The following is a 41,016-nucleotide window of genomic DNA, read 5'->3' as shown; positions in this document are numbered from 1 at the left end:
ATCGCATCATCAAATATCTCACCGTGCGCCTGGACCACGACATCCCCGAGGCTCCCGCGGAGCCGGCCGCCGCGCCGGCCGCCGAGGTGCCCACGGCTCCCGGCGAAACTGAATAGAGCCCCCGCGGGCCGGAGGAAGGCAGGCAGATGGATCCCAGGGAAAGGGACCGAACGAAAAAAAAGCAGTTCCGCAAGAAGTTCCTCTTCCGCAAGAAGAAGTTCTGCAAGTTCTGCGAAGAGAAGATTCCCTACATCGACTACAAGGACGTCCGGCTGCTGCAGGGCTTCACGCCCGAGCGCGGCAAGATCTTCCCCCGCCGCATCTCGGGAACCTGCGCCAAGCACCAGCGCGAGCTGATGCAGGCCATCAAGCGCGCCCGCAACATCGCGCTGCTGCCGTTCACCGCGGACTAGGAGGTCGCAAGCGATGCGCATCGTGCTTCGGGAGACCGTGGAAAAGCTGGGCCGGCGCGGCGATATCTTGAAGGTGGCGGACGGCTTCGCCCGCAACTACCTGCTGCCGAAGAAGCTGGCGTTCGAGGCCACCGACGCCAACCTCAAGCGGATCGAGCAGGAGCGCAAGGTGCGGGAGGTGCAGGAATCGCGCGAGCGCCAGGACGCGCAGTCCCTGGCCGACCGGATCTCGCAGCTGTCGCTGACCGCGGTCCGTAAGGTGGGAGAGAACGAGGCGCTGTACGGCTCGGTGACCAACGCCGACGTCGCGGAGATGATGGAGAAGGAAGGCTTCTCGATCGACAAGCGGAAGATCCTGCTCGACGAGCCGATCCGGGCGCTCGGCATCTACGACGTCGCGGTGAAGCTGCATCACGACGTCACCGCCAGCGTCAAGGTCTGGGTGGTCAAGGAGTAGTCGTCGGATGCCATCCCGCGGCGTCACCGCGTTTCTGGCGTGCGTCCTGGCGTGGGTCCTTCCCGGGGCGGGGCATTTCTACCTCGGCAAGCGCAAGCGCGCCGGCGTGTTCTTCGGCGTCGTCTTCGCCACCTTCCTGCTCGGGCTGCTCAACGAGGGGCGGGCTTATCTCGCGGATCGCCAGCAGCCGCTGACCTACCTCGCGACACTCACCAACGTGGCAACCGGCCCCCTGGATCTCCTGTCGCGCCGGGCCACCTACCATCGGCTGGCCTACAAGCTGCCGCTCGAGGAGAACAGTCCTCAGTCGCAGGCGCTGCTCGCCGACATGCGCCGCAAGGTGGCGATGGTGACCGACGAGTACGGCACCACTTATCTGCTCACCGCGGGGCTGATGAATATGCTCCTCATCCTGGACGCCTTTGACATCGCCATCGGCAGGAAGTCCTAGGATGCTCCAGTCGCATTTCCTGAACATGGTGGTCTTCTCCGGCCTGGTCTCGGTCTTCTTCGCCTTCCTGACCCAGAACGAGCGGCGGGAGCGCTTCAAGATCATGGCGATCCTGTTTCTTTCGATGGTCGTCCTCTCCCTCCTCATCGCCTACGCCATGTTTCCCTTCCCGTTGAATACCTCGCGTTGAGTCCCAGCGTCCGCGCTCTGGGACTGTGGGTCCCGGTGATGGCGTACGCCGGGGTCGTCTACTACCTCTCCTCGCAATCCAAGCCCCCGGTGCCGGGGGGAATTCCCGACTGGATCCTCCATCCCACAGAGTATCTCGGCTTCTGCGTTCTGCTGATCCGCGCCCTCAATGGAGGGCTGCGCCGCAGCGTCCCGGCCCGACGCTACCTGCTGGCGGTGCTGCTGGCGGTGGCCTACGCCATTTCCGACGAAATCCACCAGCAGCACGTGCCGTACCGCGACGCCAGCGTCAAGGATGTTCTCTCCGACGCGCTCGGATCGGTGCTGGCGGTGGGGGTGGCCGAAGGGGCGCACCGGGTGGCGCGCCGCCAGCGCCGGGGCGGACTGAAAGTGACGCTGTACACGCGTCGCGATTGCCACCTCTGCCATGACGCGCGCGCCATCCTGGATCGGGCGGCCTGGGAGCTGCCGATCGAGGTGGAGGAAGTGGACGTCGATTCCGACCCGAATCTGGCGCGCGCCTACGGCGGGGAAGTGCCGGTCATCCAGGCCGGGACTTCCAAGATCTCCAAGCTGATCCCCGAGGAGGAGGCCATCCGCCGGCGCCTGGCGCGGCTGGCCGCCGGAGCCGAAGCGGTGCCGTTGCCGCGCGCCGCGCGCATCGGATAGACTCTGCCGCGCGCCACGCCACCCATCCCATGAGAGGAACCAGGAACACCGGCATGCGCATCGCCATCATCCCGGGAGACGGCATCGGCATCGACGTCACGCGCGAGGCGGTGAAGGTCCTCGAGGCGGTGTCGAAGAGCTCGTCCCTGACGATCGCCCTCGAAAACTATGACTACGGCGCCGAGCGCTATCTGAAAACGGGCGAGACGCTTCCCGCCGGCGCCATGGATCGGCTCAAGGGATACGACGCCATTCTGCTCGGCGCGCTGGGGGACCCGCGCGTCCCCGACATGAAGCACGCCGCCGACATTCTTCTGGGTCTGCGCTTCGGCCTCGATCTCTATGTGAACTATCGGCCCGTCCGTTTGCTGGACGAGCGGCTCTGCCCGCTGAAGGGAAGGACCCCCGCCGATGTCGATTTCGTGGTGTTCCGCGAGAACACCGAGGGCCTCTACGTGGGGACGGGGGGATTCTTCAAGAAGGGGACCGCCGACGAGGTGGCGATCCAGGAGGACCTGAACACCCGCAAGGGTGTCGAGCGCATCATCCGGCACGCCTTCGAGTACGCCGTCGCCCGCGGCCGCAAGCGCCTGGTGATGGCCGACAAGTCGAACGTCCTCACCTACGGGCACGATCTCTGGCTGAGGGTCTTTCGCCTGGTGGCGGCGGAATACCCGTCGATCGAGTCCCGCCACCTCTACGTCGACGCCCTGGCGATGCAGCTGGTGAAAGACCCCTCCCAGTTCGAAGTGATCGTCACCTGCAACATGTTCGGCGATATCCTCACCGATCTGGGGGCGCAGCTCCAGGGAGGATTGGGCATGGCGGCCTCGGGGAACATCCATCCCGGCCGCGTCTCGCTCTTCGAGCCGGTGCACGGCTCGGCGCCGAAATACGCGGGGCAGAACGTGGCCAATCCGCTGGGGGCCATCCTCACCGCCGCCCTGATGCTGGAGCATCTCGGCCGCGACGCGGAGGCGCGGCGCATCGAGCAGGCGGTGGTCTCCTGCATCCGCGCACAGCGCACCCCCAAGGAGCTGGGCGGGACGCTCGGCACCTGCGAAGTGGGGGACGCGGTGACGCGCGAGATTCTGGAAGGACATCCGGCCTGAAGCGCGCCGGTTACTCAGACGCGGGGGCCGGCTTCGGCTCCTCGAGCGTCTCGTTGAGCGCCAGCACTCTTCCTTCTTCCCTGCCGTAGCCGATGAACAGCCGTCCTTCTTTGCGCAGCGGCGGCGTGGTGAACCACTCTCCTTCCATGTCCAGCTGGTACTCTCCCGCCAGGACCAGATCCGGAAGCGACAGCACCGCCAGATGGCCCGAGGTGTAGGGAGAGAGGTAGATCCGGTCGGGAGCCGACTCGACGTCATCGGAGAGCCGGTGGCTCATCCGCACCCGCAGGAGAAGGTTGCCGCTGCCCGCCTTCAAGGCATAGAGGTAATCGTCGTAGGAAGCGAAGTAGACCCTGTCCTTGTAGGTGAAGGGGCGGGCGGTGCAGCGCGCTCCGGCCGGATAGCTCCACTTCTTACGGCCGCTGTTCTTGAGGGCCCACAGCCGGTTGTCGGCGGTGCCGAAGAAGAGAGCGCTGCGCCGGCAGAGCGGCTCGGAGGTCACGGCCGCGCCGGTCTTGGCCACCCACAGCGGCTTCCCCGACTGCCTCTCGAAGGCTTCGATGCCTGCCTCGGTGCCCACCGCGGCAAAGCCACGGCAGGCGGCCGCCGGAGCGGAAGGAGGGGAGGTGAGCGGTGCGCGCCAGCGCTCGGCGCCGTTGTTCCCAAGGCAGACCAGCTTCGACGAGCGCAGCGTCACGAAGATCTCGTCCGGCGTTCCGGTGGGCGGCGCGGCGACCGGCTCCGCCAGATCCAGGCTCCAGCGCTGCTCGCCCGTGGCGGGATCGAGCCCGAAGGCTTTGCCGTCCTCCAGGACGGCTACGATCATTCCGGTCGAAGCGATGACCGCCCCTCCCGCGGGGCGACCGCCGAGCTCGCGTCGCCACGCCTGCGAGCCGTCGGTGGAAAGCGCCACGATGCTCCCGTCCTGAAGGGTCGCCAACAAGTGCCCGCCGGCATCGCGCAGGGGCCCTTTCAATGGCGCACTTAGAGGGGTGCGCCAGGCGTCGGTGAAGCGCGAGTTGGCGACCGGGTGGACCGGCGGAGCGATCGGCTCGATGGGAAGGCTGCCGCGCTCGCGCCCGGTATAGGGATCGATCCCCTGGGCCCGCAGGGAAAGGGCGAGTGGAAATAAAGAGACGAACGCCGCGATTACGGCGGGGAAAACGCGCTGCCAGGCAGGGCGGGACGGCTTGTTCAAAGGCTCCTCGAGATGCAAATCGCGCCGAGTATAACCGCGCCGGCCGCTACGTCTCCAGCTTTGCGGGGCAGTAAGGCGTGTGCTATTCTCCGCGCTCTCCTGCGCCTCGGGAATTCGCCATGACCATGACGATGCAAGCGGTAAAAGGGACCCGGGACATCCTTCCGGGCGAGACGGAGCGCTGGCAGCGCGTCGAAGAGGCGGCGCGGCGCGTCTTCCGCCGCTACGGCTTCCGGGAGATCCGCACCCCGATCTTCGAGTCGACCGATCTGTTCACGCGCGGCATCGGCGAGGCGACCGACATCGTGACCAAGGAGATGTACACCTTCGAGGATCGCGGCGGCCGGTCGCTGACGCTGCGCCCCGAGAACACCGCGCCGGTGGTGCGCGCCGTGCTGGAGCACCACCTGCTGCAGCGCCCGGATGCCGAGCGTCTCTACTACCTGGGGCCGATGTTCCGCTACGAGCGACCGCAGAAGGGACGCATGCGGCAGTTCTCCCAGGTGGGGGTGGAGGCCTTCGGAACCGACGCGGCGGCGCTGGACGCCGAGGTCATCGAGATGGCGATGGCGTATCTCAAAGAGCTGCGGATCGACCCGGTCGCGCTGGTGATCAACTCGGTGGGCTGCGAGAAATGCCGGCCGGTGTACCGCGAGAAGCTGCGCGAAGCGCTGGCCGACAAGGTGGACCAGCTGTGCTCCGATTGCCAGCGCCGCTACCGGGAGAACCCGCTGCGCATCCTCGACTGCAAGGTGGGATGCCGGCGCTTCCTGGAGAACGGGCCGACCATCCTGGACACTCTGGACGAGGCGTGCCGCCTCCACTTCGAGACACTGAAGCGCTGCCTGGATCGGCTCGAGGTGCCGTACCGCATCGATCCGCTGTTGGTGCGCGGGCTGGATTACTACATGCGCACCACCTTCGAGGTGCTCGGGGCATCGCTGGGAGCGCAGAACGCGCTGCTGGGAGGCGGCCGCTACGATTCCCTGGTGGAGGAGATGGGGGGGCCGACGGTGGGGGGATTCGGCTTCGCGGCCGGGTTGGACCGCCTCGTCCTGTCGCTGCCGGAAGACCCGGCGCAGAACGCGGGTCCGGATGTTTTCATCGCCTGCATGGGGGAGACGGCCTCGGAGCGCGGCATGGCGATGGTCCGCGACCTCCGGCGGCGCGGCTTCTGGGCGGAGTGGGACCCGACGCCCGGCAGGAGTCTGAAGGCGCAGGCGCGGCGCGCGGATCGGCTCGGAGCGAGATATCTCGCCTTCTTGGGGGACGACGAGCTGCGCCGCGGAACGGTGACGCTGAAGACGCTGGCGGGCGGGGAGCAGCGCGAGGTCCCGCTGGATCCCGACACTCTGGCGAAGGAGCTGGCACGGTGAAGTTCTGGCACCGGACGAAGACCTGCGGCGATCTGTGCCCGGCGGACGCCGAATCGTCGGTGATCCTCACCGGATGGGTGCACCGGCGGCGGGATCACGGCGGGCTGATCTTCGTCGACCTGCGCGATCGTTACGGGATGACCCAGGTGGTGTTCAATCCCGAGGTGTCGCGCGAAGCGCACGCCCTGGCGCACCGGCTGCGCTCGGAGTTCGTCCTGGGAATCGGCGGGCGCGTGGTGCGGCGTGCCCCCGAGAACGTCAACGCCACGCTGCCCACCGGCGAGGTGGAGGTTCTGGTCGGGGAAGCCGAGATCCTGAACGAATGTCTGCCGCTGCCGTTCACCCTGGAAGACCAGGACCCTGCGGGCGAGGAGCTGCGCCTCAAGTACCGCTACCTCGACCTGCGGCGCGGGCGGCCCCAATCGGTTCTGGCGGCTCGGCACCGCATCCTCCTGGAGACGCGGCGCTACCTGGATTCGCAGAGCTTCCTCGAGATCGAGACGCCGATGCTGACGCGCTCCACTCCCGAGGGGTCGCGCGAATACCTGGTTCCCTCGCGCGTCAACCCGGGACGCTTCTACTCCCTGCCGCAATCGCCCCAGATCTTCAAGCAGCTCCTCATGATCTCCGGCTTCGACCGTTACTTCCAGGTGGCACGCTGCTTCCGGGACGAGGATCTGCGCGCCGATCGGCAGCCGGAGTTCACTCAGATCGATCTGGAGATGTCGTACCCCGAGCCACAGACGATCTTCACCCTCATCGAAGGGCTCATGGCGGCCATCTTCGGCGCGGTCGGCGAGAAGGTGGAGGCGCCCTTCCCGCGCCTCGACTACCGCGAGGCGATGGACCGGTTCGGCTCCGACAAGCCGGATACCCGCTTCGCTCTCGAGGTACAGGACGTTTCGACCGTGGCGGCGCAGACCCCGTTCCGGGTCTTCTCCGAAGCGGTTGCCGCCGGAGGCGTGGTGCGGGGGCTGCGCGTGCAAGGAGGAGGCGCCTGGCCGCGCAAGCCGATCGATGACCTGGTGGCCCTGGCGCAGGGATACGGCTCCAAGGGGCTCATCTGGATCCGGCTCGGAAGCGACGCTTTGACCTCCTCCAACCTGAAGGCGATCGGCGAGGAAGGATGCCGGCGGCTGGCGGAGGCCATGGGAGCATCGAGCGGGGATCTCGTGGTCCTGGCCGCCGGGGTGCGCGACCGCACCAGCCAGATCCTGGGCGCCATCCGGCTGCACCTCGGCCGGAGAGAGAAGCTGGTGGACGAATCAAAGCACCACCTCCTGTGGGTCCACAATTTCCCGTTGTTCGAAAAGGCCGAAGACGGGAGCCTCGTGAGCTGCCATCATCCTTTCACCTCACCGCAGCCGGCCGACCTGGAGCTCCTCGAGAGCGACCCGGCGCGCGTCCGCGCCCTGGCCTACGATCTGGTCCTCGACGGGGAGGAGATCGGCGGGGGGAGCATCCGGATCCATCGCGGTGATGTCCAGGACAGGGTCTTCCGGGCCCTCGGCATCTCCCCTCCGGAAGCGGAGGAGCGCTTCGGCTTCCTGCTTCATGCGCTGCGCATGGGCGCGCCGCCCCACGGCGGCATCGCCCTTGGGGTGGACCGCACCGTGGCGATTCTGACCGGCTCGACCTCCATCCGCGACGTGATTGCCTTCCCGAAGACCAACAGCGCGGTCGATCTGATGAGCGGGGCCCCCAGCCTGCCCGAAGACAAGCAGCTGAAAGACCTCCACATCCGGGTAAGCCTGCCCGATACCGCAGATTCCTGATCACAGGCTCCGAGGCATTCCCCGCACGAATTTTTGTACGGTTGAAGGTTGACAATCCGCGAAGCGGGATGCTAATTTCAAATCGATCGCGACCCCGCCTCACCAGGGGAGGCCGAGCCCGGCGCGGGCCGCGAATCTGAGGAGCGTCCCGTCAGCACTCCGTCCGTCCGGACCGTCACCATCCCCGAAAAGCTCTCCGCCGAGCTCTTCGGTCCCTACGACGAAAACCTGCGCACTATCGAGAAAGGCTCCAATGTCCGCATTGCGGCGCGCGGCGGCGAGGTCCATCTCTCCGGGCCGGTGCGCGACGTGGAGCGCGCGGAGCGCCTGATCCTGCAGATGGTGGACCTGCTGGAAAGCGGCTACGCCTTCCGCAAGGGGGACGTGGAGATCGCCGCGCGGCTGCTGCGCGACAACCCGGAAGCCACGCTGGCGGAGTTTTTCAGCCAGGGGCGGGTGAAGGCGGCCCCGGGCCGCGCCATCACCCCGAAAACGCTGAACCAGCGTCTCTATATCGAAGCAATCCGGGCGCACGATCTGGTGTTCGCCATCGGGCCGGCGGGGACCGGGAAGACCTACCTCGCGGTCGCCATGGCGGTTTCGATGCTCACCGAGAAGCTGGTCAGCCGGGTGATCCTGGCGCGACCTGCCGTGGAGGCGGGAGAGAAGCTGGGCTTCCTGCCGGGCGACATGACGGAGAAGGTGGATCCTTATTTCCGCCCGCTTTACGACGCCCTGTTCGCCATGATGGAGCGGGAGAAGGCGGGCGCGCTCCTGGAGAAAGGGATCATCGAGATCGCCCCGCTGGCCTTCATGCGCGGCCGCACGCTCAACGACTGCTTCGTGATCCTGGACGAGGCCCAGAACACCACTTCCGAGCAGATGAAGATGTTCCTGACGCGCATCGGCCACAACACCAAGGTCGTGATCACGGGCGACATCACCCAGATCGACCTCCCTCCGGGGCGCACCTCGGGGCTCATCGAGGCCCAGAGCGTCGTCTCGGCGATCGAGGGAATCCACTTCGCCTATTTCAACGATCGCGACGTGGTCCGCCATCCGCTCGTCCAGTCGATCATCAAGGCCTACGAGAACTACCGCAACGGCAACGGCGAGCCGTCGCCCGCCTCGGCCCGCCCGGTCCGCACCCGGCCCGGCAAGGCCTCCCTCTAAGGAAACCTGTGCCCGACAGCCCTGCCGCGCGTCGGACGGCGTCGCGGCGTCCGGGGGTCGAGCTGGTCTGTCGCAGCGGCTGCCGCCCTCCAGGCCTGACGGCCCTTCCCGCGCTGGCGCGCGCCTGTCTGCGGGCCGCGGGCGGCGGCTCGGCGGAAGTGACGATCCTGTTCACCTCGGATCGGGAGATGCGCTCCCTGAACCGGCGCTTCCGCGGAAAGGATCGCCCCACCGACGTCCTTTCCTTTCCCGCGCAGGAGGGACCGGGCTATCTGGGCGATCTGGCCATCTCCCTGGCCGCGGCGCGGCGGCAGGCGCGCGCGGCAGGCTGGTCGGTGGGCGAGGAGGTCCATTTTCTGATGTTGCATGGTCTGCTGCACCTGCTCGGATACGATCACGAGAGCGATGACGGCAGGATGAACCGCCTGCAGACGAGGCTGGCGAGGCAGATCCTGGGGCTGAAGATTTCGCCGGATCGCACCGGCGATGCGAGCGGCCGGCGAAGAGATCCGGTGGAGAAGCGGCGATGAGTGACGAGACCGATGATTCAGCAGCGCCTTTCCGAGCCGGGTTCGTCTCGCTTTCCGGCCGCGCGAACGTCGGAAAATCCACTCTCCTGAACCATCTGGTGGGGACCAAGGTCTCGATCGTCTCACCGGTGGCTCAGACGACCCGTGTCGTCATCCGCGCCGTCTCACGGCTGCCCGGCTCCGAGATCGTCTACCTCGACACTCCCGGAATTCACAAGCCCGAGTTCCGGATGAATCGTGAGATGGTGCAGCGCGCCCGCCAGGTTCTCTCCGAGGTCGATCTGGCGGCGATGCTGATCGAAGGACCGGAGGGATTTGGTCCCGGAGACGCCTATGTCACACAGCTCCTGAAGGAATCGGGCACTCCCGCACTGCTGGTGATCAACAAGATCGATGCGATGCCGCGCAACCGGCTGCTGCCGCTGATCGCCGAGGCTTCCGCGAAGCATCCCTGGGAGGAGATCATTCCCTGCTCGGCCCTCACGGGAGAGGGGTGCGAGGTCATCGTGCCGGCGATCTCCCGGCGCCTTCCGCCGGGCGAGCCGCTCTTCCCGGAGGAGTTCCTGTCGGACCTGCCGGAGTATCTGGCGGTCGCGGAGCTCATCCGCGAGCAGGTGCTGGTGCGCACGCGCCAGGAGGTGCCGCACTCGGTCGCCGTGATGGTGGAGAAAATGGAGACGACCCCTCAGGGCGATCGACGCATCGAAGCCACGCTGCTGGTGGAGCGCGACTCGCAGAAAGGCATCCTGATCGGCCGCGGCGGCGAGATGCTGAAGGCGATCGGCCAGAGCGCGCGGGCCGGAATCGCCTCGGCCCTCGGCACGGAGGTCCATCTCTTCCTCCAGGTGAAGGTGCGCAAGCGATGGCGGGACGATCCCGCCATCCTGCGGCTGCTGGGCATCGTCGCGGAGTGATCCGGCCCCGCCCGGGGCCGCCGCATCGCCGTGCTACAATGACCCCCCCAAAGCGGAACATTGCGTCGGCTCGCCGCCTTTGCCGCGCCAGCACGACAGGAGCCGGGTCCTTGCCACCGATTCGAGCCGAAGGGTTCGTCCTGAGAAGCCAGGTTCTGGGCGAAGCCGACAAGATCGTCACCCTCCTGACGCGCGAGGAAGGGAAGCTCCGCGCCCTGGCGAAGTCGGCACGCAAGAGCCGCCGGCGGTTCGGCAGCTCGCTGGAGCCCTGGAGCCGCGTTTCGGTCGCCCTGTTCGAGCGCGAGTCGTCCGATCTCGCGCGACTCGACGCCTGCGATCTGCTGGAGTCGGCGTTCCGCCTCCAGGAGGATTTCGACACCGCCTGCCTGCTCGCCTACCTTTCCGAGGTGACCGACCTCTTCGCCCGCGACCGGCAGCCGGAGCCTCACTATTTCCGCCTCCTCGAGTCGCTGCTCCGCGCCCTGCGCGAGGGGCTCTCGCGCGATGTCGCCCGCCGCTACTTCGAGGTCTGGACCCTGAGACTGCACGGATTGCTCCCGGAGCTGGGCAGCTGCCAGGAATGCGGCGCGGCGCTCGGCAGCCGCGGCATGGTGGTCGACGTGGTGTCGGGCGGGGCCTTCTGCGTGCGTTGCGCCCCCGCCGGGGCGGGGCGCACGACCCTGAAAGCGGCTGGCGCCGCCATGATGGAGTCGATCCTGCGCTCGCATCCGTCCCATCTGATCGGCGCGCGGCAGGACGCCGCCGGTTTGGGGCAGGTGGGTCATCTCGCCTCCTCCGCGCTGGCCGCCTTCACACAGACCCGCTTCCGCAGCGAGCGCTTCCTCTCGCCGCACAAGGCCGCCTCATGAATTTCCAGGAGCTGGTCCTGGCGCTTTCCGAGTTCTGGGGCCGGCAAGGGGCCGTCCTGCAGCAGCCCTACGATCTGGAGGTGGGGGCGGGGACGATGCATCCCGACACCTTCTTCCGCGTCCTCGGTCCGGAGCCGTGGCGGGCCGCCTATTGCTCCCCGTCGCGGCGCCCGGTCGACGGCCGCTACGCCGAGAACCCGTTCCGCGTCTACCGGCACTACCAGTTCCAGGTGATCCTGAAGCCCTCGCCTCCGGACGTGCAGGATCTCTACCTCGCGTCGCTGGCATCGTTCGGGGTGCAGGCCGCGCGCCACGACGTTCGCTTCGAGGAGGACAACTGGGAGTCGCCGACGCTGGGGGCGGCGGGGGTGGGCTGGCAGGTGATGCTGGACGGCATGGAGATCTCGCAGTTCACCTACTTCCAGCAGACGGGAGGGCTGGAGCTGTCGCCTGTCTCAGCCGAGCTGACCTACGGCTCGGAGCGCATCGCCATGTTCCTGAACGGGGTGGAGAACGTCTTCGATCTTCCCTGGAACGGTTCGTGCACCTACGGCGACATCCGGCGGGAGGAGGAGGCGCAGTTCTCGCGCTTCAATTTCGAGGAGGCCGACCTGGCGCTGCACTCCCAGCGGTTCACGGAGTTCGAGAAAGAAGCCTATCGGCTTCTCGAGGTGGGTCTCTATCTGCCCGCCTACGATTTCTGCCTGCGCTGCTCGCACACCTTCAACGTGCTGGATGCCCGGGGAGCGGTCAGCACCACCGAGCGGCCGGCTTACATCGCGAGAGTCCGGAAGATCGCCTGCGCCTGCGCCGAAGCGCACCTGCGCCGCCGCGAAGAGCTCGGATTCCCGCTCCTGCGGAATGTTTCCGCCGCAGATTCGCCGTGAGCCCGCACCCCGACCGCTGGTTCCTGCTCGAGATCGGCTGCGAGGAGATCCCCGACGGGATGATCCTCGACGCCCTGCGCTGGCTGGCGCGCGAGTTCGCAGCGCTGACGGAGCGCTCGCGTCTGGGAGACGTGCGCTTCGATCCCGGGCTTCTGGGGACGCCGCGCCGGCTCGCACTGCGGGCCACGGGATTGCTGGAAGGGCAGCCCGATCGCGAGCTGGAGGTCACCGGTCCGCGCGTCGAGGCCGCCTATGACAAGTCCGGTGCGCCGACCCGGGCCCTGGAAGGATTCGCGCGCGCCCAGGGGACGACGGTGGATCAGGTGTATCGCACGCGAACTCCCAAGGGGGAGTGCTTGGCGGCGCGCAAGAAGGAGACGGGCCGTCCGGCGGCGGTAGTCCTCTCCGAGGCGCTGCCCGATCTCGTCTCCGGCATTCCGTTCGCGAAAACGATGCGCTGGGGCTCGGGGAGCTTCCGCTTCGCGCGGCCGATCCGCTGGATCGCCTGCCTGCTGGGGAGCCAGATCATTCCTTTCGAGGTGGCCGGGATAAAGGCCGGGCGCCGAACCCTTGGGCCGCGGTTTTCGGGCTCGCGGATGCTCGAGATCGGTGATGCCGGCGAGTATGTCGAGATCCTGGAAAAGCACGGCGTGATGGTCGATTTCTCGCGCAGGCTCCGCCATATCCAGGAGGCGGTGCGACGCGAATGCGCCCGAGTGGGGGAAGGCAGCAGGCTGGATGCTCCCGACTCGCTGTCGGAGACCCTCGCCGGTCTGGTGGAGCACCCGGTGGCCTGCTTTGGCAGCTTCGATCCGGCCTTCCTGGCCCTGCCGGCGGAGGTTCTCTCCACCGCCATGATCCATCACCAGCGGTTCTTTCCGGTGAGGCACTCCGACGGCCGTCCGGCGCCGCACTATGTGGCGGTGCTGAACTGTCCCGACGATCCCGCGGTGATCGCCGGCATCCGTCAAGGCAACGAGTGGGTCCTGCGCGCGCGCCTGCGCGACGCCGATTTCTTCTGGAAAGAGGACCGCAAGCGCGGCCTGTCGGAGAGGACCCCGGATCTGCAGCGCATCCAGTTCGAGGCAACCCTGGGGGATTATCGAAGAAAAGTGGAGCGGGTTGGAGAGCTGGCGGGGTCGCTGGCCGGCGATCTCGCCGAAGCGGGAACGGCGGTCGACCTGGCGGCGGTACGGCGCGCGGCCTCGCTGTGCAAGTCGGACCTGACGACCCTGATGGTCAAGGAGTTTCCGGAGCTGCAGGGAGTGATGGGGGGATTGTACGCGCGCGAGGATGGGGAGCCGGAGGCGGTGTGCGTCGCCATCTCGGAGCAGTACCGCGGCGCCGGCGGCGATGCCACACGCGAGGGGTTCACCAGCCGCGAGGCGGCGGTCCTGGCGATCGCCGACCGCATGGACACCTTGTGCGGCTTCTTCCTGCTCAACCGGATCCCCTCCGGCTCGAAGGATCCTCTCGGATTGAGGCGCAGCGCCCTGGCGGCGATCCAGGCTGCTCTGGATCAGCGGCTGCATCTCTCCTTTTCACGCCTGCAGCGCCGCGCCGCCGAGCTGTACGCCGAGCAGGGGATTGCGCCGCGCGAGGACGGGATCGGGCGGCTGATCCCTTTCCTCGAGGAAAGGCTGCGCTTCGTCTGCCAGGAAGGGGCCCAGCTGCGCTACGACGCGGTGAGCGCGGCGCTGGCCACCGGCGGGGACGATCCGGTCGATGCCCTGGAGCGGGCGCGGGCGCTCGACGGCATCAAAGGGCAATCCGATTTCGAATCGCTCAGCCTGTCGTACCGGCGGGTGCGCAACATCCTCGCCGACGCGCAGGTCGAGCCGCTGGGCGACGAGAAGCTGACCACCCCGGAGGAGCGCGCGCTGCTCGAGGCGGTGAAGGATTGCGAGCGACGCTGCGCTCCGCTCTGGGAGAAGCGCGACTATGCGGCGGCGCTGGGCGTCCTGGCCGGGTTGCGGGCCCCGCTGGACCGCTTCTTCGAGAAGGTGCTGGTCATGGATCCCGATGCAGAGATTCGGCGCAAGCGGCTCGCCTTGCTGCGCCGCATCTCGCTCCTGCTCCGGCGGGTGGGGGATTTTGCGGAGATGGTCCTGGAAGGGGAGACGGGGGCGCTCGCCTCCTCGAGGGGGACGCGTGGCTGAGACGGCGAAGCGGGTCTACTTCTTCGGAGAGAGCCAGGCCGACGGACATGCCGGGTTGCGCAGCCTGCTGGGCGGCAAGGGGGCCGATCTGGCGGAGATGAGCCGCCTCGGAATTCCCGTCCCTCCCGGCTTCACGATCACGACACAGGCCTGCCTGGAATACTTCGACCAGGGAAATCGCATCACGGATGGCCTCACCGGCGAGATCGAGTCGGCCCTGGAGCGTCTCGAGAAAGTGCTGGGGCGCCGCTTCGGCGATCCGCAGCACCCGCTGCTCGTCTCGGTGCGCTCGGGCGCGCAGGTGTCGATGCCCGGGATGATGGACACGATCCTGAACCTCGGTCTGTCGCCGCAGTCCGCCGAAGGGCTGGGGAAGCTGACCTCCAACCCGCGCTTCGCGTGGGACTGCTTCCGCCGGCTCATCCAGATGTATGCCGACGTCGTCCTGGAGGTGGACCGCGGCCTGTTCGAGAAGGCCCTGGAAGAAACCCGTACCCGCCGGGGCGCGGGGGAGGATTCGCAGCTCTCCGCGGAGGACCTGCAGGAGCTGTCGCGCCGCTTCCTGGCGATCGTCAAGGGAGTGGGCGGGGTCGACTTCCCGCTGGGCCCCAAGGAGCAGCTGTACGGCGCGGTGGCGGCGGTGTTCCGCAGCTGGAACAACGCGCGCGCCGTGACCTACCGGAAGCTGCACCGCATCCCGCACGACTGGGGGACGGCGGTCACGGTGCAGGCGATGGTGTTCGGGAATCGCGGCGAGACCTCCGCCACGGGCGTGGCCTTCACCCGCAATCCCGCCACCGGCGAGAAGGTCCCCTTCGGCGAGTACCTCCCCAACGCGCAGGGGGAGGACGTGGTGGCCGGAATCCGCACGCCGCGTCCGTTGTGCCGCGTCACCGGCAAGGGAGACGGAGCATCGCTCGAGGAGGTCCAGCCCGAGGCGCACCGGCAGCTGCTGGAAGTCTTCTCCCGCCTGGAAGGGCACTACAAGGACATGCTCGACATCGAGTTCACGGTGGAGGAGGGGAAGCTCTTCATCCTGCAGAGCCGGCGCGGCAAGCGCACCGGCTTCGCCTCGGTGCGCTGTGCCGTGGAGATGGTGGCGGAGAAGCTGATCGAGCCGAACGTGGCGGTGCAGCGCGTCGATCCGGAGCAGCTGGTTCAGCTGCTGGCGCCGATCTTCGAGCCGGCGGCCAAATCGGCGGCGCTGGCCGAGGGGCGTCTGCTGGCGCGCGGGCTCAACGCCGGCCCCGGTGCCGCCTCGGGCCGCGCGGTGCTGTCGGCGGAGCGGGTCGTGGAGATGGCGCGGCGCGGCGAGAAGGTGATCCTGGTGCGCCTCGAGACCTCGCCCGAGGACATCGCCGGCATGGCGGCGGCCGAGGGGATCCTGACGGCGCGCGGCGGCATGACCTCGCATGCCGCGGTGGTGGCCCGCGGCATGGGGAAGATCTGCGTGGTGGGCTGCGGCGATCTGACGGTCGACCCGGAGCAGCGCATCCTGCGCTTCCGCGACCAGGAGATTCGCGAAGGCCAGCCGATCTCGATCGACGGGACGACCGGCGAGGTGCTGAAGGGCTCGCTCCCCACCATCCCCTCGGAGGTGATCCAGGTGCTGGTGGAGCGGACCCTGAAGGAGTCGGACTCGCAGGTGTTCCGGCACTTCAGCACGCTGCTGCAGTGGGCCGACGCGGCGCGCACCCTGGGGGTGCGGACCAACGCCGACACGCCGACCGACGCGCGCGTGGCGCGCGCCTTTGGGGCCGAGGGGATCGGTCTGTGCCGCACCGAGCACATGTTCTTCGGAGCGGACCGGATTGCCGCGGTGCGCGAGATGATCCTTTCCGACACCGAGACGGAGCGCCGGCGGGCGCTGGCCAAGCTCCTGCCGATGCAGCGCCAGGATTTCGTGGAGATCTTCCGGGCCATGGAGGGGTTGCCGGTCACCATCCGCCTCCTCGATCCTCCGCTGCACGAGTTCCTGCCCAAGGACCGCGCGGCGCTGGAGGCGATCGCCGCGGAGATGGGCGCGGGCGTGGATCGCCTCTGGGCGAAGGTCGAGAGCCTGCACGAGTTCAACCCGATGCTCGGGCACCGCGGCTGCCGGCTGGGTCTGACCTACCCCGAGATCTACGAGGTCCAGGCGCGCGCCATCTTCGAGGCGGCCGCCGTGCTGACCAAGGAAGGGACGAAGGTCTTTCCCGAGGTGATGATCCCGCTGGTCGGCATCACCGAGGAGTACAGCCGGATGGCGGCGCTGGTGGCGCGCGTCCAGCAGCGGGTGAGCGAGGAGACCCGCATCCCGCTCGACGCGCGCATCGGCACGATGATCGAGATCCCGCGCGCCTGCCTGCTCGCCGAGGAGGTGGGGAAGATCGCCGAGTTCTTCTCCTTCGGGACGAACGACCTGACGCAGCTCGGGTTCGGATTCTCCCGCGATGACGCCGGCGTCTACCTGCCCTTCTACGTCGAGCGCGGCATCCTGCCGCACGATCCCTTTCAGAGCCTCGATTGCGAGGGGATCGGCCGGCTCATCCGCATGGCCGTGCAGGAAGGGCGCAAGGGAAAGCCGGGCCTCAAGGTGGGGGTGTGCGGCGAGCACGGAGGCGATCCCGCCTCCGTGGAGTTCTTCCACGATGCGGGGCTCGATTACGTGAGCTGCTCGCCCTACCGGGTCCCCGTGGCGCGCCTGGCCGCCGCGCGGGCCGCCCTCGCCTCCCGGCGATGAGGGGAAAGGGAAAGCTTCCCGCTTGAGAATCGCCATCCTCTCCCGGAAGAGGACCCTGTACACCACCCGGCGCTTCATCGAGGCCGCCCACGCCATGGGCCACGAGCCGGTGGTCCTGGATCCGATGAAGTGCTTCCTGGTCCTCTCGAGGCGCACGCCGCAGATCTACTACGGCGCCGCCGACCGGCCGCTGCCGCGCATGGATCTGGTGCTGCCGCGCATCGGTGCGTCGGTGACCGAGCACGGACTGGCGGTGGTGAACCAGTTCGACATGATGGGCGTGCCGATCGTGAACAACTCGCAGCCGATCGCGCGCTCGCGCGACAAGCTGCGCTGCTTCCAGCTGCTGTCGCGCAAGGACGTGGACATCCCGCGAACCGTCATGGCGCGCGAGCCGCACCAGATCTCCGCTGCGCTGGAGGCGGTGGGCGGCCCCCCCGTGGTGCTCAAGCTGATCCGCGGCACCCAGGGGATCGGGGTGATCCTGGCCGAGACCGAGCAGGCGGTGCAGTCGGTGATGGACACCCTCTGGTCGCTCGGGCAGACGATTCTGATCCAGGAATTCGTCGCCGAATCCGAAGGAAAGGACATCCGGGCGCTGGTGGTGGGCAACCGGGTGGTGGCGGCGATGCGCCGCCAGGCCCGCTTCGGCGAGTTCCGCTCCAACCTGCACCGCGGCGGCGGCGCGGCGCTGGTGGATCTCGACGAGGAGTACCGCAAGGCGGCCTTGCACGCCACGCAGGCGATGGGGCTGCAGGTGGCGGGGGTCGACCTGCTGGAATCGCATGAAGGGCCGAAGGTGATGGAGATCAACTCCTCGGTCGGCTTCGAGGGATTGGAGAAGGCCACCGGGATGGACATCGCGGGGATCATCCTGGAGTACGCGGTGCGCTACGCGCGCCGCCGGGGTGGGGGAGCATGGCGGAAGAGCTGAAGATCGGCGGCAAGGTGGTCTCGCCGGGCGAGAGCCAGGAGATTCTCCTGAAGATCAGCGAGTTCTACACCGCCACGCCGGTCAACATCCCGGTGATCGTGGTGCGCGGTCTGCTGGAGGGGCCGCGCCTGTTCCTCAGCGCCGCCATCCATGGCGACGAGCTCAACGGCGTCGAGATCGTGCGCACCATCATGACCGAGCTCGATCCGGCGAAGCTGAAAGGGACGGTCTTCTGCACCCCGGTGCTGAACCGCTGGGGCTTCCTGAACCACTCGCGCTACCTGCCGGGAAGGCGCGACCTGAACCGCTACTTTCCCGGCAACCCCGAGGGCAATCTGGCGCAGCGGGTGGCCCACAAGATCTTCACCGAGATCGTGCAGCGCGCCGAATACGGCATCGACTTCCACACCGCCGGGGCGGGACGCACCAACCTGGCGCACATCCGCGGCGATCTCGACAACGACACGGTGCGCCGGATGGCCAAGGCCTTCGGCACCGAGATCATCATGGACCAGCCGGCGGCGGGCGGTACGCTGCGCGCCGCGGCGACGCGCGCCGGCATCCCCACCATCATCCTGGAGGCGGGGGAGACTTTCCGTTTCCAGCGCTCCATGGTGCAGCGCGGGGCGGAAGGGGTACGCAACATCCTGGGGGACCTCGGCATGGTGGAGCATGCCGCCAAGGAACCGCGCTTCCAGGTGATCGTCAAGGTATCGGAATGGATTCGCGCCGAGCGCGGCGGCATCCTCGACCTGCGCGTGCGTCCCGGCGATCTTCTCTACGAGGGGATGGAGGTCGCCAAGGTCAGCACTCCCTTCGGGCGCGAGGTGACCGACATCAAGTCGCCCCTGACGGGACTGGTGATCGGTATCACCACGATTCCGCTGGTGCAGCCGGGCGATCCGATCTGTCACATCGCCAAGCTCGAGAAGACCCTGCCGACCGTGGAGAAATACTGCGTCGAGGACCCGGGCGGCCGCAAGCATCTCGACCTGATGGAGGCCTGATGGCGAAGATCCGGAAGCTGGACCCGCGCACGGCGGATCAGATTGCCGCGGGCGAGGTGGTCGAGCGGCCGGCCTCCGTCGTCAAGGAGCTGATCGAGAATGCCCTGGATGCCGGCTCCGCTTCCATCCGGGTGGAGATCGCTCGCGGCGGATTGGAGGAGATTCGGGTCCTGGACGACGGCGACGGGATGGAGAGCGAGGATCTCGAGCTGGCGGTCCAGCGGCATGCCACCTCGAAGCTGTCGCGCATCGAGGATCTGGGCGATTTGAAGACCCTTGGGTTTCGCGGCGAGGCGCTCCCTTCGATTGCCTCGGTCTCGCGCCTGCTCCTCGAGAGCTGTCCCGACGAGTCGGGGCGGGGAAAGCGGGTGCGGGTCGATGGAGGAGAGAGGTCTCCCCTCGAGGAGGTCGGCCATCCGCGCGGCACGACGGTGGTGGTCCGCGACCTCTTCTACAACACGCCGGCACGGCGCAAGTTCATGAAATCCGAGACCACGGAGCAGGAGCAGATCCTCGACGTGGTGTCGCGCGCGGCTCTGGCCCATTTCGACCGCCGCCTGGCCCTCGCCTCCTCCGGTCGCACGATCCTCGACCTGCCACCGGCTCGCAGCCGCGCCGAGCGGGTGCGCCAGCTCTTCGGCGAGGGGGTCGCGGCGCAGCTGGTTCCCTTCGCGCGGCATGCCGGGGCGCTGTCGGCGGCGGGATTCGCCTCCAAGCCGGAGCTGCATCGCTCCGCCGCCCGCGACGTGCGCCTGTTCGTTTGCGGGCGGCCGGTGCGCGACCGCGGCCTGATGAGCGCGGTCCTGCAGGCCTATGCGACGCTGCTGCCTCGCGGCCGCTACCCCTTCGTTCTCGTTTTCCTCGATTTGCCCCCGGAGCGGGTCGACTTCAACGTGCACCCCGCCAAGTGGGAGGTCCGCTTCGCCGATGCCGGCGGCATGTTCGAGCTGGTGCGCGGGGCGATCCGCGCCGCGCTGCAGAACGAGCGCCCGATGGTCCCCCTGGCCGGCCTCGAGGCGCCCACCGCTTCCATTCCACCGGCTGCGGGTTCTTCCGCCGCTTACTCCGAATTGGTCGGCGAGACGCCGGCCGCCTGGACCTTCTCGCCCGTCCCCTTGGCGCAAGATACCGGCGCGGAAGTCCCGCTGCCCGAGGCCGCCGCTCGCGGCGAGCGCCTGCGTCCGCTGGCCCAGTACCGCGATAGCTATATCCTGGCCTCTGACTCGGAAGGCCTGGTGATCGTGGACCAGCACGCGGCCCACGAGCGCATCCTCTACGAGCGGCTGCTGCGCGAGGCACGCGATCGCCAGGTGCCGCGGCAGGCGCTGCTGTTTCCGGTGCCTCTGGATCTGGGGCTTGAGCGCAGCGAGAAGCTGCATTCAGGGAAGGCCAGGCTGGAGGAGCTCGGCTTCGTTCTGGAGCCTTTCGGCGAGAATTCCTGGCTTCTGCGGGAGGTTCCGGCGATTCTATCCGACGTCGATCTGCCCTCCCTGGTTGCCGATCTGGCGGATGACCTCGGGGCCTCCGGCACGGGCTCCTTCGAGGCCCGCATGGACCGCCTCGCCGCCACCGCCGCCTGCCACGCGGCCGTCAAGGTCAATCATCCCCTCACTTCCGAGAAGATGGCCTACATCCTGGATGCCCTCGGGGAGGCGGCCTCGCCCATGACCTGCCCCCACGGCCGCCCGGTCGTCCTGAGGATTCGCCACGACGCTTTGGAGAAGAACTTCCTCCGTCGCTGAGAAATAGGGGTTGACCCTTCCCTGGGCTCACCGTAATATTCCTGAGCCAATATGCTCAAAGGGCTTAGAGCTTTCCGTCGATTCCAGGGCTTGGTTCGAATGGCGGGGATGGGTGTGGCCATCGCGGCCTTCGCCGCCGTTCCCTCGCAGGCATCCCACGTCGTAACCTTCACCGGCGGCGGGACCCTGGAGATTGCCTCCTATCGCATGGAAGGCTCGCGCATCATCGTGACCCTCGAAGGAGGGGGCGAGCTGGCTTTCCCGGCGATGCAGGTCAGCGGCATCGCGAAATCCACAACCCCTGCGCCGGTCCCGGTCCCGCCGGCACCCATCGCGCCGCCCGCCGTCGCTCCGCAGTCTCCCCAGGCGGCGACGGAGATACCGCACATCTCCCCTTGGGATCCCGAGCCGGGAGTCCGGGCCCTGATACGTCAGGTGGCGGCGTCCATGGAGGTCGATCCGAAGTTGCTGGAGGCTCTGGTGGAGACGGAGTCGAAGTTCGATCCCTACGCCGTCTCAAGGAAGGGGGCGATGGGGCTCATGCAGCTCATGCCCGACACCGCCCGCCGCTTCGAGGTGGGAAATGTCTTCGATCCGCGGCAGAACCTCGAAGGAGGGACCCGCTACCTGAAAGAGCTGCTGGCCCGCTACGACGATACGGCCCTCGCCCTGGCCGCCTACAATGCCGGCGAGGATGCCGTCGACCGCTACAAAGGCATCCCCCCCTACCGGGAGACGCGCGGCTACGTGTCGCGCATCCTCCGGCGCATGAAGCCCTGACGCGAAAATCTGCACCGGCCAAATCGCCGGATCTTCCCCCTCGGGTCCCAGAAGAGCGCGCGCCAGATCCTTCCCTCTGAACCCGTCCACCTGCAGCGAGGTCTTGTAGAACTGCTTCGCCGCCTCGCGCTGGCCGGTCTGCCATCGGGTGCGTCCCAGGAAGAGGTTCTTCCAGCCCAGGATCCAGGGAGCCGACAGCTCCGGCGAGTCGGGAATCTTGGCGAGATAGGCGCGCGAGTCCTCCCACTGGCGCTGCTGGAAGGCAAGCCTTCCCCGATGGAACAGCAGCTCCGGCGAGGTCGGGTTCTTCAGCAGCAATCCGTCGATCAGGCTCAACGCTTCCTTGGGGGACGCGCTCTCCATGCGTGCCAGCGAGCGTGCGATCGCCGGGTCCTGCCAGGCGGGTTTGCCGAAGCGAGCTCGCAGATCGTCCCGTTCGAGAGGCGTTGCCTGCAGCGCCGCGAGGATCTTGTCGAGGGCCTCGCGGTCGCCGGTGCGATAGGCGGCGCGCGCCCCGACCGACAGCGCGCGGGCACGCCACTCGGTCTCGAGCGGGGGACCCTGCACGGCGGCGGACAGCTCGCGCAGCGCCTCGGCGCCATGCAGCGAAAGCTCCAGCGAGTCGGCGAGCTGCACCTGCAGGAGGCGGGCCCAGGAGGCCTGCTCGGCATTGTGCGCGCCGCGCGACGCCGCGATGGCCTGCTGCAGCGTGGCATGCGACTCGGGGTAGTAGCCCAGGCGCATCTGCAGCTCACCGACACTCCCGAGAATGATCGGCGAGCCGGGATTCAGCTCCAGGGCGGTCTGCAGGTGGCTCAAGGAGGTGCGGTACTTGTGCTCGTGCTTTCCCTGGTAGATCACCGCCAGCAGCAGCTGCGCCTCCGTTCGGAAGTAGCGGCCGTTGCGGGCCACCTCCTCCAGCTGCGAGAGCCCGAGCGCGCTGTCGCCCCCAGGAAGGAAGAGCACCGTCCGCAGTCCCTTCACCAGGACATTGACCTTGTCGGCGTAGTAGTTGTAGGCCCCCAGCCCGAAGCGCGCATCGATCAGATCGGGACGCAGCTGCGCCGCCTTCTCGAGCTGGCTTTTCCCCTTCCGGGCCGCCGAGGCGGCCTTGAAGATATGCTTTTCGGCGGCGCGGTACTGGGCCAGGAAGATGTAGGCCGTTCCCAGCGACATCAGTGCGTCGGGATCCTCGGGAGACAGGTTCACCTCGGCCTGGGCCAGCCGGAGCGCCTCCTCCAGGTGGTATTCCATGGTGTCGTTGCTCACCTTGGTGCCCGACTGCAGGCGGCGCCACCATTCGCAGAAAGCCAGGAAGAGATGGCCGCGGGGATCGGAAGGGTAGTGCTGCAGGAAGGAGCGGAAGCGCATCTGACCCTGGTTGAAGCGTCCCTGGTGCAGCTCCGACAAACCCTGCATCAGGTCGGCATCCTTCTCGGCCGGCTTGACGGGGATCTCGGCGCCGGCCGCCAGAGCGAACGAGATGGTCAGGATGGGAAGTAGAGCTCCGATGACGCGCCTTGCCCGCATGTCCCCCTCTTCGAAGACTGGTTAAGGCCGTCTTTCAATATAGCACGCGCTCCCGGGCGCGCCTTCCTGTCAGAGACCTGACGGTGCGGCGGATGGCTGACTGGGAAACCGGGCCGACCTTCCGTTACCTTTTGCTTCACCCGCCCTCCTCTTCTTCCAAAGATCGCGCGGCATCCGCCCGGAACCTGCCGCGCTTCCGACACGGCGATGGAGGCTTAGACAACCTGCCGCCCCGTGTCCAAACCCTGGAACACTTCTTGCTGTTTTTCGCGACAGTTCACAGAGGTGCACCCCCCACGTCCGGGGACCGGCCTCGGAGGAAAGGAAAACCCGAAGATGGATGCGACGACGAATCGTTCACGAATCCTGGTGGTCGGCGGCGAGGACGGCACCGCCGCGACCTTTGCCGCCCCGCTGACGGAAGGGGGACACCAGGTCGCCCGGGTGACCACGGGACGGGAGGCGCTGGCCCGCGTCGAGGCGCGGTCGGCCGACCTGATCCTGGTCGATTGCCAGCTGCCCGACATCGACTCGCTCGATCTGCTGGTGCGGTGCAAGCAGCTCAGCCCCGGCAGCCCGGTCTTCCTCACCGCTTCCTCGCCCTCCGTCGAGACGGCCGTGGAGGCCCTGCGCCGCGGGGCCTACGACTTCCTGCTCGCCCCGGTCGAGCCGGCCGAGCTGCTGCGGCGCGTGGACAACGCCCTGCACCTGCGGCGCCTGGGGGAGCAGCGCCGGCGCACGGCGGAGGAGCTGCAGCACGAGAAGGTGCGCAACCTGGAGATGCGGCGCGATCTGCAGGCGCGCTACGGCTTCTCGGCCATCCTCGGGAAGAGCCCCAAGATGAAGCAGGTCCACGATCTCGTCCTGGAGATCACCCGATCGGATTCCACCGTGCTGATCCAGGGGGAGAGCGGCACCGGCAAGGGGCTCATCTCGCGCATCATCCACTACAACAGCCAGCGCTGCGATCGCCCCTTCGTGGAGGCGAACTGCGCCATCTACTCGGAAGGGGTGCTGCATAGCGAGCTGTTCGGGCACGAGAAAGGGGCATTCACGGGCGCCGTCAAGCAGAAGCGGGGACGCTTCGAGCTGGCGAATACCGGCACCATCTTCCTGGACGAGATCGGCGAGATCAGCCAGGCCACCCAGATCATGTTGCTGCGCTTCCTGCAGGAGCGCCGCTTCGAGCGCGTGGGCGGCGAGGAGACCCTGGAGGTCGACGTGCGGGTCATCGCGGCGACCAACAAGGTCCTGTCGGAGAGCATGGAGCAGGGGACTTTCCGCAGCGACCTGTTCTACCGCCTCAACGTCATCCCGCTGTTCATCCCGCCGCTGCGCGAGCGCTCGGAGGACGTTCCCCTTCTGGCGAACCGCTTCCTCGAGGACTGCGCCCGCAAGGCGGCCAAGAGCTACCAGGGATTCACGGACGAAGCGCTCGAGGCCCTCGTGGATTATTCCTGGCCGGGCAACGTGCGCGAGCTGGAGAACGCCGTGGAGCGCTCGGTCGTCCTGGCCAAAGGGGAGTGGATCACACTGGCCGATCTGCCCTCCGGAGTACGCCAGCCGCTGGAGGATCGCGGCCCCATGAAGCTGTCGTTGTACGAGAACGAGCGGCTCTACATCTTGAAGACGCTGGCGGAGTGCAACTGGAACAAGAAGCTCACGGCGTCGGTGCTCGGGATCAACCGGTCGAGCCTCTACAGCAAGCTGAAGAAGTACGGCATCGGCGCGGAGTCGGCCAACTGACGAGGGACCCGGGTCCCCTCGCTGCGGAGGGGGGGAGGCCTTGATGGCGCTCGCCTCGCAGCCCCGACGGCTGCGCATCTACCTGTCGATGGTCAATGTTCTGGGCCTGTCGCTGGCCGCGCTGGTGCTCTTTCGCCAGGCTCCCGTCCCCTCCATCCCGCTCCTGGTCATCGCCGCCATGGCCGCGGTCGCGGCTCCCCACACCGTCACCATCGGCGCCCGCATGGAGATGAGCGTCTTCCATCCGTTCATCCTCACCGCGATGCTGGTGCTGGGGCCCGGCGCGGCCCACCTGACGGCGGTGGTCTCGGTCGCCTCGATGGCCATATTCCCCCGGCAGCGCTGGGAGAGCTACCGCCTGTTGTTCAACCTCAACGGAATTCTGATCACCACGTCGGTGACATGCCTCCTGTTCGCCGCCGCGGGCGGGCACAGCGGCAGCCCGCTGCTGGAGCGCGATCTTCCCGCGCTGCTCGCCAGTACCGTGGGCTTCTATCTTTCGAACACGCTGCTCGTCGCGGGGGCCGTCGGATTGTCCACCGGCAGCCGCATCCTGACGGTGTGGAAGGAGAAGTATCTCTGGTCGGCGCCCAGCTACTTCGCGGGGGCGGCCCTGGCAATGATCCTCGGGCTGATGGTCGGCCGCTTCGGCATATACAGCCTGCTGCTCTGTCTGCCGCTGTCGGCGCTGCTCTACTACTCCTACCGGCTCTACGTCGAGAGCCTGGAGGAGAAGCAGAAGCACGTGGACGACATCCAGCGGATGAACCGCGACCTGGAGCGCAAGGTTCGCGAGCGCACCGACGAGCTGGAGATCCTCAACCAGAAGCTCAAGGAATCGAACGCCGAGCTGATCCGGGCCAATAATCTCAAATCCGAGTTCCTGGCCAACATGTCCCACGAGCTGCGCACGCCGCTCAACGCCATCATCGGCTTCTCCGAGCTCCTGCTGGAGCACGGCGATCGCTCGCTGGCCGATTCGCAGCGCGAATACGTCGGTGACATCCTTTCCAGCGGCCGCCATCTGCTCGAGCTGATCAACGACATTCTCGACCTCTCCAAGATCGAGGCGGGCAAGATGCGCCTGGCGCTCGATGAGTTCGACCTGGGGCAGGTGGCCGAGGAGGCGCTGATGATCCTGAAGGTGGAGGCGTCGCGCAAGGACATCCGGCTGGAGGCGGAGCTTGAGCCGGGGGCGCGCGATGTCGTGGCCGACCGCTCCAAGCTGAAGCAGATCCTCACGAACCTGCTGTCCAACGCCGTGAAATTCACCCCTCCGGGAGGGCGCGTGCGGCTGGCGGCGGCGCGGCGCGACGGACGGCTGGAGATGCGCGTGGAGGACACCGGGATCGGCATCCGCAAGGAGGACCAGGAGCGCATCTTCGCCGCCTTCATCCAGGTGGATGGCTCGTATGCGCGCAAGTACCAGGGCACCGGGCTCGGGCTGACCCTGGTGAAGCGCTTCGTGGAGATGCACGGCGGGACGATCACGGTGGAGAGCGAGCCGGGGAAGGGAAGCACCTTCCGCGTCACACTTCCCCTGTCGGCGCGGGAGGAAACTTCCGAGCCGGTCGTGGCGCCCCCGACGGAGGCCAGCGCCGAAGCGGCCGGAAGCGAAGCGCACCTCGGCGGCAAGTCGATCCTGGTGGTCGAGGACAATCCAGCGAATCTGAAGCTGGCCCGAGAGGTTCTGGCGTCCCGCGGCTATCGGGTTCTGGAGGCGGCGAGCGGCGAGGAAGCCCTGGACACGCTGCGCTACATCCACCCCGATCTGATCCTGATGGACCTGCAGCTCCCCGGCATGGACGGCCTGACCGTGACGCGCCGCCTGAAAGGGGACCCCGCGACCCGCCATATCCCGACCGTGGCGCTCACCGCGCACGTGATGGCGGGGGACGATTCGCGCGCCCTGGAGGCGGGATGCGTCGGCTATATTCCCAAGCCAATCGACACGATGAGCTTTCCGCAGCGAGTCGCCGAGATCCTGACGCGCTACCCCGCGCCGCAAGGATCCGGCAAGCCCAAGGAGACCGCATGACGACCCAGGCGACGATCCTGGTGGTGGACGACGACCCGAGGAACCTCAGGCTGATGGAGTCGATCCTGAAGTCCTCCGGCTATCCGGTCCTGAGCGCGCACGACGGCGAGGAGGCCCTCGGGACCCTGTCTCGCGAGCGGGTCGACGCCGTGCTGCTGGACGTGATGATGCCGGGGATGAGCGGCTTCGAGGTCTGCGGCCGGATTCGCGGGCGCTACGAGACGCGATTGCTGCCGGTCATCATGGTGACGGCGCTCAACTCCCTGGAGGAGAAGGTGCAGGCGCTGGAGATCGGCGCCGATGACTTCCTGTCGAAGCCGGTCAACCGGGTGGAGCTGCTCGCCAAGCTGCGCACCATCCTGCGCGCCAAAGCGCTGCACGACGAGGTCGAGCAGACCCGCCTCCAGCTCGAGGAAAAGAACCGCGAGCTGCTGAAACTGGAGCAGATGCGCGAGAAGCTGACCCAGATGGTGGTCCACGACTTGAAGAACCCGTTGACCGGCATCGTGGGAAACCTGCAGCTGCTGGAGATCCAGGGGCCGGGGATGCCCGCCGAGTCGTTCCGGCAGATCCTGACCCGCACGCAGGAGAGCGCGCGCCAGCTGATGGGGCTGATCCTGACACTGCTCGACGTGGCCCGCATGGAGGAGGACCAGCTCACCCTGAAGCGGCGCCGCCTGCGCCCGGAGGATCTGATCCGTTCCTGCCTGCGCCAGGGAGAAGGGCTGGCGCGCAAGGCGGGAGTCGAGCTGATCGCGGCCCTGCCGGACTCCCTTCCCGAGGTGGAGGCCGACCCCGACCTCGCCGCCCGCGTCCTGGGAAACCTGCTTTCCAACGCTCTCAAGCACACGCCGACGGGTGGCAAGGTGGAAGTCGGCGCGGCCGCAGAAGGGGAGGGGGCGCGCTTCTGGGTGCGCGACACCGGCGAGGGAATCCCTCTGCAGCTGCTGCCGCGGGTGTTCGACAAGTTCGTCGTCGGGGAGCCGTCCCCCAATGAGGCCGGCATGGCGCGCGGCACCGGGCTGGGTCTGACCTTCTGCAAGCTGGCGGTGGAAGCCCACGGCGGCAGGATCTGGGTGGAGAGCCAGCCAGGCGCGGGCAGCAATTTTTTCTTCACCCTGCCCGGCTCTTCCGCGCCCGGCGAACCCGCGCCGACGGAAGCGGCGCGTTGACAGGCAAAAAAACGCTGTGCTAGCATCCGCGCGCTCTATCCGAGCAGCTCTCCACGCCGGTGGTGTCCTGCGCAATCCAGCGTCCGCTCCGAGGAAGTGGTGAGCACTCCTTTCATTCCTGCCACGCTGGTCGAGATCATCCGCGACATCTTCCTTGCCGAGAGCAGCGGCGTGCTGACCCTTTCCCGGCCGGAGGTCCGCAAACGGATCCACTTCGATCGCGGGATGATCTTCTTCGCCGACTCGAGCCTCGAGGATGAGGGGCTCATCGATTTCCTGCTGCATGATCGGGCCCTGAACGCCCAGGACATCCCGCAGCTCGAGGGGGTCCGAGGCGACGACTGGACTCTGGCGCGCCGGCTGTTCGAGTCGGGAAAGGTCCCCCTCGAGAAGCTGCAGCAGGGGATGCGCTCGCAGATCCAGCAGGTGATGGTCTCCACCTTCCGCTGGGAATCGGGCGAGTCCTCCTTCCTGGAGACGCCCCCGGGGTCGGGGGAGGTCTTCTCGACCGACGTGGTGCTCACCTTCGAGTACCTGATGCGCGGCATCCGCTCGATGGCGGGATTCGCGCCGCTGCGGGAGGCGTTGCACCGCCTCGATCGCAAGGTCAAGCTGAGCGATAACCTCTACCTGCCGCTGGAGAAGCTGGCGCTGCATCCGGTGCAGGGCTTCGCGCTGTCGCGGGTCGACGGCACGGTCCGGATCGGCGAGATAGCCGCCCTGATCCCTCCTTCCGAGGAGGATACCGCGATGCGCTTCCTTTTCTGCCTGCTGGTGCTCGGCATCATCGAGACCGTCCCACCCCTGGGGGCCGGGCCGGTGGCGGTGCGCAGCCTGCTCTCGGGCGATCGCGAGCAGACGGAGCGCCTCGATCGGGAGGCGGCCGTGATCAAGGAGATGGGGCGCATCCTCCAGGCGGGAGAGTCCTGGACGGTGCTGGGGGTGGACGCCACCGCCGACGTCGAGACGATTCGCAAGGCCTACGACACGAGGAAGGACGCTTTCCGGAGCGATCGGTTCCTCAAGAAGACGCGCGATGCCTACCGCGACGAGCTGATGCTCATCGAGGGGAAGCTGCTGGAAGCCTACCTAGCCATGACCCAGAGCCACATGCGCTCGGCCCGGCAATCCGGCGCTTCCACCGGGTCGGTGACGACGCTCGACATGGAGACGCTCAGCAAGCGCAAGGAGCTGAGCAAGACCCAGACGCAGGAAATGCTCGAAGAGCAGGCGAGGCGCTCGGAGTTCTTCTATGTCAAGGCCCGGGAGTTCTTCAAGGCCAAGGACTTCTACAATGCCATCCAGTACTGCGAGCAGGCGCTCAAGGCCTACGACGCCGACGCCCGCTACCATTCGCTGCTGGGCCAGGCGCTGCTGCGCAACCCCGATTACCGATGGCAGAAAAGGGCCGAGCAAAGCCTGCTGAAGGCGGCCGAGATCGACCCCTGGAACGCCGAACACTTCGTCCACTTGGGGACCTTCTACCGCTCCCACAACTTGCTTCGCAAAGCCAAGAAGAGCTTCGAGAAAGCAGTCGAGGTAGCCCCCTCCCACAGCGAGGCGCTCAAGGCACTCTCGGAGATGAAAAACGTAGAGTCCTGAGCTATTTGCCGCCGGTCGACCCCGTTGACATCGGATCGTTGCATGCTATAATCCGGCCCCACGGAGGGGCGGATTTGTTCATTGAAGTCAACAAGATCCCCCCGGCTGGACTGGAGATCGATCGCGCGCTGAGCCTGCCGCCGCTTCCCGAAGGAAGTGGTGAGACGGCCCGAGTTGAAAGTGCGAGGCTCCTGGGGTCGCTCCGCAAGACGGCTTCCGATGTCGAGTTCCGGGGAAAAGTGCAGGCGGATGTCTCGCTGAACTGCAGCCGCTGCCTGACGCCTTTCCGCTTGAGTCTGGAGGCGCCCTGCCATCGGATCTTCCGGCCCGGGCCGCTCGGCAGGCCCGAATCGGAGCACGCGCTGGTGGAAGAGGATGTGGCGCTGACGCCTTTCGACGGGGTCCGGGTGGATCTCGGCGAGATGGCCCTCGAGCAGATCGTTCTGGCCGTTCCGCTGAAGCCGTTGTGCCAGCCGTTGTGCCGCGGAATCTGTCCGCGGTGCGGCGCCGATCGCAACACGCAGCCCTGCGACTGCCCCGAGGAGCCGCAGGAATCGATACCGTTGACGACGAAGATCACCCTCTAACCAACCTTTCAGGCCGGACAAATGCCCAATCCAAAACGAAGACACTCGCGAGCCCGAAGAGATCGCCGCCGGGCCCACGACGCGCTGGCTCGTCCCTCTCTCTCCCGTTGCCCCCGGTGCCACGAAGAGAAGCTGCCGCACCGGGTCTGCCCCCACTGCGGAACCTACAAAGGGCGCGACGTCATCGAGGTCGCGGACGTCTAGAGGGCCGGTGACGGGCCCGCCGATCCTCCCGATCCGCTTCGAGGTCAGAGGATGAAGCCGAGAATCGCCCTGGACGCGATGGGAGGGGACTTCGCGCCCGCGAACACCGTGGCCGGCGCCCTGATGGCGGCCCGCGAGCTGGGCAGCCAGGTCGTGCTGGTCGGCCGGCAGGACGAGATCGAGAAAGAGCTGAAGAAGCATTCCCGGGTCCCGGACACCGTCACGATCGTGCACGCCAGCGAGACGGTCTCCATGGACGAATCGCCGGCTGCCGCGCTGCGCCGTAAGAAGGACTCCTCGCTGCGTGTCGCCGCCAACCTGGTGCGCGACGGCGGCGCCGACGCGCTGGTCTCGGCCGGCAACTCGGGAGCGGTGATGGCCACGGCCATGTTCGTCCTCGGCACCGTCTCCGGAGTCGATCGCCCGGCGCTGGCGGCGGTGGTCCCAAACCTCAAGGGAACCACCGTCTGGCTCGACGTCGGGGCCAACGTCGACAGCAAGCCTCAGCACATGCTGCAGTGGGCCATCATGGCCCACATCTACGCCAAGAACCTGCTGCGCATTGCTTCACCCCGGGTCGGCCTGCTCAGCAACGGCGAGGAGGCGGGCAAGGGGAACGACGCCGTCAAGGAGACCTTCAAGCTCCTGCAGGAATCGCGCATCAACTTCATCGGCAACGTGGAGGGCCACGACATCTTCGACGGCAGCGCGGACGTGGTCGTGTGCGACGGATTCACGGGGAACGTCTCGCTCAAGGCGGTCGAGAGCGCTACCGAGACGCTGTTCCACTTCCTGAGGCAGGAGTTCTCGCGCTCCTGGAGGACGCGGCTGGGGTACGTGCTGTCGCGCCCGGCCTTCAAAGGATTCAAGAAGCGCGTCGATTATGCCGAGTTCGGCGGCGTGCCGCTGCTCGGTGTCAAGGGGACCACCATCATCAGCCACGGCCGCTCCTCACCGCGCGCCATCCGCAACGCCCTGCGCGTGGCGGGCGAGGCGGTGGAAAGCGGCGTCAACGAGCAGATCCGCAAGGAAATCGAGGAGAGCTCCCATGGGATGCGATCGGTGACCGCATGAGCCCCGCTTCCGCGTCCGTCGAAGGCCTCAACCAGTCGAGGCTGCGGGCCGTGGTGACCGGCACCGGCTCCGCCCTCCCTCCGAAAATCCTGACCAACCACGACCTCGAAAGCATGGTCGACACCTCCGACGACTGGATCACCACGCGCACCGGGATCAAGGAGCGGCGCATCGCCGGGGAAGGGGAATACCTCTCACAGTACGCCACGCAGGCGGGAGCGAAGGCCCTGGAGATGGCCGGGGTGAAGGGGGAAGACCTCGACCTGATCATCTGCGCCACCGTCACCCCGGACTGCCCGATCCCGTCCACCGCCTGCACCATCCAGGACAATCTCGGTTCGCGCCATGCCGCAGCCTTCGACCTGTCTGCCGGCTGCTCCGGCTACATCTATGCGCTGGCCGTGGCGGACCGCTTCCTGTCGGGCGGCGGCTACCGCCATGCTCTGGTCATCGGCGGCGAGCTGTTGAGCAAGTACGTCGATTGGAAGGACCGCACCACCTGCATCATCTTCGCCGACGGGGCCGGCGCCACGGTCCTGACGGCGCGCGAGGGGACCGCCGGCATCCTGGCCAACAGTCTGCGCTCCGACGGATCCATGGCCGATTTCATCACCGTCCCGGCGGGCGGCACCCGGTATCCGACCTCCGAGGCGACGGTGCGGGAACGCATGCACTACATACGCATGAAAGGGAACGAGACCTTCAAGATCGCCGTGCGCAGCATCGAGGACGTGAGCCGCGAGGTGATCACGGCCAGCGGGCTGTCGGCCTCCGACATCGATCTCTACATCCCGCACCAGGCGAACCGCCGGATTATCGAGGCGGTGGGCAACCGGCTCGGATTGAAGCCCGAGCAGGTGTTCATCAACATCGACAAGGTGGGGAACACCTCGTCGGCCTCGATCCCGATCGCGCTGGACGAGGCGGTGCGCGCCGGGCGGGTCCACCCGGGAGACATCCTCCTGTTCGCCGCCTTCGGCGCGGGTCTGACCTGGGGAGCGTCGCTCCTGCGCTGGTAGCGCGAAGCTTAGGACAACACGATGACGGCCGGACGGGTCGTATTCCTATTCCCGGGGCAAGGCTCGCAGGCGGTCGGCATGGGCCGCCTGATGGCGGACGCTTTTTCCTGCGCCCGTGACACCTTTCGCGAGGCTGACGAGGCCCTCGGGTTTCCTCTCTCCACGATCTGCTTCGAGGGGCCGGAGGAAAAGCTGAGGCTCACCGAGCTGACGCAGCCGGCGCTTCTGGCCACCAGCCTGGCCTGCGAGCGGGCGCTGCGCTTCAAGGGGATCGTCCCCGCCTTCGTGGCCGGCCATTCCCTGGGAGAGTATTCGGCGCTGGTGAGCGCGGGAGCGCTGCGCTTTGCCGACGCGCTGCGCCTGGTGAGCCGCCGCGGCCGGTTCATGCAGGAGGCGGTGCCGGTGGGACAAGGAGGCATGGCCGCGATCCTGGGGCTGCCCGCGACGCAGGTGGAGCAGCTGTGCCGGGAGGAAGCCGCCGGTGAGACGCTGGCCGCGGCCAACTACAACTCCCCGGACCAGACCGTCATCGCGGGAACCGCCGCGGCGGTGGCGCGGGCGGTGAAGGCGGCTTCGGAGCGTGGGGCCAAGCGGGCCATCCCGTTGCCGGTCAGCGCCCCCTTCCACTGCGAGATGATGGCTCCGGCGCGGGAAGCGCTGCGCCCTCACCTGGAAGAAGCCGAATTCCGCGATCTGGATTGCCCGTTGGTGAGCAACGTCGACGCACGTCCGCTGAGCTCCGGCGCGGCGGCGCGGGACAATCTCATCAAGCAGGTCACGGCGCCGGTGCGCTGGGAGGCCTGCATGCGCGCCCTGGCGGAGGGCGGAGCGACGACCTACGTCGAGGTGGGCCCCGGCCGGGTCCTCAGCTCGCTGGCGCGCCGCATCCTCCCCGAGGTCAGGACCGCGAATGTCGAGGACCCGGCTTCCCTGGAGAAGACCGTGACCCTGCTGGAGCAGCCCGCATGAGCTTCGAAGGAAGAGTGACGCTGGTGACGGGGGCCTCGCGCGGCATCGGGCACGAGATCGCCCTGCTCCTGGCCGGCAGCGGCTCGGATCTCCTCCTGGTGGCGCGCTCCAGGGGCGATCTCGAGCGCACGTGTGAGGAATGCACCGCCACCGGCGTCCGGGCCGAGGCGCTGGTGCTGGACCTGGCCGATCCGGTGTCTCTTGAAGCAGGCATTACGGAAGGAATCGGGCGCTTCGGGCGGGTGGATCACCTGGTGAACAATGCCGGGATGACGCGCGACGGGCTTCTGGTGCGCATGAAGCGCCCGGACTGGGACGCCGTCCTGGCGGTCAACCTGACCGCCGCTTTCGTGGTCACCAAGTGCGTGGTGCCGATGATGATGAAGGCGCGCTACGGGCGCATCGTGAACGTCAGCTCGGTGGTGGCGCTGATGGGCAATCCCGGGCAGGCGAACTACTGCGCCAGCAAGGCGGGACTGATCGGCTTCACCCACTCCCTGGCGCGCGAGTTGGCCAGCCGCAGCATTACCGTCAACGCCGTCGCGCCGGGATTCATCGAGACCGCCATGACCGCCGATCTGCCGCCGGCCGCGCGCGAGGCGCTGCTGTCCCAGGTGCCGCTGCGCCGGCTGGGAACTCCCCGGGACGTGGCCGAGAGCGTGCGCTTCCTGCTGAGCGAGGAAGCGGGTTACGTCACGGGAACCGTGCTCAATGTCAGCGGCGGTCTCCACATGGAATGAGGCCCGTCCGGGTCCCGGAGACCCCCGTCTCGGAAAATGTATAATACGCGCTCCCTGACGAGCGGCGCGCATCGATCCTACAAAGGAGGACAGCGGAATGACCGTCGAGGAAAAGGTCAAGAACATCATCATGGAGCAGCTGGGAGTGGACGCCGAGGAGGTGACCCCCGAGGCTTCCTTCGTGAACGATTTGGGCGCCGATTCGCTCGACACGGTCGAGCTGGTGATGGCCCTGGAAGAAGCCTTCAAGATTGAGATCAGCGACGAGGACGCCGAGAAGATCACCACCGTCGGCGAAGCCGTCAAGTACATCGAGGCCCACGCCTGATCGTACCGGCGCGGGTGGGGTGAAGCCTTGCAACGACGAGTCGTCATCACGGGAATCGGGATGGTCTCCCCCCTGGGGGTCGGGACCGAGGCCAACTGGTCGGCGCTGCTTGCCGGCCGGAGTGGCGTCGGCCCCATCACGCGGTTCGACGCCGCGGCCTATCCCTCCCGGATCGCGGGCGAGGTGAAGGCCTTCAACCCCGAAGACTTCATTCCCAAGAAGGACGTCAAGAAGATGGACCGCTTCATCCATTTCGCGCTGGCCGCAAGCCAGCTCGCCATGGACGATTCGGGCCTGGCGATTACCCCGGCGAACGCCGAGCGGGTCGGCGTCTACATCGGCTCCGGCATCGGCGGCCTGCCCTCGATCGAGCGGCAGCATGCTTCGCTGCTGGAAAGCGGTCCGGACCGCATCTCCCCCTTCTTCATCGTGGGGCTGATCGTCAACCTGGCCTCGGGCCAGGTGTCGATCCGCTTCGGCGCCAAGGGGCCCAACCTGGCGGTCTCCACCGCCTGTGCCACCGGCAGCCACAGCATCGGCGACTCGTACGAGATCATCAAGCGTGGCGATGCCGACGCCATGATCTGCGGCGGCACGGAAGCGGTGATCACGCCGCTGGCAGTGGGCGGGTTCTGCGCCATGCGCGCCCTGTCGACGCGCAACGACGCACCCGAGAAAGCCAGCCGCCCCTTCGATTTGCTGCGGGACGGCTTCGTGATGGGGGAAGGATCGGGCATCGTCATCCTGGAGGAAGCCTCCCTGGCCGAGAGGCGCGGCGCGCGCATCTATGCCGAGCTGGTCGGCTACGGGCTCACCGGGGACGCCTTCCACGTCTCGGCCCCATCCGCCGATGGCGACGGGCCGGTGCGCGTGATGCACGCGGCGCTGGCGGACGCCGGGGTCGGAGCGGAGGCGATCGACTACATCAATGCCCACGGCACCTCCACGCCGGCGGGTGACAAGGTCGAGACCCTCGCCATCCACCGCGTCTTCGGGGAGCATGCCCGCAAGGTCGCGGTCAGCTCGACCAAGTCGATGACCGGGCACCTGCTGGGAGCGGCCGGCGGGCTGGAGACGGCGATCACCGCGCTGTCGGTGGCCCATGACATCATGCCGCCGACGATCAACTACGAATCACCCGACCCGGAGTGCGATCTCGACTACGTTCCCAACCAGTCGCGCAAGAAGACCGTGACCTACGCGCTGAACAACTCCTTCGGGTTCGGCGGGACCAACGCATCGCTGCTCCTCAAGAAATACTCCGGAACCGCGCCGACGCGAGGCAGGTGAGACGGTGAAGATAGGCGTCTGCATCAAACAGGTCCCCGATACCGAGACCAAGGTCAAGGTCGCCGCCGACGGCCGCTCCCTGGACGCAGCGGGCGTCACCTTCGTGATCAGCCCTTACGACGAGTACGCCCTGGAAGAGGCGCTGCGCATCAAGGAGAAGCAGACCGGCGAGGTGGTGGTCTTCTCGGTGGGGGACGAGCGCACGGGCACCTCCCTGCGCACCGCGCTGGCAATGGGCGCGGACCGGGCCGTGCACCTCAAGGACGCGGCCTTCGAGGGCTCCGATGCCGTCGGCCTCTCCCGCATCCTGGCGGCGGCGCTCAAGCCCGAGGCCTTCGACCTGATCCTGATGGGCAAGCAGGCGGTGGGGACCGACCGCGGCCAGATCGGACCGCGCGTCGCGGAGCTGCTGGGGCTGCCGCATGTGTCGGTCGTCACCCACCTTGAGGTCGGGGAAGGAAGCTTCCGCGCCCACCGCGAGATCGAAGGGGCGCACGAGATCGTCGAAGGAGCCACCCCCGCCCTGGTCACCGCGCAGAAGGGATTGAACGAGCCGCGCTACGCCTCCCTCAAGGGGATCCTGGCGGCGAAGAAGAAAGAGATGAAGGTTCTGGGTGCCGCCGATCTGGGGATCGATCCGGCGACGGTGGGGCATGCCGGGGCGCGAACCCGCTGGGAGAAGCTGGAGCTGCCGCCGGCGCGCACCGCCGGCAAGATGCTGAAGGACATGGAGCCGGCCGCTGCGGCGCATGAGCTGGTGCGCCTGCTGCGCGAAGAAGCGAAGGTCATTTAGTGTCGCGTACCAGAAACCGTGTTACATTCGGCCGCCGATCCATCCCGTTTCGCTGCGTTGCGTCTCGCTTGCGTTGCCGCATGGGTACGCGGCGCTTCAACGCGCCTCGCGATCCGGGCGCCTCGACGGCCTCGGTGTTAACTCGATTTCTGATACGCAACACTTAGGAGAGTTTCCGCTTGGCCAACGACGTCCTGGTTTTCATCGAGGTCCGCGGCGGTCAGATCAAGCGCCCGTCGCTGGAGGCCCTTTCCGAGGGATCCAGGACCGCCAAGGCGCTGGGGGGAAAGCTGATCGCCCTGGCGATCGGGGCGGGCTTCTCCGGGCAGATGGGCTCGATTGCCGCCCCGGGCCTCGAGAAGATCCTGGCGGCCGACGACGAGAAGGTGGCGCTCTACCAGCCCGAGATTTACGCCGCGCTTCTCGCCGACGCGGTCCGCAAGACCGGCTGCGGCATCGTCTTTCTTTCCGCCACCGCGATGGGCAAGGACCTGGGGCCCCGCGCCGCCGCCAAGCTCGAAGCGGGGCTGGCCGCCGACTGCACGCATCTCGATGTCGAAGCCGGGAAGCTGAAGGCCAAGCGTCCCGTCTACTCGGGGAAGGCCATCGCCACGGTGGTCTTCGAGGGAAGTCCGATCTTCGTCTCGCTGCGCCCCAACGTCTTCCGGATGGAGGAAGTCCCCGCCGGCAGCGCACCGGTGGAGAAGCTCGAGATCCCGGGGGATCCGGCGGCGCTGCGTGCCCGGACGGTCAGCCTGGAAGCGAGCGAAGGGGCCGAGCTGGATGTCTCCGAGGCCTCGATCGTCGTCTCGGGGGGGCGTGCCATGAAGGGGCCCGAGAACTTCGCCCTCATCCGCGATCTGGCCAAGGCGCTGGGAGGCGCGATGGGCGCCTCGCGCGCCGCCGTTGATGCCGGCTGGATCGATCACCAGTACCAGGTGGGGCAGACGGGCAAAGTCGTTTCCCCGAACCTCTACGTCGCCATCGGCATTTCGGGGGCCATCCAGCACCTGGCGGGGATGTCGAGCTCGAAAGTGATCGTCGCGATCAACAAGGATCCCGAGGCCCCGATCTTCAAGCTGGCCGATTACGGCATCGTCGGCGATCTCTACGAAATCCTTCCCCGGCTCTCGGAGGAAGTCCGAAAGCTCAAGGGACAATCTTAGGGGTGCTTCCTCGTTGAGGCCCGAGAGGGGCGATCTCCGGATCCGCCAGATGCTGGAGACGATCGAGGAGAAGACCCTCCACCCGCGCGCCTGCCTCTCCTCACGCTCCCGCGGACGCGTCGTCCCCGAGCCGCCCGACCCAATCCGCCCCTGCTTCCAGCGCGATCGCGATCGCATCATCCACTGCAAGGCGTTCCGGCGCCTCAAGCACAAGACGCAGGTCTTCCTCGCCCCCACCGGCGACCATTACCGTACACGCCTGACCCACACGCTCGAGGTGGCGCAGATCGCCCGTACCATCGCCAAGGCGCTGCGCCTCAACGAGAGCCTGGCGGAGGCCGTCGCCATGGCGCACGACCTGGGCCACCCACCCTTCGGCCACGCCGGGGAGCAGGTCCTGAACAAGATGGTGCGCGGCGGGTTTTCGCATTACCGCCAGAGCCTGCGCGTGGTGGACCGCCTGGAGAACGACGGCAAGGGGCTCAATCTCAGCGCCGAGGTGCGCGACGGGATCGTCAAGCATTCGAAAGGGGAGGGGAGCATCCTGCCGGATGACCCGCGTAAGCGTGCCCGCACGTTGGAAGGGCAGGCGGTACGAGTCGCCGACATCTTCGCCTATGCCAACGCCGATTTGGACGACGCTTTCCGCGCCGGGCTGCTGCGTCCCGGGGACGTGCCCCGCAGCGTTCTGGACACCCTCGGTCGATCCTCTTCGGCGCGCATTGCCACGCTGGTCGAGGACGTGGTGCACCGGACGCTGCGCGCGGGGCTGGAGCGCATCGAGATGAGCCGCGAGGTGCTGGGGGCGTTGAACCGGCTGCGATCCTTCCTTTTCGATCGGGTCTACCGGAACGAGGCGTCCCTACGCGAGTTCCGCAAGGCGGAATATGTCCTGATGCGCATCTGGGAGCATGTGCGCAAGACGCCCGGCGTCCTGGGAGAGAGCGCCCGGGAGGGATCGCGGCACCAGGAGCGCCTGGTGCTCGACTTCGTGGCCGGGATGACCGACCGCTACGCCATCACGCTGTTCGAGGAAATCGCCGTGCCGCGCCCCTGGGTGGGACTGTCGGATCGCCCTTCGCGGCTCACTTGAGCACAGCGCTCAGGGGGGGTCTTCAGGAGGTGAGAGGGCCGGTCGAGCCGCACTGATCGGGATCTCTTAGTCGATCCAGTCCTCCGCCCGGTTCCGGTCAGCCTTTCTCGGCTCAGACTTCCCGGAAGATGAACTCGTTCAGCGGCTCGATGCGCTTCTCGAAGCTGTCCGGGTAGAGGAACCAGGCCGTGGCGGCCACGCTCGACAGCGTCGAGTTGCCGTCCTGCGGCGTGAAGCAGAAGCCCACCACCTCGGTGCCGTTGTGCACCGCGAGCGTCCCCACCACCACGACGGTCTGGTTCAGGATCCGGCCGAAGTGCCCGTAGTCCCGCCCGAAGGAGAAGACCACGTTCGCCGTGTTCTTGTAGGTGAGGGCGACCCGCTCGTCCGCAGCGAAGCGCGCCTTGATCGCCTCCACCGTCGTCGGCTTGCGCACCCGGATGTTGAACCAGATGGTGTGCATGTACTGGGTGTTCATCTTCATGGCGGACGAGAAGAGGTTGAGCTGGTAGCCGAGCGTGGCGAACAGGTGGTAGGCGTCGCGCGCATGGTGCGTGCCGAACTGCGGGTCCTTGTGGCTGCCGACCTGGGGCGAGGGGACGAAGGATCCGTCCTGGCTGATGTCGTTGGCGCGCCGCACGCAGACGAAGCGTCCTTCCACCAGGTTCTCGGGCCCGCCGTCCTGCAGGGCGATGACGTCCACGAGGACCGAGAGGTTGTGGGTGTTGCACGAGACGATATGGATGAACTGGTCCTCGCCGCGCACCAGGGCGCTCTCGTTGATGCCGCGCGCGTACATCTTGCCGAAGCCGAACTCGCTTCCCTGCGCCAGGAATCCCAGGGTGGTGTCGCGATACTTCTCGTAGAACTGCGTCTTGTTCTGCAAGCCGACCGAGGACGGGGTGCAGTCGATGACCACCGACGCCTGCCGCAGCGCCTCGTGATGCTCGTAGGCCGGCTCGATGCCGATATCACGAAAACCCTTGCGGGCCGAATCATCCACCGCGAGTCGCGCGCCGCGCTTCATCAGGTTGAGGACCTTGGGACGATCGGTCGTCAGGGGAGTGCGCTTGTGGAAGGTCACCTCGTCGATTCCGAGCGGCTCCTTCATGCTGGAGAGAAGTCCGATCAAAGGCTCGCCGATGGTGCCCGTGCCGACCACGTGGACCACCTTTTTCGTCGCCATTCCTGCTCCTTGGTGCGTGGAGGGCACGGTGCGTGCCGGCCTCTATCCCACGGATTTTCAGTAGGTTCAGCCTGGAAATCTACCGTGGGCCATCAAGTCTGTCAAGCGGAATTCCGGCGCGGCGGCGTTCCTTGACAGCCGCTCGCCGCGCTGGAGTAGAATGGCCGGGCCGCTCGTTGGCAGTCCCCGGCAATGTCGCGCCTTGAGGCGCAGGAAAGGTCCCGGTGTCATCCTCCCCTCCCGGGCCATCGATTCCGGTCCGTGAGCTTCTCTCCGAAACGCTGGCCGAGATCGGGCTGGTCCTGGTGGCCGGCCGGGGCGGTCTCGATCGGCAGCTCACCCATCCGAGAATCCAGAAAGCGGGCCTGGCGCTGACCGGGCCGCTGGATCAGCTCCGCCCGGGCCGCGTGCAGATCCTGGGGCTCTCGGAGATCTCGTTCCTCGATCAGCTCTCTGATACGCAGCGGCTGCGGCTGGTGCGCGGATTGTTCGAAGCCGGCTTGACCTGCTTCGTCCTGGCGCGCGGACTGTCCTATTCGCCCGATTTCGTGGGGTTGGCGGAGCATTTCGCCACACCGCTGTTCGCCAGCCCGCGCCCCACCTCCGAGGTGGTGGAGGCGCTCGGAAGGCTCCTCGAGGACCAGCTCGCTCCGCGCCAGACGATCCCCGGGGTGCTGCTCGACATCTACGGCCTTGGCGTGCTCCTTCTGGGTGACAGCGGCGTTGGAAAAAGCGAAGCGGCGCTCGATCTGGTGGTGCGCGGTCACCGGCTGGTCAGCGACGACGTCGTGGAGATCATCCGGCGCGACGAGGTGCTCACCGGGACCGGGCCGCGGCTCACCCAGTTCCACATGGAGCTGCGAGGCATCGGCATCATCAATATCAAGGATCTCTTCGGGGTAGCGGCGGTGCGCGAGCGCAAGGACATCGAGCTGGTGGTCCGCCTGGAGCGCTGGGTGGAAGGGAAGAGCTACGAGCGGCTGGGCATGGACGAGCCGGGCCACGCGCTGCTGGGCCTGCAGCTCCCTTTCATCGAGATTCCGGTGACTCCGGGCAAGAATCTCTCGGTCCTGCTGGAGGTGGCGGCGCGCAACCAGCTTCTCAAGCGGCGTGGCTATCATC

The 41,016-nt window shown here is 67.3% G+C and carries 37 protein-coding genes and 1 pseudogene; 35 read left to right on the top strand and 3 right to left on the bottom strand.

Going from position 1 to position 41,016, the window contains the following annotated elements; genetic code table 11:
* Positions 1-146 precede the first annotated feature (146 nt).
* The 6 genes from rpsR to VFW45_08115 are packed head-to-tail and all read left to right on the top strand — an operon-like array spanning position 147 to position 3,291.
* Complete coding sequence (gene rpsR / locus VFW45_08140) at positions 147-413, top strand: 30S ribosomal protein S18 (protein ID HEU5180748.1); 267 nt, start codon at positions 147-149, stop codon at positions 411-413.
* A 13-nt stretch (positions 414-426) separates the two neighbouring features.
* On the top strand, positions 427-870 hold the full coding sequence (gene rplI / locus VFW45_08135) for a 50S ribosomal protein L9 (protein HEU5180747.1): 444 nt from the start codon (positions 427-429) through the stop codon (positions 868-870).
* Between the two features lie 7 nt (positions 871-877).
* A complete protein-coding gene (locus VFW45_08130; protein HEU5180746.1) occupies positions 878-1,321 on the top strand; it encodes a DUF6677 family protein in 444 nt (147 codons plus the stop codon).
* Between the two features lies 1 nt (position 1,322).
* Positions 1,323-1,511, top strand: a complete 189-nt coding sequence (locus VFW45_08125) for a hypothetical protein (protein HEU5180745.1) — start codon at positions 1,323-1,325, stop codon at positions 1,509-1,511.
* A complete protein-coding gene (locus VFW45_08120; protein HEU5180744.1) occupies positions 1,508-2,179 on the top strand; it encodes a VanZ family protein in 672 nt (223 codons plus the stop codon). The genes VFW45_08125 and VFW45_08120 overlap by 4 nt, the downstream gene beginning before the upstream one ends.
* A 53-nt stretch (positions 2,180-2,232) precedes the next feature.
* Positions 2,233-3,291: a 3-isopropylmalate dehydrogenase gene (locus tag VFW45_08115; protein ID HEU5180743.1), complete on the top strand. Its 1,059-nt coding sequence runs from the start codon at positions 2,233-2,235 to the stop codon at positions 3,289-3,291.
* Between the two features lie 10 nt (positions 3,292-3,301).
* On the opposite strand, the gene VFW45_08110 is transcribed toward VFW45_08115, so the two are convergent.
* Positions 3,302-4,489: a PQQ-binding-like beta-propeller repeat protein gene (locus tag VFW45_08110; GenBank protein HEU5180742.1), complete on the bottom strand. Its 1,188-nt coding sequence runs from the start codon at positions 4,487-4,489 to the stop codon at positions 3,302-3,304.
* Positions 4,490-4,608: 119 nt separating this feature from the next.
* Here VFW45_08110 and hisS point away from each other — a divergent pair, with 119 nt between their 5' ends.
* The 13 genes from hisS (at position 4,609) to VFW45_08045 (ending at position 21,357) form a co-directional block, all read left to right on the top strand.
* Positions 4,609-5,865, top strand: coding sequence for a histidine--tRNA ligase (gene hisS, locus VFW45_08105; GenBank protein ID HEU5180741.1), 1,257 nt, complete (start codon positions 4,609-4,611; stop codon positions 5,863-5,865).
* Positions 5,862-7,640 carry an aspartate--tRNA ligase gene (gene aspS, locus VFW45_08100; protein HEU5180740.1) on the top strand — a complete coding sequence of 593 codons (1,779 nt, stop codon included), beginning with the start codon at positions 5,862-5,864 and terminating at the stop codon, positions 7,638-7,640. Before hisS ends, aspS begins: the two co-directional genes overlap by 4 nt.
* Before the next feature lie 309 nt (positions 7,641-7,949).
* Positions 7,950-8,813, top strand: a complete 864-nt coding sequence (locus tag VFW45_08095) for a PhoH family protein (GenBank protein HEU5180739.1) — start codon at positions 7,950-7,952, stop codon at positions 8,811-8,813.
* 8 nt (positions 8,814-8,821) lie between these two features.
* The gene (ybeY, locus tag VFW45_08090; GenBank protein ID HEU5180738.1) at positions 8,822-9,343 is read left to right on the top strand and encodes an rRNA maturation RNase YbeY; all 522 of its coding nucleotides are present in this window, start codon (positions 8,822-8,824) and stop codon (positions 9,341-9,343) included.
* Positions 9,340-10,257 carry a GTPase Era gene (era, locus tag VFW45_08085; protein ID HEU5180737.1) on the top strand — a complete coding sequence of 306 codons (918 nt, stop codon included), beginning with the start codon at positions 9,340-9,342 and terminating at the stop codon, positions 10,255-10,257. Before ybeY ends, era begins: the two co-directional genes overlap by 4 nt.
* A 110-nt stretch (positions 10,258-10,367) precedes the next feature.
* Entirely contained in the window at positions 10,368-11,126 is a 759-nt protein-coding gene (gene recO, locus VFW45_08080; GenBank protein ID HEU5180736.1) for a DNA repair protein RecO, read from the top strand.
* The gene (locus tag VFW45_08075) at positions 11,123-12,013 is read left to right on the top strand and encodes a glycine--tRNA ligase subunit alpha (GenBank protein HEU5180735.1); all 891 of its coding nucleotides are present in this window, start codon (positions 11,123-11,125) and stop codon (positions 12,011-12,013) included. The genes recO and VFW45_08075 overlap by 4 nt, the downstream gene beginning before the upstream one ends.
* Positions 12,010-14,172: a glycine--tRNA ligase subunit beta gene (glyS, locus tag VFW45_08070; protein HEU5180734.1), complete on the top strand. Its 2,163-nt coding sequence runs from the start codon at positions 12,010-12,012 to the stop codon at positions 14,170-14,172. Before VFW45_08075 ends, glyS begins: the two co-directional genes overlap by 4 nt.
* Positions 14,165-16,894, top strand: coding sequence for a pyruvate, phosphate dikinase (ppdK, locus tag VFW45_08065; GenBank protein ID HEU5180733.1), 2,730 nt, complete (start codon positions 14,165-14,167; stop codon positions 16,892-16,894). Before glyS ends, ppdK begins: the two co-directional genes overlap by 8 nt.
* Positions 16,895-16,916: 22 nt before the next feature.
* The gene (locus tag VFW45_08060; protein HEU5180732.1) at positions 16,917-17,828 is read left to right on the top strand and encodes a RimK family alpha-L-glutamate ligase; all 912 of its coding nucleotides are present in this window, start codon (positions 16,917-16,919) and stop codon (positions 17,826-17,828) included.
* Positions 17,813-18,835 (top strand): succinylglutamate desuccinylase/aspartoacylase family protein, encoded by a 1,023-nt coding sequence (locus tag VFW45_08055; protein ID HEU5180731.1) that lies wholly within the window; start codon positions 17,813-17,815, stop codon positions 18,833-18,835. The genes VFW45_08060 and VFW45_08055 overlap by 16 nt, the downstream gene beginning before the upstream one ends.
* Positions 18,835-20,577, top strand: a complete 1,743-nt coding sequence (gene mutL, locus VFW45_08050; GenBank protein ID HEU5180730.1) for a DNA mismatch repair endonuclease MutL — start codon at positions 18,835-18,837, stop codon at positions 20,575-20,577. The genes VFW45_08055 and mutL overlap by 1 nt, the downstream gene beginning before the upstream one ends.
* Positions 20,578-20,676: 99 nt before the next feature.
* Positions 20,677-21,357, top strand: coding sequence for a lytic transglycosylase domain-containing protein (locus VFW45_08045; protein HEU5180729.1), 681 nt, complete (start codon positions 20,677-20,679; stop codon positions 21,355-21,357).
* 225 nt (positions 21,358-21,582) lie between these two features.
* Here the strand turns inward: VFW45_08045 and VFW45_08040 are convergent.
* Positions 21,583-21,720, bottom strand: a pseudogene (locus VFW45_08040) (hypothetical protein).
* Positions 21,721-23,223: 1,503 nt separating this feature from the next.
* Here VFW45_08040 and VFW45_08035 point away from each other — a divergent pair.
* The 15 genes from VFW45_08035 (at position 23,224) to VFW45_07965 (ending at position 38,708) form a co-directional block, all read left to right on the top strand.
* Positions 23,224-24,633, top strand: coding sequence for a sigma-54 dependent transcriptional regulator (locus VFW45_08035; GenBank protein ID HEU5180728.1), 1,410 nt, complete (start codon positions 23,224-23,226; stop codon positions 24,631-24,633).
* 43 nt (positions 24,634-24,676) lie between these two features.
* Entirely contained in the window at positions 24,677-26,671 is a 1,995-nt protein-coding gene (locus tag VFW45_08030; GenBank protein ID HEU5180727.1) for an ATP-binding protein, read from the top strand.
* Positions 26,668-27,843, top strand: a complete 1,176-nt coding sequence (locus VFW45_08025; protein ID HEU5180726.1) for a response regulator — start codon at positions 26,668-26,670, stop codon at positions 27,841-27,843. Before VFW45_08030 ends, VFW45_08025 begins: the two co-directional genes overlap by 4 nt.
* Positions 27,844-27,942: 99 nt before the next feature.
* The gene (locus VFW45_08020; GenBank protein ID HEU5180725.1) at positions 27,943-29,445 is read left to right on the top strand and encodes a DUF4388 domain-containing protein; all 1,503 of its coding nucleotides are present in this window, start codon (positions 27,943-27,945) and stop codon (positions 29,443-29,445) included.
* A gap of 74 nt (positions 29,446-29,519) precedes the next feature.
* Entirely contained in the window at positions 29,520-30,032 is a 513-nt protein-coding gene (locus VFW45_08015) for a DUF177 domain-containing protein (protein ID HEU5180724.1), read from the top strand.
* 21 nt (positions 30,033-30,053) lie between these two features.
* Complete coding sequence (gene rpmF / locus VFW45_08010; protein ID HEU5180723.1) at positions 30,054-30,236, top strand: 50S ribosomal protein L32; 183 nt, start codon at positions 30,054-30,056, stop codon at positions 30,234-30,236.
* Between the two features lie 51 nt (positions 30,237-30,287).
* On the top strand, positions 30,288-31,310 hold the full coding sequence (plsX, locus tag VFW45_08005; protein HEU5180722.1) for a phosphate acyltransferase PlsX: 1,023 nt from the start codon (positions 30,288-30,290) through the stop codon (positions 31,308-31,310).
* Complete coding sequence (locus VFW45_08000) at positions 31,307-32,329, top strand: beta-ketoacyl-ACP synthase III (protein HEU5180721.1); 1,023 nt, start codon at positions 31,307-31,309, stop codon at positions 32,327-32,329. The genes plsX and VFW45_08000 overlap by 4 nt, the downstream gene beginning before the upstream one ends.
* A 21-nt stretch (positions 32,330-32,350) precedes the next feature.
* Positions 32,351-33,298: an ACP S-malonyltransferase gene (gene fabD, locus VFW45_07995; GenBank protein HEU5180720.1), complete on the top strand. Its 948-nt coding sequence runs from the start codon at positions 32,351-32,353 to the stop codon at positions 33,296-33,298.
* On the top strand, positions 33,295-34,038 hold the full coding sequence (gene fabG / locus VFW45_07990) for a 3-oxoacyl-[acyl-carrier-protein] reductase (protein ID HEU5180719.1): 744 nt from the start codon (positions 33,295-33,297) through the stop codon (positions 34,036-34,038). Before fabD ends, fabG begins: the two co-directional genes overlap by 4 nt.
* Before the next feature lie 97 nt (positions 34,039-34,135).
* Entirely contained in the window at positions 34,136-34,366 is a 231-nt protein-coding gene (gene acpP / locus VFW45_07985) for an acyl carrier protein (protein ID HEU5180718.1), read from the top strand.
* Between the two features lie 27 nt (positions 34,367-34,393).
* Positions 34,394-35,656 carry a beta-ketoacyl-ACP synthase II gene (gene fabF / locus VFW45_07980; GenBank protein HEU5180717.1) on the top strand — a complete coding sequence of 421 codons (1,263 nt, stop codon included), beginning with the start codon at positions 34,394-34,396 and terminating at the stop codon, positions 35,654-35,656.
* A 4-nt stretch (positions 35,657-35,660) separates the two neighbouring features.
* Positions 35,661-36,449, top strand: a complete 789-nt coding sequence (locus tag VFW45_07975) for an electron transfer flavoprotein subunit beta/FixA family protein (GenBank protein HEU5180716.1) — start codon at positions 35,661-35,663, stop codon at positions 36,447-36,449.
* Positions 36,450-36,628: 179 nt separating this feature from the next.
* Positions 36,629-37,615: an electron transfer flavoprotein subunit alpha/FixB family protein gene (locus VFW45_07970; GenBank protein ID HEU5180715.1), complete on the top strand. Its 987-nt coding sequence runs from the start codon at positions 36,629-36,631 to the stop codon at positions 37,613-37,615.
* 13 nt (positions 37,616-37,628) lie between these two features.
* Entirely contained in the window at positions 37,629-38,708 is a 1,080-nt protein-coding gene (locus VFW45_07965) for a deoxyguanosinetriphosphate triphosphohydrolase (protein HEU5180714.1), read from the top strand.
* A 112-nt stretch (positions 38,709-38,820) separates the two neighbouring features.
* On the opposite strand, the gene VFW45_07960 is transcribed toward VFW45_07965, so the two are convergent.
* On the bottom strand, positions 38,821-39,894 hold the full coding sequence (locus VFW45_07960; GenBank protein ID HEU5180713.1) for a hypothetical protein: 1,074 nt from the start codon (positions 39,892-39,894) through the stop codon (positions 38,821-38,823).
* A 224-nt stretch (positions 39,895-40,118) separates the two neighbouring features.
* On the opposite strand from VFW45_07960, the gene hprK reads away from it, so the two are divergent.
* Positions 40,119-41,016 (top strand): HPr(Ser) kinase/phosphatase (hprK, locus tag VFW45_07955; protein ID HEU5180712.1); only part of this gene is annotated, 898 nt, incomplete at its 3' end.

The organism is Candidatus Polarisedimenticolia bacterium (assembly GCA_035764505.1).
Lineage (GTDB): Bacteria > Acidobacteriota > Polarisedimenticolia > Gp22-AA2 > AA152 > AA152.
The sequence above is the reverse complement of the archived record's forward strand: the minus strand, read 5'-3'. Positions and strand labels throughout refer to the sequence as shown.

Coding starts and splice junctions, on each gene's coding strand:
- acpP (HEU5180718.1), top strand. CDS start 34,136: ATGACCGTCGAGGAAAAGGTCAAGAACATCATCATGGAGCAGCTGGGA.
- VFW45_08130 (HEU5180746.1), top strand. CDS start 878: ATGCCATCCCGCGGCGTCACCGCGTTTCTGGCGTGCGTCCTGGCGTGG.
- fabG (HEU5180719.1), top strand. CDS start 33,295: ATGAGCTTCGAAGGAAGAGTGACGCTGGTGACGGGGGCCTCGCGCGGC.
- VFW45_08115 (HEU5180743.1), top strand. CDS start 2,233: ATGCGCATCGCCATCATCCCGGGAGACGGCATCGGCATCGACGTCACG.
- era (HEU5180737.1), top strand. CDS start 9,340: ATGAGTGACGAGACCGATGATTCAGCAGCGCCTTTCCGAGCCGGGTTC.
- rplI (HEU5180747.1), top strand. CDS start 427: ATGCGCATCGTGCTTCGGGAGACCGTGGAAAAGCTGGGCCGGCGCGGC.
- hisS (HEU5180741.1), top strand. CDS start 4,609: ATGACCATGACGATGCAAGCGGTAAAAGGGACCCGGGACATCCTTCCG.
- rpmF (HEU5180723.1), top strand. CDS start 30,054: ATGCCCAATCCAAAACGAAGACACTCGCGAGCCCGAAGAGATCGCCGC.
- plsX (HEU5180722.1), top strand. CDS start 30,288: ATGAAGCCGAGAATCGCCCTGGACGCGATGGGAGGGGACTTCGCGCCC.
- VFW45_08025 (HEU5180726.1), top strand. CDS start 26,668: ATGACGACCCAGGCGACGATCCTGGTGGTGGACGACGACCCGAGGAAC.
- VFW45_08125 (HEU5180745.1), top strand. CDS start 1,323: ATGCTCCAGTCGCATTTCCTGAACATGGTGGTCTTCTCCGGCCTGGTC.
- VFW45_08035 (HEU5180728.1), top strand. CDS start 23,224: ATGGATGCGACGACGAATCGTTCACGAATCCTGGTGGTCGGCGGCGAG.
- mutL (HEU5180730.1), top strand. CDS start 18,835: ATGGCGAAGATCCGGAAGCTGGACCCGCGCACGGCGGATCAGATTGCC.
- fabD (HEU5180720.1), top strand. CDS start 32,351: ATGACGGCCGGACGGGTCGTATTCCTATTCCCGGGGCAAGGCTCGCAG.
- VFW45_08075 (HEU5180735.1), top strand. CDS start 11,123: ATGAATTTCCAGGAGCTGGTCCTGGCGCTTTCCGAGTTCTGGGGCCGG.
- VFW45_08045 (HEU5180729.1), top strand. CDS start 20,677: ATGGCGGGGATGGGTGTGGCCATCGCGGCCTTCGCCGCCGTTCCCTCG.
- rpsR (HEU5180748.1), top strand. CDS start 147: ATGGATCCCAGGGAAAGGGACCGAACGAAAAAAAAGCAGTTCCGCAAG.
- VFW45_08000 (HEU5180721.1), top strand. CDS start 31,307: ATGAGCCCCGCTTCCGCGTCCGTCGAAGGCCTCAACCAGTCGAGGCTG.
- VFW45_07960 (HEU5180713.1), bottom strand. CDS start 39,894: ATGGCGACGAAAAAGGTGGTCCACGTGGTCGGCACGGGCACCATCGGC.
- VFW45_08030 (HEU5180727.1), top strand. CDS start 24,677: ATGGCGCTCGCCTCGCAGCCCCGACGGCTGCGCATCTACCTGTCGATG.
- VFW45_08055 (HEU5180731.1), top strand. CDS start 17,813: ATGGCGGAAGAGCTGAAGATCGGCGGCAAGGTGGTCTCGCCGGGCGAG.